Annotated in this window: 45 protein-coding genes, 1 other RNA gene and 1 pseudogene (1 of these 47 running past the window's edge); 33 read left to right on the top strand and 14 right to left on the bottom strand. The window is 56.8% G+C overall.

Annotated features, from left to right (window positions below):
- A protein-coding gene (locus tag H6F59_RS16545; protein ID WP_190702397.1) for an ATP-dependent Clp protease ATP-binding subunit crosses the window boundary here: on the bottom strand, positions 1–909 show its 5' end (the start). The gene continues 1,569 nt to the left of window position 1, outside the view; only the first 909 of its 2,478 coding nucleotides appear in the window; it begins with the start codon at positions 907–909; its stop codon lies off the left edge, out of view.
- A gap of 503 nt (positions 910–1,412) precedes the next feature.
- Here H6F59_RS16545 and H6F59_RS16540 point away from each other — a divergent pair.
- The 6 genes from H6F59_RS16540 to H6F59_RS16515 all read left to right on the top strand — a co-directional run bounded on the left by H6F59_RS16540 (position 1,413) and on the right by H6F59_RS16515 (position 6,588).
- Positions 1,413–2,189 (top strand): hypothetical protein, encoded by a 777-nt coding sequence (locus H6F59_RS16540; protein WP_190517672.1) that lies wholly within the window; start codon positions 1,413–1,415, stop codon positions 2,187–2,189.
- A 331-nt stretch (positions 2,190–2,520) separates the two neighbouring features.
- Complete coding sequence (locus H6F59_RS16535) at positions 2,521–3,546, top strand: chlorophyll a/b binding light-harvesting protein (RefSeq protein ID WP_190702392.1); 1,026 nt, start codon at positions 2,521–2,523, stop codon at positions 3,544–3,546.
- Between the two features lie 102 nt (positions 3,547–3,648).
- The gene (gene fldA / locus H6F59_RS16530) at positions 3,649–4,161 is read left to right on the top strand and encodes a flavodoxin FldA (protein ID WP_190702389.1); all 513 of its coding nucleotides are present in this window, start codon (positions 3,649–3,651) and stop codon (positions 4,159–4,161) included.
- A 96-nt stretch (positions 4,162–4,257) separates the two neighbouring features.
- A complete protein-coding gene (locus H6F59_RS16525; RefSeq protein ID WP_190702386.1) occupies positions 4,258–5,004 on the top strand; it encodes an alpha/beta fold hydrolase in 747 nt (248 codons plus the stop codon).
- A 472-nt stretch (positions 5,005–5,476) separates the two neighbouring features.
- Complete coding sequence (locus H6F59_RS16520) at positions 5,477–6,253, top strand: MinD/ParA family protein (protein ID WP_190702383.1); 777 nt, start codon at positions 5,477–5,479, stop codon at positions 6,251–6,253.
- 5 nt (positions 6,254–6,258) lie between these two features.
- Entirely contained in the window at positions 6,259–6,588 is a 330-nt protein-coding gene (locus tag H6F59_RS16515) for a hypothetical protein (RefSeq protein ID WP_190702380.1), read from the top strand.
- 79 nt (positions 6,589–6,667) lie between these two features.
- Here H6F59_RS16515 and H6F59_RS16510 read toward each other — a convergent pair whose 3' ends face one another.
- Both H6F59_RS16510 and H6F59_RS16505 read right to left on the bottom strand, forming a co-directional pair.
- On the bottom strand, positions 6,668–8,296 hold the full coding sequence (locus H6F59_RS16510) for a DUF3370 domain-containing protein (protein ID WP_190517687.1): 1,629 nt from the start codon (positions 8,294–8,296) through the stop codon (positions 6,668–6,670).
- Positions 8,297–8,576: 280 nt separating this feature from the next.
- On the bottom strand, positions 8,577–11,417 hold the full coding sequence (locus H6F59_RS16505) for a zinc-dependent metalloprotease (protein ID WP_190702377.1): 2,841 nt from the start codon (positions 11,415–11,417) through the stop codon (positions 8,577–8,579).
- Between the two features lie 50 nt (positions 11,418–11,467).
- Here H6F59_RS16505 and purN point away from each other — a divergent pair, with 50 nt between their 5' ends.
- From purN to H6F59_RS16490, 3 genes are all read left to right on the top strand, one after another.
- Complete coding sequence (gene purN / locus H6F59_RS16500; protein WP_397194022.1) at positions 11,468–12,148, top strand: phosphoribosylglycinamide formyltransferase; 681 nt, start codon at positions 11,468–11,470, stop codon at positions 12,146–12,148.
- Positions 12,149–12,300: 152 nt separating this feature from the next.
- Entirely contained in the window at positions 12,301–13,134 is an 834-nt protein-coding gene (locus H6F59_RS16495; RefSeq protein ID WP_190702369.1) for a hypothetical protein, read from the top strand.
- A 93-nt stretch (positions 13,135–13,227) separates the two neighbouring features.
- Positions 13,228–14,181: a DUF1350 family protein gene (locus tag H6F59_RS16490; RefSeq protein ID WP_206755216.1), complete on the top strand. Its 954-nt coding sequence runs from the start codon at positions 13,228–13,230 to the stop codon at positions 14,179–14,181.
- Between the two features lie 24 nt (positions 14,182–14,205).
- On the opposite strand, the gene H6F59_RS16485 is transcribed toward H6F59_RS16490, so the two are convergent.
- Both H6F59_RS16485 and leuC read right to left on the bottom strand, forming a co-directional pair.
- Positions 14,206–14,892 carry a Crp/Fnr family transcriptional regulator gene (locus H6F59_RS16485; RefSeq protein WP_313887236.1) on the bottom strand — a complete coding sequence of 229 codons (687 nt, stop codon included), beginning with the start codon at positions 14,890–14,892 and terminating at the stop codon, positions 14,206–14,208.
- Between the two features lie 296 nt (positions 14,893–15,188).
- The gene (gene leuC, locus H6F59_RS16480; protein WP_190702363.1) at positions 15,189–16,601 is read right to left on the bottom strand and encodes a 3-isopropylmalate dehydratase large subunit; all 1,413 of its coding nucleotides are present in this window, start codon (positions 16,599–16,601) and stop codon (positions 15,189–15,191) included.
- Positions 16,602–16,891: 290 nt separating this feature from the next.
- Here leuC and H6F59_RS16475 point away from each other — a divergent pair, with 290 nt between their 5' ends.
- Positions 16,892–17,227, top strand: a complete 336-nt coding sequence (locus tag H6F59_RS16475; protein ID WP_190517701.1) for a hypothetical protein — start codon at positions 16,892–16,894, stop codon at positions 17,225–17,227.
- Between the two features lie 105 nt (positions 17,228–17,332).
- Here H6F59_RS16475 and mnmH read toward each other — a convergent pair whose 3' ends face one another.
- Genes mnmH through H6F59_RS16460 form a run of 3 tightly spaced genes read right to left on the bottom strand, consistent with a single transcriptional unit; the run spans position 17,333 to position 19,713 of the window.
- Complete coding sequence (mnmH, locus tag H6F59_RS16470; RefSeq protein ID WP_190702359.1) at positions 17,333–18,406, bottom strand: tRNA 2-selenouridine(34) synthase MnmH; 1,074 nt, start codon at positions 18,404–18,406, stop codon at positions 17,333–17,335.
- Positions 18,407–18,433: 27 nt separating this feature from the next.
- Positions 18,434–19,258, bottom strand: a complete 825-nt coding sequence (locus H6F59_RS16465) for a DUF429 domain-containing protein (protein WP_313887244.1) — start codon at positions 19,256–19,258, stop codon at positions 18,434–18,436.
- Positions 19,258–19,713, bottom strand: coding sequence for a cupin domain-containing protein (locus tag H6F59_RS16460; protein ID WP_190702354.1), 456 nt, complete (start codon positions 19,711–19,713; stop codon positions 19,258–19,260). Before H6F59_RS16460 ends, H6F59_RS16465 begins: the two co-directional genes overlap by 1 nt.
- Positions 19,714–19,766: 53 nt before the next feature.
- Between H6F59_RS16460 and argS the strand changes: the two genes are divergently transcribed.
- The 3 genes from argS (at position 19,767) to H6F59_RS16445 (ending at position 26,379) form a co-directional block, all read left to right on the top strand.
- Positions 19,767–21,524, top strand: coding sequence for an arginine--tRNA ligase (gene argS / locus H6F59_RS16455; protein ID WP_190702351.1), 1,758 nt, complete (start codon positions 19,767–19,769; stop codon positions 21,522–21,524).
- Positions 21,525–21,891: 367 nt separating this feature from the next.
- Positions 21,892–25,185, top strand: a complete 3,294-nt coding sequence (locus H6F59_RS16450; RefSeq protein ID WP_190702348.1) for an MHYT domain-containing protein — start codon at positions 21,892–21,894, stop codon at positions 25,183–25,185.
- Between the two features lie 9 nt (positions 25,186–25,194).
- A complete protein-coding gene (locus tag H6F59_RS16445) occupies positions 25,195–26,379 on the top strand; it encodes an adenylate/guanylate cyclase domain-containing protein (RefSeq protein WP_190702345.1) in 1,185 nt (394 codons plus the stop codon).
- Positions 26,380–26,582: 203 nt separating this feature from the next.
- Here H6F59_RS16445 and H6F59_RS16440 read toward each other — a convergent pair whose 3' ends face one another.
- Both H6F59_RS16440 and hisD read right to left on the bottom strand, forming a co-directional pair.
- The gene (locus H6F59_RS16440) at positions 26,583–28,229 is read right to left on the bottom strand and encodes a CTP synthase (RefSeq protein WP_190702344.1); all 1,647 of its coding nucleotides are present in this window, start codon (positions 28,227–28,229) and stop codon (positions 26,583–26,585) included.
- Between the two features lie 97 nt (positions 28,230–28,326).
- Positions 28,327–29,649 carry a histidinol dehydrogenase gene (gene hisD, locus H6F59_RS16435; protein WP_190702341.1) on the bottom strand — a complete coding sequence of 441 codons (1,323 nt, stop codon included), beginning with the start codon at positions 29,647–29,649 and terminating at the stop codon, positions 28,327–28,329.
- Between the two features lie 223 nt (positions 29,650–29,872).
- Here hisD and rpsT point away from each other — a divergent pair, with 223 nt between their 5' ends.
- The 13 genes from rpsT to H6F59_RS16370 all read left to right on the top strand — a co-directional run bounded on the left by rpsT (position 29,873) and on the right by H6F59_RS16370 (position 47,842).
- Positions 29,873–30,175, top strand: a complete 303-nt coding sequence (gene rpsT, locus H6F59_RS16430) for a 30S ribosomal protein S20 (RefSeq protein ID WP_190517718.1) — start codon at positions 29,873–29,875, stop codon at positions 30,173–30,175.
- A 51-nt stretch (positions 30,176–30,226) separates the two neighbouring features.
- Entirely contained in the window at positions 30,227–31,069 is an 843-nt protein-coding gene (locus H6F59_RS16425; RefSeq protein WP_190702339.1) for a TatD family hydrolase, read from the top strand.
- Between the two features lie 106 nt (positions 31,070–31,175).
- Positions 31,176–34,484, top strand: a complete 3,309-nt coding sequence (rpoB, locus tag H6F59_RS16420; RefSeq protein ID WP_073607786.1) for a DNA-directed RNA polymerase subunit beta — start codon at positions 31,176–31,178, stop codon at positions 34,482–34,484.
- 103 nt (positions 34,485–34,587) lie between these two features.
- The gene (locus H6F59_RS26805; RefSeq protein WP_190517723.1) at positions 34,588–36,462 is read left to right on the top strand and encodes a DNA-directed RNA polymerase subunit gamma; all 1,875 of its coding nucleotides are present in this window, start codon (positions 34,588–34,590) and stop codon (positions 36,460–36,462) included.
- A 55-nt stretch (positions 36,463–36,517) separates the two neighbouring features.
- Positions 36,518–40,507, top strand: coding sequence for a DNA-directed RNA polymerase subunit beta' (locus H6F59_RS16410; protein WP_190702337.1), 3,990 nt, complete (start codon positions 36,518–36,520; stop codon positions 40,505–40,507).
- Between the two features lie 182 nt (positions 40,508–40,689).
- An RNA gene (gene rnpB / locus H6F59_RS16405) (RNase P RNA component class A) lies at positions 40,690–41,062 on the top strand.
- A gap of 33 nt (positions 41,063–41,095) precedes the next feature.
- Complete coding sequence (gene rnc, locus H6F59_RS16400; protein ID WP_313887235.1) at positions 41,096–41,824, top strand: ribonuclease III; 729 nt, start codon at positions 41,096–41,098, stop codon at positions 41,822–41,824.
- Positions 41,799–42,833, top strand: coding sequence for a Gfo/Idh/MocA family protein (locus tag H6F59_RS16395; protein WP_190702335.1), 1,035 nt, complete (start codon positions 41,799–41,801; stop codon positions 42,831–42,833). Before rnc ends, H6F59_RS16395 begins: the two co-directional genes overlap by 26 nt.
- Positions 42,834–43,240: 407 nt before the next feature.
- Positions 43,241–43,480 (top strand): hypothetical protein, encoded by a 240-nt coding sequence (locus tag H6F59_RS16390; RefSeq protein WP_190517730.1) that lies wholly within the window; start codon positions 43,241–43,243, stop codon positions 43,478–43,480.
- 93 nt (positions 43,481–43,573) lie between these two features.
- A complete protein-coding gene (locus tag H6F59_RS16385; protein WP_190517814.1) occupies positions 43,574–44,215 on the top strand; it encodes a hypothetical protein in 642 nt (213 codons plus the stop codon).
- Between the two features lie 563 nt (positions 44,216–44,778).
- The gene (locus H6F59_RS16380) at positions 44,779–45,504 is read left to right on the top strand and encodes a fasciclin domain-containing protein (protein ID WP_190702333.1); all 726 of its coding nucleotides are present in this window, start codon (positions 44,779–44,781) and stop codon (positions 45,502–45,504) included.
- Positions 45,505–45,871: 367 nt separating this feature from the next.
- Positions 45,872–46,516 (top strand): response regulator transcription factor, encoded by a 645-nt coding sequence (locus H6F59_RS16375; RefSeq protein ID WP_190517735.1) that lies wholly within the window; start codon positions 45,872–45,874, stop codon positions 46,514–46,516.
- Positions 46,517–46,639: 123 nt separating this feature from the next.
- Positions 46,640–47,842 carry a glutathione S-transferase family protein gene (locus tag H6F59_RS16370; RefSeq protein WP_190702331.1) on the top strand — a complete coding sequence of 401 codons (1,203 nt, stop codon included), beginning with the start codon at positions 46,640–46,642 and terminating at the stop codon, positions 47,840–47,842.
- A 91-nt stretch (positions 47,843–47,933) separates the two neighbouring features.
- Here the strand turns inward: H6F59_RS16370 and mutL are convergent, their stop codons facing one another.
- Positions 47,934–49,628, bottom strand: a complete 1,695-nt coding sequence (gene mutL / locus H6F59_RS16365; RefSeq protein ID WP_190702329.1) for a DNA mismatch repair endonuclease MutL — start codon at positions 49,626–49,628, stop codon at positions 47,934–47,936.
- 373 nt (positions 49,629–50,001) lie between these two features.
- Here mutL and H6F59_RS16360 point away from each other — a divergent pair, with 373 nt between their 5' ends.
- The 3 genes from H6F59_RS16360 (at position 50,002) to H6F59_RS16350 (ending at position 51,723) form a co-directional block, all read left to right on the top strand.
- Complete coding sequence (locus H6F59_RS16360; protein ID WP_190702326.1) at positions 50,002–50,379, top strand: rhodanese-like domain-containing protein; 378 nt, start codon at positions 50,002–50,004, stop codon at positions 50,377–50,379.
- Positions 50,380–50,417: 38 nt separating this feature from the next.
- A complete protein-coding gene (gene cofG, locus H6F59_RS16355; protein WP_190702322.1) occupies positions 50,418–51,428 on the top strand; it encodes a 7,8-didemethyl-8-hydroxy-5-deazariboflavin synthase subunit CofG in 1,011 nt (336 codons plus the stop codon).
- Positions 51,429–51,504: 76 nt separating this feature from the next.
- Complete coding sequence (locus H6F59_RS16350; protein ID WP_190702319.1) at positions 51,505–51,723, top strand: hypothetical protein; 219 nt, start codon at positions 51,505–51,507, stop codon at positions 51,721–51,723.
- Between the two features lie 54 nt (positions 51,724–51,777).
- On the opposite strand, the gene mazG is transcribed toward H6F59_RS16350, so the two are convergent.
- Positions 51,778–52,638 carry a nucleoside triphosphate pyrophosphohydrolase gene (gene mazG, locus H6F59_RS16345; protein ID WP_190702316.1) on the bottom strand — a complete coding sequence of 287 codons (861 nt, stop codon included), beginning with the start codon at positions 52,636–52,638 and terminating at the stop codon, positions 51,778–51,780.
- A 242-nt stretch (positions 52,639–52,880) separates the two neighbouring features.
- Between mazG and H6F59_RS16340 the strand changes: the two genes are divergently transcribed.
- The 4 genes from H6F59_RS16340 (at position 52,881) to H6F59_RS16325 (ending at position 56,781) form a co-directional block, all read left to right on the top strand.
- Complete coding sequence (locus H6F59_RS16340; protein ID WP_190702312.1) at positions 52,881–54,083, top strand: argininosuccinate synthase; 1,203 nt, start codon at positions 52,881–52,883, stop codon at positions 54,081–54,083.
- A gap of 184 nt (positions 54,084–54,267) precedes the next feature.
- Positions 54,268–55,008: a prolipoprotein diacylglyceryl transferase gene (locus H6F59_RS16335; RefSeq protein ID WP_190702308.1), complete on the top strand. Its 741-nt coding sequence runs from the start codon at positions 54,268–54,270 to the stop codon at positions 55,006–55,008.
- A gap of 10 nt (positions 55,009–55,018) precedes the next feature.
- On the top strand, positions 55,019–56,449 hold the full coding sequence (locus H6F59_RS16330) for a radical SAM protein (protein ID WP_190702305.1): 1,431 nt from the start codon (positions 55,019–55,021) through the stop codon (positions 56,447–56,449).
- The gene (locus tag H6F59_RS16325; protein ID WP_190702301.1) at positions 56,446–56,781 is read left to right on the top strand and encodes a hypothetical protein; all 336 of its coding nucleotides are present in this window, start codon (positions 56,446–56,448) and stop codon (positions 56,779–56,781) included. The genes H6F59_RS16330 and H6F59_RS16325 overlap by 4 nt, the downstream gene beginning before the upstream one ends.
- 51 nt (positions 56,782–56,832) lie before the next feature.
- On the opposite strand, the gene H6F59_RS16320 is transcribed toward H6F59_RS16325, so the two are convergent.
- Together H6F59_RS16320 and H6F59_RS16315 are read right to left on the bottom strand one after the other, a co-directional pair.
- Positions 56,833–57,222 carry a RidA family protein gene (locus H6F59_RS16320; RefSeq protein ID WP_190517768.1) on the bottom strand — a complete coding sequence of 130 codons (390 nt, stop codon included), beginning with the start codon at positions 57,220–57,222 and terminating at the stop codon, positions 56,833–56,835.
- 194 nt (positions 57,223–57,416) lie between these two features.
- Positions 57,417–57,671 (bottom strand): annotated as a pseudogene (locus H6F59_RS16315) (photosystem II q(b) protein); the annotation flags it as partial.

Genomic DNA, 57,671 nt, shown 5'->3' with positions numbered 1-57,671 from the left:
GTTGGCGGCATCGAGCCCGCCTTCGAGGGAACCAGCCCCAATCAGGGTGTGAATTTCGTCAATCACCAGCACCACATCGGGGTCTTCGCGCACCTCTTGCACGAGCTGGGTGAGGCGCTCTTCAAAATCGCCCCGAAAGCGAGTACCCGACACCAAAGAACCCATGTCGAGGCTAATGACGCGCTTAGTGATCAGGGCCTCGGGCACATCTTGGTTGACGATACGTTGGGCCAGGCCCTCGGCGATCGCCGTTTTGCCCACCCCTGGCTCACCCACTAGAATTGGGTTGTTTTTGGTGCGACGACCCAGGATTTGCACAACGCGCTCGATTTCTTTGGCGCGACCCACCACGGGGTCAATCTTGCCAGCGGCGGCTAGAGCCGTTAGATCATGGCCAAACTCGGCCAGAATTTTGCCAGTCTTGCGGGAGCTGTCGCGATCGCTCTCACGACGGCTGCCAGCAGGCGCAGCAGCTACTTCGCCAATATCTTGAATGATGCGGGTGCGCACCTTGGCCGGGTCAACCCCAAGGTTGGTGAGCACTCGATAGGCTACGCTCTCGGTATTTTGGCAAAGGCTGAGCAGCAGGTGCTCAGGCTCAATGTAGGGTGAGTCCATTTTGCGGGCCTCTTGGAAGGCCTGCTCAAACACCTGCTTAACCTTAGGCGTGAAGGGAATCTCGGGCGGTACGCTGCCGCTGCCGCGGCCAATGATGGCCTCGACTTCGGCGCGGGCATCGTTGATGTTGACGCCAAACTCGCCCAGCACTTTAGCTGATAGAGTCGATTCTTCCTTGATCAGGCCCAGCAGCAGTTGCTCGGTACCGACAAAGTTGTGGCGCAGCCGACGGGCCTCTTCCTGGGCCTTCATGATGACGGCGATCGCGGTATTAGTGAAATGTTCAAACATGGCAGTTAAATCAGTACCAATGGCGTGAGGAGTGACAGAGGGCCGAAATTGACTGAGCAAGAACGGGCTGCGACTGTAGCGATGTTGGGGCCATGGACCCCCAAAGCATGAATATATGGGCCTACTGAGTTATTAATACTTTACGTAGATGCACGCATACTCCGCAGTGAGGAGAACCGTAGGAAACGGGTCGGGTTTAGCATTTGTCCGCCAGCTCGACCTCAAGGGCGAGATGAACTATCAGCATCAAAAATCACAGGCAATAGTTTTTCCTTAGAGATTATTTACATTACTTAACCTTATCTTATAGCCTAGGGACTGGTTCGGCAAATTGCTGGGGTCAACCAGCAAAATAACGGCACCGCTTTAAAGGAACCGCTCTATCATTACAGAGCTATTGCAGGCCGAACTTGTTAGCTGCTAAGTGTTCTAGCGATTTTGATCCCAATGTCAGATCTCGCTTTAATATTGGTACATAAGAACTATACTTCCCTGAACTGACCGTGACCGTTGCCATAGAACTTGCCAATGCAGAAGACCTTCGAACGGCGCTAGGGCGCTGGCTAGAAGACTATGGCCACAGCGTTCATCGCCAGGTACCCTGCCCCGAGGAGGGGGTCGTAGACCTGCTCACGCCGGCCTACGCTATCTATTGCCCCCCCACACTCACACCACCTGACCTGTGGGCAACAGTCGACAAAATTCAGATCCACCAGCCGCACTTCCCGGACCAGCGATCGGTGATTGCTGGACTCACCCCCGAGGCTGATTGGGAGTCTGCCCAGGCCATTGCTGAGCAAATTCAGCCCAAGGGCATTGAGATTTGGTTTCTCGATCAGATGCCTCAGTTTGTGGATTACTACAGGCAGCTCAACGCTGAGCCGCTGCCCCAAACCTCAGGGCGATTGACTCGGCGCAACCCCCTAGCTGGCTGCTTAATTTCTATAGGTATGGCGGCAATTTTGAGCGCAAGCTTTTGGCTGGCCTATCGCATTTTGGATCGCCACCAGCTCAAGACGGCCACTAACAGCCAAGAAAATCGCCTGTGGGAACAGCTGCACAGCTCCGTAGAAGTCTGGGATATGGACACGACCCTGATCCATCTAGAGCGCCTAGGTGCCAGCCGCAACCCCTGTGTTTCGGAGTTTGCCGACCGATTTGAAACTAGCCTTAAGCAGCAGGGGGCTGAAGGATTTAGAGACATCAACCCCATCAAGCGAGCCCTCAACCTTCAGGACGGCTGCCGCTTGGAAATCCGAGAATACGACTTTTCTCAATAGCTAGTTTCGATAGTGAGAGAAGGGGGCGATCGCCTCATCTTGTTCTTTGTGAACAGGGTGGGGGCGATCGCTTTAGCCAATCTTGTTGATACCAGCAATCAACAAGATTGGCCCTCAGGTTACTACAACCTGCTTGCGGGCCTGAATAGCGACGGCAATATTCCTGCACCGCTCCTTACGCCAGGTTTCAAAACCTACTCGCTTAGCAGGTGCAACAAAACTTAATCATTTACTATTGAGAACGATTCCGATCTGTGGTCAAATCTTCTTATTGAATTTTCTTCTCAATAAGCGCTGTGTTGATTTTGACTTTAGTAAGGAGTCATTGGCTATGCAAACCTATGGCAATTCCGAAGTGAGCTATGACTGGTGGGCCGGCAATGCCCGCTTTGCAGACCTGTCGGGATTTTTTATCGCTGCTCATGTGGGGCAAGTGGCGCTCATTGCTCTGTGGGTAGGAGCTTTCACCCTATTTGAGCTGTCCTGGTTTGACCCAACTATTCCCATGGGTGAGCAGGGGCTCATTTTGCTGCCTCACCTGGCTACCCTAGGTCTAGGCATTGGCGACGGTGGCCAAGTTATTGATACCTATTCCTACTTTGTGGTGGGGGCAGTTCACCTGATTTCTTCCGCTGTGTTGGGGGCCGGGGCACTATTTCACACCTTCAAAGCCCCCGCAGATTTAAAAGCAGCCAAGGGGCAGGCCCGCAAGTTTCACTTCGAGTGGGATGATCCGGCTCAGCTGGGGATGATTTTGGGCCACCACCTGCTGTTTTTAGGGGCCGGGGCGCTGCTGCTGGTAGCTAAAGCCACCACCTGGGGCGGCCTCTACGACGCCACGACTCAGACCGTGCGGCTGGTACAGCCAACCCTCGACCCGCTGGTGATCTATGGCTACCAAACCCACTTCGCCAGCTTGAACAACCTCGAAGATCTGGTGGGCGGTCACCTGTTTGTCGGCGTGCTGCTAATTGCCGGGGGTGTTTGGCACATTCTGGTGCCGCCTCTGAAGTGGGCCAAGCGGGTGCTGCTGTTTTCGGGTGAGGCAATTTTGTCCTACTCTCTGGGCGGCATTGCCCTGGCAGGGTTTGTGGCGGCTTACTTCTGCGCGGTCAACACCCTAGCCTATCCGGTGGAGTTCTATGGCCCGCCCTTGGCCATCAAGCTTGGCATTATGCCCTACTTCGTTGACACTGTGGTGCTGCCGCTGAATGCCCACACCTCGCGTTGCTGGTTATCCAATGCCCACTTTATTTTGGCGTTCTTCTTCTTGCAGGGCCATCTGTGGCATGCTCTGCGCGCCATTGGGTTCGACTTTCGCCGGGTAGAAAAGGCCCTGAGCACCGTCGAACCGTAGCGTTGGGTTAACTTCTCCTCTCTTGGGGGGCACCCAGGGCTCCAACATCCTGCCCCCCTTTTCTCATGTCACTACTTAAGTTAAATCAGGACGATACTTTCTATGACTAAGATTGGTCTCTTCTTTAGCACTCAGACCGGCAATACCGAAATCTTGGCAGAGGCGATTCAGTCGGAGTTTGGCGGCGACAGCGTAGTTACCCTGCACGACATTGCTGACGCTAGCCCCGACGACTTTGCTGGCTACGACTGCATTATCATCGGCTGCCCCACCTGGAATATTGGCGAACTGCAGTCGGATTGGGAAGGCTTCTACGAAGACCTCGATGCGATCGATTTTAGCGGCAAGCAGGTGGCTTACTTTGGCGCTGGCGATCAGGTGGGCTATGCCGACAACTTTCAAGATGCCATGGGCATTTTGGCTGAGAAAATCACTGCTTTGGGGGCGACTACCGTTGGCCAATGGCCGACTGATGGTCATGACTTTAGCGATTCTAAGGCCGTTCAAAATGGCAAGTTCGTGGGTTTGGCCATTGATGAAGACAACCAGGCTGAGCTGACGGGCGATCGCATCAAAACCTGGGTCACCCAACTAAAGTCAGCCTTTGGCGTCTAGCCTGCCTTTTCGGTTATAGAACATCACTGGCCCATATCCCAAGGTGCATTTCCTCTCTCTGCCTGCTTGAAACATTGTTCAGAAATTGTGTATCCAATGACTGTACCCACCTGCCCCGATGCCCTGTGGCTCAACGTCAGCCCCAGCTTTGAACGATTTGACCAAAAGCTGCTGGGCTGCCTAACCCGCCATGTTGAAGTTGCCCACTGGGCCTACCGACAAACCCCCGATGAGCCCAGCTCCCTCGATATTGCTGTCACCCTACTGCACGACTACCTCAAAGGTCACAACCGGCCGGTGCACCTGATGGGCCATGGCCTAGGCGGGCTGGTAGGGTTGCTCTATACTCGCCAAAATCCCCATCGGGTCAAGTCGCTAACGCTGCTTTCGGTGGGCGTTAACCCCATGGTCGATTGGCAAGCCCACTACTACGCTCAACTCGAACAATTACCCTGCAAGCGGCGGCAGGTACTCACCCAAATGGTCTTTAGCCTATTTGGGCACCAATCACGGCCTTTGTTACGTGGCTGGATCAATCTGTTAGAGCAGGATTTGCTGCACTCGGTATCGCCCCACTCGCTGCTAAAGCGGGCTAGCCTCTGCCCCGGCAGCGTAGCGGTGCCCCTGCTCGTCTGTGGTGGCGAAGCAGATTCTATCGTTGACCCCACCCAAATTCAGGGATGGCAGCCCTGGCTTAAGGGGAGCGATCGCATCGCTTCATTTCCAGGCCGCCACTTTTTCCATGCTGTGCATCCCCATCCCGTAGCCAGCCAGATTTTGAGCTTTTGGGGAACGACGGAAAACTTGCTAGTCGCACCTCAGAGCCTGAGAACAGTTCCCTAATCTCTGCCACTGCTTTTAGCGAGGTTCTATCCTTTCTGCCGACGTTTTGCTGGCGATCGTAGTGCCCCTCGGCATCTGGGTTATGGTGCTGGTCTTTGTACTGGCGATTTTGCTTGCCGTTGACGATGGCAGGCAACGGCTGCGGCGCTTGCACCAAGTCCCCTGCTTCCGCTGCCAGTACTACACCAACAGCCCATACCTCAAATGCCCTGTGCGCCCCCTCGATGCTGGTTCAGAGGCTGCCCTCTGTTGCACCGACTATCAACCAACAGCTTGTACACCGGCCCCTCTACTCCTTAGAACTCAATCTAAAGCGTCTCCCTCGCGCCTGAAATTTTTCCAAAATAGGTAGGGCTGCTTTCAGCGCGTTAGTCTCGCAGCAATTCTTCCAATACTAGGCCCAGTTCTATCGGCCCCAAACTGGGCAGTACAGCTAAGTCTTGATTGTTTATCCGGCAAGGGGCAGACGTCTATGGCGCAGGTTATTTCGATTCATTCCTTCCGTGGAGGCACAGGCAAATCGAACCTGACGGCTAACATTGCTACAGCAGTAGCCAGCCAAGGCAAGCGCGTCGCCATTGTCGATACCGATATTCAGTCCCCTGGTATTCACGTCCTCTTTGGTCTTAACGACGAAGACTTTACCCATTCCCTCAATGACTACCTGTGGGATAAGTGCAGCGCTAAAGATGCTGCCTACGATGTGACGGCCCTGGCCACGGCCGACGGTACCCTTGCCGATATCAGCGGTGCTGTTTACCTAATGCCCTCTAGCCTCAAGGCTGGCGAAATCGCCAAGATTTTGCGGGAGGGCTACGACGTGGGGTTGCTCAACGATTGCTTCCACGACCTGATCAATCAGCTCGACCTTGACTACCTGTTCATCGATACTCACCCGGGCCTCAACGAAGAAACTCTGCTCTCCATCGCCATTTCTGACCGTATGGTGATTATTTTGCGCCCCGATCGCCAAGACTTCTTGGGCACTGCCGTCACCCTCGAAGTGGCCCAAAAGCTCGACGTGCCCAACATTACCCTACTGGTCAACAAAGTCCCCGATATTTACTCCCGCGAAACCCTAATTTCTAAGGTTCAGGCTCAGTACGGGGTGCCGGTGGGCGGACTGTTCTACGAGAACGATGAAATGTTGCAGTTGGCCAGCGGCGGCATTTTTTGGCTACACCATCCCGACCACGCCTTTAGCCAAGAGGTGCATGCCGTCGCCCGCCAACTTATTGCGGCGGAGTAGTCTCCATGACTAGTCCCGCGGAGAGGGAGGCCCCCAACTTCCAACACCGGCCCGTCGGTTCGGCTGGGCCGAAGACTATGACTGACCTGCTGGCTTTAGCCGAGCCAGAGCGCACTTTATTGAATTGGCTTCTGCGCCAGCGAGGTGCATCCCTGGCCGATATCATGGCCCATACTCAGGCAGAGCCTGCCGCTATCCAGGCCATGCTAGACAACCTCATGGCTACGGGGTTTTTAATCCTCCACAACGACGCTGCCCCCCCAGTGTTTAAGCCCAATCTAATTTCACGCAAGCCTCGCGCTATGCCCGAAGAGCTGTGGGAGTCTGTTGAGTAAGCCAAAGCTGGGACAGTGCTCTGACCTACCCGTTACCGTTAGCCCCGACAAAAAGTTTGAGCAGAAAGCGGCTTGAATTTTAGAGATCGCGGCTGAGGGCAGGGGTGACCGGAGCCTCAATGGTCTCGGCCTCCAACACGGCGGGCACACCCTCATTGAGTACCGTAAGCACCTGGGGCGGAGTGGCATCGGGAGGATAGACCAGATCAACCTCAAGATCCTGGCGGGCTTCGGCGGGAATATTCAGCTTTAGCAGAGCTTCAGCCTCCTGCCCCCGGCGCTGGACTAGGTGAACGTAGTGGGTACGCTCTAGCCCCATCTGATTTCTAAACTTGAGCCGCACAGTACCCCGAAAGAACACTCGGTCTTCGGGGGGCCGACGAAAGCGCAGCCCTTGAACCAGCTCCTCATCGCGCATAGGAGTTTGAAACTTGAGGGTGATGGCTTGCTCGACACCCCGATTGTTGTAGAAGGGGAGTTTGAGGCTGTAGCGCACCCCGTAGTTGCCGTGGGCACGGAAAGCAGTGTCGGGGTAGCGAGCCACCATGGGAGCGCTCTGAATTTGCCCAGTGCCAAAGGTGTTGCGATCGACGGAGCTAATCACGTAGGAGAAGGCGTTGCCGGGGGCCGGAATCGTCAGCACATCGGTGTCGGAGGAGTCGGTGAGAGTGGCTTTCCAGCTGGCACCCTTGGCGACCCCGGCCACTCGACCGTAGTAAAACCGCCCAAACCGATAGGTCGAAGGATCAGAGGGGGGAATATCTCGGGGGCCGGCGAGGTTACCCTGTTTAAGCACCTGAAGCCAATCTTGCAGGGTAGGCACGCGCTCGTTGCCGTTGGGCATGACGTCGGCGTAACGGGCTAGGCTAGCTACATGCACGGGGCCGCTGCTGGAGAGATACATCATGGATGTGCGCCCATTGCTGGGAATCGGGCGCGGTGCTATGGGTCGCAGCGGTGCAACAGTGCCATTCTCGCCAGTTTCAGGGTTAATTTGGGCATCGGCGGCAGTCAAAGTGACGGGGCGTATCGGGGGTTTGGGAATGACGCCTCCCTGAGGGTAACTGCCATTGATCGGTACGGTGAGCGATCGCAGCGGGATGGGGGTGTTCATCAGCAGTTGCACATGACCAGGTGGCAACGTGATGCGCTCGGGCCAGTGGGACTGGTTTGCCCCGCGCAGCATGTCGGTGGTGGTGCGGCTGCCGGGACCAGCGTAGACACTGCCATTCGAGCTGAGTCGGGCATCGGGCAGATTGATGAAGGGAGCCTCTTGGCTGAGGTAGCTGACTCCCTGGTGAATAGTGATGTCGATGGGTTCGTCGCCGGGATTGTACACCACAACGCCCATGAATAGGGTGCGGCGATCGTCAGCGTTCACCCCACGGGCAATGTGGTGGGCAAAGAGGTCGAAGCGGCCGTTAAAGGCGTAGTTGAGATGGGCATCGGGGGAAGCCATGCCGTCTTTAGGAAAGGTGGACAGCAAAATGCCGTTCTGCTGCACGACTTCGGGGCTGTTGCTGTTGAACACAGGAGTTTCGTCCAGGCCGCCGGGGAGGGGGCGCACTTCCTGGTAACGAATGACCTCGGCGTAGCTGCCATCGCGCGGAATGACAACGGTTTTAGCCTCGGGGGCTGGGGTGGTTTCACCCGGCGGTAGTTGAGCAAACAGCGGGGAAAGAGTGAAAGCGACTAACGCACTCAGCATGGATAACCCGTGGAACGACCAAAATACTAGTGAATTCAGTGTGCCCAGGTAAAACAAGCCTGAAGCAGTAGACGACGACCCTGGCAATGGTCAACATTGGTTGGGGTGGAGGGCGGTATAACCAGCGCTGAAGCTGCCAGAAGCCTAGGCAAATGACAATAATCTATAGGCAACGGTGGCAGTGGCTATATTGACCCGATCCACAATAGCACCTTGGGGGACGGGGTATTTCGTTAGGGTTTGGGGAAAATCACTGAATCTTCACAGATTGGGACTGGGCTTATTGGCCTCGCAGGGGGGCGTCTAACACCTTAACGATGCGATCGCCCGCATCTTCTAGGTAGGCCAGGGTCGCCAGGTCGAGCCGCTGACCCTGGCGGCTGAGGTGACGGGCGATCGCCTCCTGAAGCTGCCGCAGTTGGTAGCGGGCCAGCACTCGGGCTTCTTCAGGGGCACCAAAGGTAGCCTCTTGGGCAACAAAGCCTAAAAAGTCGGTGACGCCTTCGCCAGAGCCATGGTTGCGCAGCACTAGGCTAGTAAGAGTGTTGAGGTGGTGGCGCTGAAGCCCCTGCCGCAGGCTAGAAATGGGCGTTGCTTCGGCGGGTGGATTTAACACCTCAGTCCAAAGCGTCTGGCTCAGGGTGTCAAATAGCTCAGCTAGGGTAAAGGAATCTGGCCCTGGCTGCTTGAGTTCGCTGTCGCGCAGGCGCAGCAGCCGATCGCCCTCTAGCAGGTTGCTGAGGGTCAAGGCCTGGGTTGACACGATGCGATCATAGATCGGGTAGTCGAGGCGATCGCTAAACGGATCTTCTCCCCAGTGCCACCAGCGATCGGGAGCCAGGCGGTTGACCAACTCGGGTGACAGGCTGAGGGCGTTGGGGGCAAAGACCTGCTGGCTAAGGGTGGTTAGGGCGCGCCGCTGCTCGGCTGCCGCCACCGGCTCGAACGGGGATTGCCCCCGCGAACTCCAGGGGTCGGTGCGGGTAAAGCGCTGGCCGCCGATGTAGTTGGCCATGGTATCGGCCTGGCTGCCGTAGTAGAAAAACACCAAATCCACCCGCTGACGCAGCTGACCGTAGCCCTCGCCTGGGTTCACCGAAAACCAGTCGAGGCGATCCCAAATGGCCTTGGCGATCGCCAGCTGACCCTCAGCGTAGCCCAGAGGGTCATTGCTCATATCCCAGGCGTTGGCCCTGGGGTCGACCATAGTGTAGGCATCTTCATCGGTGGCGTAGGCCAGAGTGGGGTCTGTCGCGCGATCGGCAATGGACTGAAGCTCACGCTGGGCGGTAGCTCGGCTGGTCACCGAGCGATAGCCGTACTCAATGGCCCAGCGATCGTAGGGGCCGAGCTGGGTCGGGAAATAGTCGCCCTGGGGCTGACCAATGGGGGCCAGATTGGGGGGCAGGTAGTCCATGACGGAGCTGGTCATGCCTTGGGCCTGAGTAATGGCCGGGTTGTTGAGGTCGGCGGGAGACAGCAGAGTGCTGCCCAAAAAGTTGTGCCGCAGCCCCAGCACGTGGCCCACTTCGTGGGCGGTTAGCACTCGCAGATATTGCTCTAGGTAAGCCGCCTTGGCCTCACGGGTCGAAAACGGTGGCGCTAGAGTAGCGATCGCCAAAGGTCCAAAAGCATTAGTCTGGGCCGCTCGCAGGCTGGCGCAATAGTCTAGGGTGTCGGGCTGGGGTGAAACGGCGCGGCCGGCGGCTGGAGCGGTGAGCCGGGTCATCAGGCGATCGCTGAGGGGGTGGCCGCACAGCGCCATTTCGCCCCTAGCGATCGCCCCCCGATCGGCTAGCGTGTCGTACTCCATAGCCAGATCGCGCACCACGCTGGCATCAAGCACAACGTCAGCATCGAGAATTTCGCCGGTTAGGGGGTTGACCCGCGAAGGCCCGAGCCCACTGGCCCAGGGGTAAAGCGAGTCTGACCAGCGAATTACGTTGTAGCGCACGTCGGCAGGGTCCCAATCGGCATTAGCGGGCATTTCGCGCACTTCGATCGCCTGGGTAAAGCCCGCCTGCTCGAAGGCGGCGTTCCACCACTCGATGCCGTCGCGAATGGCGGCTCGGTATTCTTGGGGGGTAGTGTTCTCAATCCAAAAGACCAGCGGCGTTTTGGGCGGCGAGAGGGCCGCAGTAGGGTCTTGTTTTTCTAACTGCCAGCGCTGAATGTAGCGAACAAAGGGGTCTGAGCTGCCGGGGCGGGTCGGGGCCCGGTAGGCGGAAATGAAATAACCCACCCGCTCGTCGGCCAATCGGGGCTGAAAGGCGGGGTGAGCAGGAATGGCCGACAGGCTGTAGCGCACCCGGAGGTTGAACCCCCGACCGTCGGGGATGCTGCTGAGGGCCAGGGCAAAGGGGTCTGCCCCACTGCTGCCACCCGAAAACCCCAGCACCGTCTCCAGCTCAACGTTTTCGGGAAAGGCTTTGACCGGCCCTAGGTAAGAGGCATCGGCGTTGAGGGCGTAGCTGCCCAGCACCCAGGGAAACTGGTTAGCTAGGTTGGCGGGGTCACGGGTGATGAGCCAGTCTTTGAGGTCGATGAGCAGTTCGCCCGTTTCGCCATTGATGGCTTGAATCGGTAGCGTTGTCAGCACCGAATCGCTGAAAGATTCTCGCAGTAGCTGCTGGGCCTCGGCTTGAGAATTGCGGAAGAGCGCGTTGGGAATCGCCACCTGCAGGCGGTTGTCGGGAATCTGGCGAAACTGAACCATAAAGTCGTTGACGGGCCAGCCGCGAAACAGCCCAGCCTCGCCCACCCCTGATTCTAGGGTGGCGATAAACAACAGGTTTTGGTTGAGCTGGGTGGGATTGAGCCCGAGAAAAGCCCGATTGCGCTGGAGGTCGTGGTAGACCGTAAACAACCCCTGGGAAACGGTCAGCCCCTTGACTGTCTCTTCAAAGGACTTGAGGCTGGTGGGTTCTAACCCGGCGCTAGGGTCTGACCCAGTGGGAGCGTCGGGAGTCGGCTCGCTAACCTGAGCAGAAAGACTGCCATGGTTCGGTCCAACCGCTGAGGAAACCTGGGGGGTTGCCCCTTGACTCGGGCTGAGGGAGAGGGTCACCGCGATCGCTAGGCCCAAGAGAAAGACCAGTCCTAGCCGTATGCTCTGCTTCACCAACCGCGCTCCTTCGCCCCTAAGCTAGGGGTGTTTTATGTTGTCATATGATGATAGACCTCATTTCCCCGTTTCTTGAGGCCATGCCAGAGACTGCCCCCGCCATGATTTCACCGCCGCTGCCCGATGCCTGGCCCCAGTTTGAGCAACCCCTCAAACTGGGGGTGATGGCCTCAGGCAACGGCAGCAACCTAGAGGCGATCGCCCAGGCCATCAGTCGAGGCGATCTGCATGCTCAAATTCAGGTCGTGGTGTACAACAACCCTAAGGCTGGGGTGGCCGAGCGAGCAGCCCGCCTTGGACTGCCTACCGTGCTGCTTAACCACCGCCAATACCCCAGCCGCGAAGCCTTAGACAAAGATATTGTGGAGACCCTCCGTGTCCACGGCGCTGACTGGGTGATCATGGCGGGCTGGATGCGCTGCGTGACATCGGTATTAATTGACGCCTTTCCCCAGCGGGTGCTGAACATTCACCCCAGTCTGCTGCCCAGTTTTCCGGGGCTGCATGCGGTAGAGCAGGCGCTAGCGGCGGGGGTAAAAGTGGCGGGCTGCACCGTACACCAGGTCGAGCTAGCGGTAGACAGCGGCCCGATCATTATGCAGGCGGTGGTGCCGGTACAGCCGGGCGATACTCTCGTTATGCTCCAGGCCCGCGTTCAGCAGCAAGAGCACCGCATCTACCCAGCGGCGATCGCCCTGGCTGCCCTTGAAGGCAAGGGTCGCGACTGACTTCAATACCGCAGCCAAAAGTACCCGCTCGGGTGACGGCGACCCTAGGACGTAAATTCCACAATGGGCCTAACCCCAACGGCAAGAGGCACCTCCTTCTACTGGGTGCGTAGGCCACTGGGGCAAGCCGTATTTTTTGGTGAAATCAAGCTATGGAAATTACTACCTTTGAGCTGCTGGTCAAGCGCATCGCCCCACCCCCGGCCGACCCCGCTGTGGCCCGCCGCGTGGTGCAGGGATATTTCCTGACCATTGCCAACTTAGAAGACCGCGACTTTACCTATCAGCTTGAGTTTCACGTCAGCCGCCCCACGCCGGTGGACCCCGATCGCACTCTGGCAGGCAACGCCGTGGTGGCCTTTGATATTGCCGGAGCCAACACCCCGCTGGCCCTGACTGCGGTCAACCCCAGCCCGGTTACCCCCGTCTTCACCACCCGGTTTAGACTGCCGGCGAAGCAGACCGCCTCGGTGCAACTGCTGCCAGACCTGACTCGACCCGGCCTGCTCGATGAGGCCAATCCCGATGTTGAGATTCGCGGCTTTGTGCGCCTGCGCCTGCCTGCCCTGCGCCAGGGGGTGTTCCTAAGACCCCAGAGCAACACCCCTGTCAAGGTACTGCTCAATCCTGAGGTCCGCGGCACCTTCTTGCCCAACGACCTCGCGGCTCGCAGCGGCGACTTTGACCAGATCAACTATCCGCTAGAGCTCGCCAGCGGTAAGGGCCTTAATGAAGTAGAGCCCGATCGCGGCTTCTTCCCCATCGATCCTGTCATCGTAGCTGAGGTGGCGGGCGATCGCCCCGTGCTGCCCGAGGTGGTCAACCCGCCTATGATTGACCTCTCGCTGCTCAGCCCCACGGCTCGGGCCGAGGTTTTGGCCGAAACCCTGGCCCAGGTAGACCCCAGCGCCGAAAACCTGAGCACCGTCAGTGACCTGCTCTCCAAGCTGGAAATTCCTATCCGCATGGAGCCGACCAACCGGTAGGCGTCGCCTAATTCTGATGCCCTCAGCCCTGGTAGCTCTGTCTGCCTGAGGCTGAGGGACGCTATGGAAAACCGCCGTAACGCTGAGTATTTAATGAAACCTTTTACCTTTCAGCCGGTTTTCTTTAGCTGGGTGGCGCTGCATCCTCAGCCTAAAGGGGTGATTCAGTTTATTGGTGGAGCATTTTTTGGCTCGTTTCCGACCCTGTGCTACCGCCACCTGCTGCGCGAGCTATATGACGCTGGCTACACCGTGGTGGCCATGCCCTTTCGCTTCAGCTTTCGCCATTGGGGCATTGCCCTAAGCCTGTTAGAGGAACAGCGACGGCTACAAAAATATCTGCCGCAGCTCGCTGCCGAGGTCGGGTACGACACTGGGGTATATCACCAGAGCGATCGCTACGCTTGGCTTGGCCACAGCTTGGGCTGCAAATACATCGCCCTGCTAGAACTGCTGTGCGGCGTTGAGCTAGACCCGGCAGACACCACCCTTGATGAAGTGATTGGCGGCAGAAATGCTCAGTGGTTGCGCGATCGCCTAGCGGCTTCTCCTAACATCTGGAACCAGCCCACCCAGCTCTTAGCTCCCGACATTAGCGATACCACCAACGCGGTACCGCTCAAAGCGTTGGCGCACCTGTTCGATCGCTTAGGCTTAGGGGTGCAGCCCACCCGCCAGCAAACCCTCGCGCTGATCGATCGCAGCCGCCTCTTTAACCTGACAGCTATGGTTTCCTTCACCCGCGACAACGTAGCGGGAAGCATACAAGACCCTTGCCCCACCACCAGCGATGTCCTCTGGCTTTACCAGCATTTACAGGCCAAACAGCTAATCCACGCTGAACTGAGGGGCAAACACCTCGAACCTCTGGGGGTAAAGGTCGGCTCCTGGCTGGTAGACCTGAACCCGCTTGATAAGTTTGTTAAGCCTCTGAGTGGCTGGGCTACCGGAGAAACCGTACTGAAGTTTTTTCACCAGCTTCAGCATCGCGAAACTGAGTCAGAGACAGTTTCAGAGGAGCTGAAGCCAGCCCTAATTGAACGTTAGAGCAGTGAGCGGAATCAGGACTGTTCAGCGCTGAGCCATTGGGTTTAGAAGTTGATCCGCCGGAAACCGAGGGTCGAGTTGGAGCACGATCTGGCGTTGGTCGATGGTCAGCCAGCCTTCGACTTTAAAGTCTTTCAGAAGACGAGTCACGGTGACGCGGGTGGTGCCAATGGCGGTAGCCAACTGATGGTGGGTCAGCCGCATGGGCACCCGAATGCCGCTGGGTTCGACATGGCCAAAGTCTTTGGCCAGCATCAGCAAAAAGTGCTTGAGGCGATCGGCTACCAGGCGCTTGCCTGAGAGCGCCAGCCAGGCTTCGGCCTGCTGCATTCTCAGGGTCAAATTGCGAAACATGCCCGCCATCAGCACCGACGAGCCCTCAATTTCAACCATGGGCAGCGACAGCACATCGACATCGGTGAGGGCGGTGGCCCAGTAGGGGTCAACGGTGGTTAGGGGTAGGCCGATGGGCATCGATGGCCCAGCTAGACCCAGCAGCGTCTCACTGCCGTCGTGCTGAATGGTAAACAGCTGAACAATGCCCCGACAGATGACCAGCACCTCATCGCTGCGCAAGGGAATGGACCGCCCTGCCGCAAAGGGCACTAGGGCTCGCTCGCGATAGAGCTGCTCCAAGAGCTGAATAAAGGTCTGATGGTTGCGAATGCCAACAGTGGCATCGCGGAGAGCGGAGGTTGCGCTTGCAGACACAGGGGTACCTAGAGTTCGCCCGGGTAGGTGCTAGCGAGGGTACGGGGGTGAGAACGGCCCTTAGAGGCGATCGCAGCCCTATCTCCAAGACCAAGGTTTCCCAACGGTTGGATCCTGGCCAATGCTATCAACCTGCCCAGCCCCATCTTCGGCGGCCTAAATTAAGGAATCCCCCAAACGAGGTTAAGTCCAGGGAAATAGTTCATTAACGTTTGTGATTTACCGCACCAACTAAGACGCATTTGGCTGTCTGCAATACCTTGTAGCCGCTGTAGCCTACTGAGATGAGGCCAACTCTAGTGGGTGGGTAGGTAGTCACGCACGTCCGTCACTTGCCCAGCCAAAGCTGCCGCCGCTACCATCGCTGGGCTCATGAGCAAAGTGCGGCCCGAGGCCGACCCCTGGCGTCCTTTAAAGTTGCGGTTAGAGGATGAGGCGCTAATCTGCCGGCCCTGGAGCTTGTCGGGGTTCATGGCCAGACACATCGAGCAGCCCGCCTCGCGCCACTCAAAGCCCGCGGCAGTGAATACCTGGTCTAGCCCTTCGGCTTCGGCCTGCTGCTTTACCCGCTCAGAACCAGGTACCACAAAAGCCTTTATGCCCTCGGCGACGGTTCGACCCTGAACCACTTTTGCCGCTTCCCTCAGATCGCTGATGCGCCCGTTGGTGCAGCTGCCGATGAAGCATACGTCAATGGTAGTGCCCTTCAGGCTTTGGCCGGGGGTGAAATCCATATAGGCAAAGGCGTCTTGGGCCAGCACCTGCTCTTCGTCGGGCAGGCTGTCTGGCCAGGGCAGGGTTTCGTTGATGGCAATGCCCTGGCCGGGGGTAATGCCCCAGGTCACGGTGGGGGCAATGTCGGCGGCGTCGAACACGGCCACATCGTCATACTCGGCGTTGGCGTCGCTGCGCAGAGTGTTCCACCAGGCCACAGCCTCATCCCAAGCTTCACCCTTGGGGGCAAAGTCGCGCCCATTTAAATAGTCGTAGGTGATTTGGTCGGGGTTGACGTAGCCGCAGCGCGCGCCCCCCTCGATCGCCATGTTGCAGAGAGTCATGCGCTCTTCCATCGACATGGCTTCGATCGCACTGCCGGCAAACTCATAGGCGTAGCCCACGCCACCCTTTACCCCGAGCTTGCGAATGATGTGCAGCACCACGTCTTTGGCGTACACCCCAGGCAGCAAGTCGCCATTGACTTCCACGCGGCGCACCTTGAGCTTGCCGAGGGCCAGAGTTTGAGAGGCCAGCACGTCGCGCACTTGGCTGGTGCCAATGCCGAAGGCGATCGCCCCAAAGGCCCCGTGGGTCGAAGTGTGGCTGTCGCCGCAGGCAATAGTCATCCCCGGCTGGGTCAACCCCTGCTCGGGGGCAATCACATGCACAATGCCCTGACTACCCGAGCCAATGTTGTAAAAGCGAATGCCGTGCTCTTGGCAGTTTTGATCGAGGGCTTGCATCATCGCTTCAGCCAGGGGGTCGGCAAAGGGGCGGGCCTGGCTCTCGGTGGGCACGATGTGGTCAACGGTGGCGACGGTGCGCTCGGGATACATCACCGTGAGCTGGCGCTCGCGCACCATGGCAAAGGCCTGGGGGCTGGTGACCTCATGCACCAGGTGCAGCCCAATAAACAGCTGGGTCTGCCCCGAGGGCAGGGTACCTACGGTGTGCAAATCCCAAACTTTGTCGAACAGCGTACCCTTGCTCATGGCAGACCTGTAGGCAAAAACGATGAAACTAACTGGTGGCGAAAGGAGCGGCAAATGCGTTGTCAGTGTTCTATCTTAGCCCAAAGCCTCTGCCCCACAGTGGAGGGAAATATCTCTGGAGGCTAGTTAACAACTGTACCCAACGGCCCTTGCTGCCCTCTTATCGATTCTTTACGATCACCTGGTAAGTTTCATCGTGTTGTTGGCTATTGTCCTGGGCGAACCATTGAGCGTTTGACCAGAGCTAACCCACACCAGGCAAAAAGGTTCGATTTATTAGGAGATATGTCATGGGTTTTCTAGGCAAACTGTTCGGCAGAAAAGAAGAAGAAAAAGCTAAGTCCTCCCCTAAAGTTAACGTCAAGCAGGCTGCCACTACGGCCAAAATCGACGATGCCAAAGTGGGCATCGATGGCCAGTTCGACGAAAGCGGTCTAGCGAAGCGAGTGGCCCTAGCATTTGATGAAGCCGGCCTGTCTGACAACGTGGGCCTGTGGGTGGCTCAAACCGGCTCCACTGTAGTGCTGAAATATAACCCCGATGCTCAGGGTGTGTTAGAGCAAGCCAAGAAAATTGCTATGACTGTGGATGGCGCGACCAACGTCACAGCTCAGCCCAACTCGTAAGGCCATTCTTAGTTAAACCGTTAACCGGTAACGTTCAATAGTTAACGCCAGCACCAGCGCTAAGTCCTTGGTGTTGGCGTTTTTGATATTCAAGACGAGGTTCACCTAGCACTGGCTCAATGAAACCGGTTGCGAACTCAGTTGAGGCAACTTTTCTGCTAGCAGTCGAGCGCTGGCAGCGGGGGACAAACCACGGATGTCAACCTGGGGAATAACTCGGTGACGGCGCTCTAAATCGTGGCGGTAGGCGCGATCGTAGTAGTCCAGAATGATGGCGCAGGCGGCGCGCAGGTTTCCCGACTGAATGTGCTGTACGGCAGTTTGAGTGCGATCGCCCCCCAACCGCTTTTGAATTCGCTCCGTCGCCGCCACCAAACCTTCCATGGATGCTTCGCCATAGATCTCCACCAGCAGGTCAAGGCGTTCATCAAGCGATCGCACTACCTCCACCCCCGGAGCCGCATCCATCTGCACAAACAGCTCGTCGGGGATGCGGCAGGTGCCCACCCGACGACTCTCAGCCTCCAGCCAAATAGGGCGTTGGTCCTTTGAGGCCAGCCCTCCACTATCGCTTGGGAATCTTGCCCACTGGTCTGCCAATAGATTCTCGTAGTGCTCCACAGAGGGCTGGGGCGGCAGCAGCAGCGCCCCAAAGCTACTGCCCCGATGGTTGGCCAAACTTTCTAGATCTAATACTGGTTCTCCCAATGCCGCCAGCTCTTGAAGAATCAGCGTCTTGCCGCTGCCCGTCATCCCGCCCAAAATCATGATTGGTTTGGGCGTCGCTAGGGTCTCCCGCACCCAGCGTCGGTAAGCCTTGTAGCCACCATCAAGGAGGTGGACGGTAAATCCTGCCAACTCTAAAATCCAGCCCATGCCGCCGCTGCGCATCCCCCCTCGCCAGCAGTGAATTCGCAGGTGGCGATCTGGGGCCAACGCCTTGGCCGCACGCACAAACTCACCACATTTAGGGCCAGCAATGTCAAAACCTAGTTCTACCGCCGACTCTCGCCCCACCTGCTTATAACAGGTGCCTACCTGGGCGCGCTCTGCATCGGTGAATAAGGGAAAGCTAATCGCGCCAGGGATGTGCCCCTGATGAAATTCCCCTGGGCTACGCACGTCGAGAATCGGGCCAGAGCCTTGCAGAAAATCATCGATATCTAAAGGCTTTGGCATGGGTAAACGGACAAAATTTCAGGGTTGCTAAGGTTTTAGTGTAGCGGTTTGAGTAGGAGCGTTAACCGGAGCAGGGACGACGATGTAGCCCTCGGTGCGATCGCCCAGCACCCAATTCCTTTCCACCCCCCAATACCACCAGTGAGCGGCCACGTAGGCGCAGGTGAGGCTATCCAGCTGGTCTTCCACAGCTTTCATTGCAGCTCCAGTAAACGGAATATTGGGTAAATCTGATTCTTGGAGGTCGAGGGCAGGCTCTAGGATGGGCAGCACTGAGAGCTGATACTGCCGCAGTTTCTCTAGCTCAGGGCGGCGCTGGGCTAAGGTGCCCTTCTTGTACTTAAGAATTTTGCTCAGACCAAACAGGTGCACCGTCGCCGGGTGGGGAAACACCTCTAGCTGAAACCGTCCCGCTGGCTGTGGCGGGCTGTGGGGCTGATGTTGAAAGCCTAGGGATTCGAGCGCTAGGCCAAAGGCAACTAATTTTGCGGCGAAGGGGCGGCCCAGGTTGGCGGGGTAGCAGCCCGCGTCGTAGCAGCCAAAGTGCTTGTGGGCGAGCCGATCTGGCGATCGCATCCCAGTTTCGTTAGGAATTAAAGTAGGGGCATCCACCGCGACTACGGCGTTGGTCGATCCCTCGGCCCAATGGGAGATCCAAGCCAAAATTTCGTCTACGGTCTGAAGGCGATCGAGCGCCACCAGCCGCAAGTTACCGTTGTCCATGTGCAGACAGCAAAGCCCAGTAGGTCCACTCTGCCAGCCTAGGTCAACTCCAAGAAAGCGGTGGTAGGGAGGGCAATTCTGAGAAAAATTCTCCTTTGAAGTTGAGTTTTCAACACTAGATGAGTCAATCATTCCGCCAAATCCACATAGTCGCGCTGGTCGCCTCGCCGGTACAGGCGGGTGTTGACTTTGGGATAATCGCAAATGTCAAACTCCAGCCGCATGCCCCCAACCAGGTACACTAGGTCTTCCGTAAAAGGGTTGCTCAGGCTATGGGCTAGCCCACCAGCGGCAAAGCCCATAAAATCGCCGGGACCGACCTCCACGGTCTCGTCGCCGATTTCTGCCAACCCTCGCCCCGAGAGAATATAGATAAATTCCTCCTCGGCCTGGTGGACGTGGTACTGGGTGGAGTCGTGGCCAGGTTCTACCCGTACTAGGTGAACGCCGATGTGCTCAAACCCGACAGCATCGCCCAGCGACCGGCCATGGCGGATTGCTCTAGGATTGAGAGGATGGACAAAGGTGGATTCGGGCAGGGCAGCGATCGCATCAGCGGTCAGTAACGGGTGAGAACGGTGCATAGGCCAATCAAAATTTAGGGACTATTTGGAGCGCAACGGGGTTAGAACACACCATGAAGTCTACACTTGCACAACTTACCGCCCGGTTTGACCAGGCTTTGGTCACCGTCTTTGGTGCAGATTTGAGTGGCACCGACCCGATGCTTGTGCCCACCAGCAACCCCAAGTTTGGCGACTATCAGGCCAATTTGGCCATGTCGCTGGCCAAGCCGCTGAAGCAGAAGCCCCGCGACATTGCTACGCAGATCGTCGAGAAACTAGATGTCAGCGACCTCTGCGAACCGCCCGAAATTGCTGGCCCCGGCTTTATCAACCTGCGCTTCAAAACCACCTATTTAGAAGATCAACTGCGGGCGATGCAGGCCGACCCGCGCCTGGGGGTAGAGCCGGCGAAGCCTCCCCAAAAGGTGATTGTCGATTTCTCTAGCCCCAACATTGCTAAAGAAATGCATGTAGGGCACCTGCGATCGACCATCATTGGCGACTCCATTGCCCGGGTGCAGGAGTTCATGGGCAACGACGTGCTGCGGCTCAACCACGTGGGCGACTGGGGCACCCAGTTTGGCATGCTGATCACCCATCTCAAGGAAGCCTGTCCTGAAGCCCTAGAAGCAGGTTCCACCGTTGATATTGGCGACTTGGTCACCTTTTATAAGCAGGCTAAACAACGCTTCGATGAAGATGACGACTTTAAAACCCGCTCTCGCGAGGCCGTAGTAGGGTTGCAGGCGGGAGATGCGATCGCCACCAAAGCTTGGCAGGCCCTCTGCGACCAGTCTCGCCACGAGTTTCAAAAACTCTACGATCGCCTCGATATCCAAATCCAAGAGCGGGGCGAATCCTTCTACAATCCTTTACTGACCGATGTCGTCCAAGATTTGACCGCCCAAGGACTCCTGGTTGAAGATCAGGGAGCCAAGGTGGTGTTTGTCGATGGTTTTACCAACAAAGACGGCGACCCACTGCCGCTGATCATTCAAAAAACCGACGGCGGCTACAACTATGCCACCACTGACCTAGCCGCCATCCGCTACCGCACCCAGCAGGACGGGGCTGAGCGGGTTCTCTACGTGGTGGATGCCGGCCAGGGCAACCACTTCGCCCAGGTGTTTCAGGTTGCCGCCAAGGCGGGGTGGATTCCCGACGGCGTTGAGCTGACCCACGTGCCCTTTGGAGTGGTGCAGGGCGAAGACGGCAAGAAATTTAAAACCCGAGCGGGCGACACGGTCAAACTCAAGGATCTGCTAGACGAAGCTGTCAGCCGCGCCCGCGCCGATCTAGAGTCTCGCATTCAAACCGAAGAGCGGCAGGAAACAGAGGAATTTATTCAAGACGTGGCCGAGGCGGTGGGCCTTGGTGCCGTTAAATACGCCGATCTGAGCCAGAACCGCACCAGCAACTACATCTTTAGCTTTGACAAAATGCTGGCCCTTCAGGGCAACACTGCCCCCTACATGCTTTACGCCTATGTACGGGTGCAGGGCATTAGCCGCAAGGGCGATATCGACTTCGACCACCTGCCCGCTGAGGCCCGCGTTCATTTAGAAGACGACAGCGAGTTTGCCTTAGCCCGTCACCTGCTCCAGCTCGATGAGGTGCTAGGAGAGGTAGCGCAGGATTTATACCCCAACCGCCTCTGCCAATACCTATTCGAGCTGAGCCAAAAGTTCAACCAGTTCTACGATCGCTGCTCTGTGCTCCAGGCCGCAGAGCCTCAGCGCACCTCTCGCCTGCTGCTCTGCGATCTAACAGCCAAAACCTTGAAACTGGGCCTATCTCTGCTGGGCATTCGGGTGCTAGAGCGCATGTAGTTCAAAGCTGGTAGCAGTGCATCTTTCTAAAGAGAGGGGACAAACATTCCAAAAAGTGTTTTCCTCAGAATAGGGGCGCATAGTGAAAAAAACAGGGCATTTATCCTGATACACCCTAGGTTGAAACGAATAATTTGATTCTCTATAAACCAGCCGTTGTTTTTCTTTAGAAAAGGCATTACAACCCTTAGATAGGGGAGTTTTAGTGCATCTATCTACTTAGCTAAGGCTCGAATTATCGAAATTTTCTAGTCGCGAAAAGATTGTGCTCTTCGACACAAACAACTGGTGAAAGCACAGTGAGTTCGGGAAAACTAGAGGTGCATCTAGGCAATTCTATATTTAGTCTTCGGTTGAAACTACCACGATGGCCTATACGGTTGTTGGTCATTACAACGCTGGTTTAGTCTGCTTATCTTTTGGTATTGCAATTCTGGCCTCGTACACCACGCTGAGTTTAGGGCAGCAAATTTTGGCTGCAACGGGATGGCGACAGTGGCCTTGGCTTATAGGTGGTGCTCTAGCGATGGGCACCGGCATTTGGGCTACCCACTTTGTGGCCATGCTGGCTTTGGAGCTACCGCTGCCAGTCAACTACGATCTACTCACTACCGGGCTCTCGTTGGTATATGCGGTGCTAGCGGCAGGAATGGCCCTCTGGTTGGTCAGCCGCGCGGGTTTTAGCTGGTTGAGTCTGAGCGCGGCGGGCGTTGTAATGGGGCTAGCGATCGCCTGGATGCATTACACCGGCATGGCCGCCATGGCTATGCCCGCCCGCATTAGCTATCGTTGGCCTTTGGTGGGGCTTTCGGTTGCCATTGCCGTCATCGCTTCGACGGTTGCCTTGGGCTTTAGCCTCTGGTCTCGCCGCCACCCTAAGCAGAGCGATCGCTGGCCCGCCCACCTGGCTGTGCTATCTCTGGGCTCAGGGATTGGTGGCCTGCACTACACAGGCATGGCGGGAACGGTGTTTTTGACTAGCCCCAACCGCTTAGAAGCAGCTGGAGTTTGGCCGAATTTAGAAGGACGCTGGCTGGCGTTGGCGGTCGGGTTTGGGGCCGGGCTAATTTTGCTGGGCATCCTCGTCACCCTAAGAGTTAACCAGCGCCTCACTCGACAGCGCCTGCAAAAAGAGGCGTTATTCGACAGTGAACACCGCTTTCGCACTTTGATTCGCGAGATGGGGGTAGGGGCACTACTGCTCAACCCCAAGGCCGAAATTTTGATCAGCAACCGGGCGGCTCAGCAGTTTTTGCTGCTGCCCGAAGCCAACGATGTTCCTCTAGTGTTTGGTCAAGCGGGGATAATTTGCCGTGAAGATGGCACCCCCTTTGCACCCGCCGAGTTGCCGGTGCAGCAGGCCATTGCCCAGAAGATCCCGATCGGAGACGTGATTATGGGGGTAAGGGCCGCGATCGCCGATCCACCGCGCTGGCTGCTGGTCAATGTTGACCCTCAGCTTAACGAGGCCGGCGACGTCGAACGGGTGGTTTGCACCTGTAGCGACATCACCATTCAAAAACAGGCTGAAGACGCCGTGCGGGCGGTGGCCGATCGTGAAAAGGCGGTCATGCGCGTTGTGCAGCGCATGCGCCAAACCCTCGATTTGGAAACTATTTTTGCCACCACCACCCAAGAACTTCAGCAGGCGATCGGCTGCGATCGCTCCTGGATCTACCGTTTCAACGACGATTGGAGCGGTTCTGTCGTGGCCGAAGTCCTCACTGACCCCACGGCTTCCTCAACTATGACCGACTCGGTACCGGGTCAGTCACTCATTGATCAGGATGACTGTGGTGCCCGCAAGTTGCAAAATAGCGGCTTTGACGAGGGCTACCTGCTGTTAGAGGACACTTACCTACAGGAAACCCAGGCCGAAACCTACCGCCAAGACCGCACCTACCACCGGGTTAACGATATCTACAGCGAAGGGTTTCACAGCTGCTACCTAGAGTTTTTAGAGCGTTGGCAGATTCGGGCCTACGTCATCGTGCCGATTTTCGCCGGCAGCCAGCTTTGGGGGCTGCTGGGTGTCTATGCCCATCACCAGGTCCGCAACTGGACCCGCCACGAGGTGAAAATGGTGCTTCAGGTAGGGGCTCAGTTAGGTACCGCTGTACAGCAGGCCAACCTGCTGCGCAAAACCCAGCAGCAGGCCCAAGCATTAGAAATTGCCAAGCGCGCCGCCGATGCCGCTAGCCAGGCCAAGGGTGATTTCCTGGCCAGCATGAGCCACGAGCTGCGCACGCCCCTCAACGCCATTTTGGGCTTCACCCAAATCTTGCATGACGACAACAGCCTCAACGACGACCACCGCGACTTGATTGCCATTGTCAATCGCAGTGGCAATCATCTGCTGGGGTTAATCAACAATGTGCTATCTCTGGCAAAAATTGAGGCCAACAAAATCAGCCTCGATGAAACGGCGTTCGATCTGCACTATCTCCTCCAGTCCGTAGACGACATGCTGCAGCTTAAGGCCGAGGCCAAAGGCATTCGCTTGGAAGTAATCCAACCGCCGCCGCTGGCCCATCGGCTGTGGGCTGATGAAGGCAAACTACGGCAAATTCTCATCAACTTAATCAACAACGCTATTAAATTTACGGCTCTGGGCTGCGTCACCGTGCGATCGCGGCTGCGGGGCAGCGCCTTAATGCTCGATAGCGGCGGCAGTAAAACCCACTGGCTTGAAATCACGGTGCAGGATACCGGAGTTGGCATCGACTCCGACGAGCTTTCCTATCTGTTTCAGCCCTTTGAGCAAACTCAATCGGGGCGGCGCTCCGCCGAGGGTACAGGGCTGGGCCTATCCCTCAGCAACAACTTTGCCCAGCTCATGGGCGGCACCATTACCGTAACCAGTTTGCCCGGCAAAGGCTCGACTTTTACCCTCAGCATTCCCGTCGGGGCTATTACTACTACCCTGCTCGAACCCGTCGAGACAGAACGGTCAATTGTGCACCTAGCCCCCGAACAGCCCCGCTACCGCATTCTGGTTGCCGACGATGTAGCCGAAAGCCGCCTACTCATGCGCCATTGGTTAGAGGGGGTTGGGTTTGAGGTCCGCGAAGCCAGCCAAGGGGAAGAAGCAATTGATTTGTGGACAAACTGGCAGCCCCATCTGATTTGTCTCGACATGCGTATGCCTGTACTTGACGGCTATGGTGTAGCCCGCCAGGTGCGCCAGCTGCCCGGTGGCAGTGCTACAGTAATTGTCGCCGTTACCGCTAGCGTGTTCGAAGAGCAGCAGTCTGACTGCATCGCGGCGGGCTGTAATGCTGTGTTGCCCAAGCCTCTCCAGCGCGATCAACTGTTAGAACAGGTTGGTTGTAGCCTTGGCCTCATCTACCAGTACGCCGAGGTCGCGCAGACCGACGCCAAAACAGCTGTAGTTGGCCCCCTCAGTGTTGATGGACAGAGTTCAGGCAGAGATCAGCGCCCCCTTACCCAAGCCGACTTCAGTTCGCTGGCTCCCGACTGGCTAGCTCAAATTCATCAGGCGGCTCAGGCTGCTAACGATCGACAGGTTCGCCAGCTGATCGCTCAACTTCCCGCCGAGCAGAAGGTTCTGGCTCAGCGGCTAGACCGCCTGGTTAACGATTTTCGCCTTGACGTCATCATCGACCTAACGGCTGTTCCCACCGCACCGGTTTCCCTGTAGCTTCAACCTATGATTATCGCCGAACCCCACGTCAACAAGGATGTAGACATTCTGTTGGTAGACGATATCCCTGACAATCTGCGGGTGTTGTCAGCCATTCTTGAGATTGAAGGCTATCGCTGTCGCAAGGCCATCAGTGGGGCTTTAGCTCTCAACGCCATTGCCCTGGCTCCTCCCGATCTCATTTTGCTCGACATCACCATGCCCATCATGGATGGCTTTGCTGTGTGTCATCAGCTCAAAGCCGACCCGGCCACCCAGAGCATTCCGGTGATTTTTCTCACAGCTCGCGATGCGGAAGCCGAAAAAGAAAAGGCCTTTCAATTGGGGGCAGCGGATTATATTGTCAAGCCTTTTATGGCCTACGAGGTATTGCTGCGGGTCAAGCACCAGCTGGCCCTGCGTCGCCAGCAGCTGCAGCTAGAGGCTCAAAATCAGCAGCTCCAGGCCGAAATCAAAGAGCGCCAGCTGGCCGAGGCTGAACTGCGTCGCCAGCGCCAGCGTTCTGAAGAACTATTGACCAATGTGCTGCCCTTTCAAATTGCCCAGCGTCTGAAGGAACGGGAACAGGCGATCGCCGACCACTTTGACGGCGTCACCATTCTGTTCGCTGACATTGTGGACTTTAGCACTGTGGCGGCCAAACTCACCCCTTGCGAGCTGGTGCATCTGCTGAATCGCATGTTTTCTCGGTTTGATGAGCTGGCCGCTACCTACAAGCTCGAAAAAATCAAAACCATTGGCGATGCCTACATGGTAGCGGCAGGGGTACCCACATCGCGCCCCGATCATGCCCAGGCGATCGCCTGCATGGCCCTCGAAATGCAGACAACCATCCGCGACTTTTGCCGACCCGACGGCCGTCCTTTTGAGCTGCGCATCGGCATCAACTCGGGCAGCGTGGTGGCTGGAGTCATTGGCATTCGCAAATTCATCTACGACCTTTGGGGCGACACCGTCAATATTGCCAGTTTCATGGAAACCACAGGCGAAGCGGGCAAAATTCAGGTGTCGGAGCTAACCTATACCCACCTCAAAGACCACTTCACCCTAGAGCCCCGGGGCCCAATTTGCCTAAAGAGCGGCGATAGTATGACTACCTACTGGCTGGCTGGACAAGGTCAGAACAGCTCCTGCTGCCTCCCGGATGTCGCCATGGAATATCCCACCAGCCCAGCCCTCTGCTGCGGCTAGGGACTGCCCCGTTCCCACACTCTCGGTGTTCCCAACCGCCTAGGCTGTGGGAGCGGCAGAACGGCTACGGATACCTGGCTATTCCGCTAGGCAAACGCCCTGAATTGAAAACCGTGACGCTCGCCTTGAGGGCATTCACACAAAACCGTGTCAATGCCCACCGGCGACAGCGAAGGGCTGGTTGCGCTAGCTAGAGAACGGGTTTAGCCGTCTACAGTCGCCCCAACTTCCAACGGTACTGGGATATGTGACATTGTGGTTTCTAGGGCAGCATTGACTAACCCTAAAAACAGCGGGTGAGGGGCGCTGGGGCGCGACTGAAACTCGGGGTGAAACTGGCTAGCAATAAAGAACGGATGGCTAGGCAGCTCAATAATTTCCACCAAACGACCGTCAGGGGAGGTACCGCTGACCTGATACCCTGATTCTAGAAATAGGTTGCGGTAGGCGTTGTTAAACTCGTAGCGGTGGCGATGGCGTTCGTAAATCACCTCTTCGCCGTAGAGGCGGCTAGCCAAAGTATCAGGGGCAAGACGACAGGGGTATAGCCCTAGACGCATGGTGCCACCCAAATCAATCACGTCCTGTTGCTCAGGTAGCAGGCTAATCACCGGATTAGGAGTCTCAGGGGAAAATTCTGAGCTATCGGCACCTTCTAGGTGAGCAACATTGCAGGCCCACTCCACTACTGAGCACTGCATGCCCAAGCACAGTCCCAAAAAGGGGATATTCCGCTCTCGAGCATAGCGAATGGCCTGCACCTTGCCGTCAATGCCTCGAGAGCCAAACCCCCCCGGCACCAAGATGCCGTTGACACCGCTCAAATGAGCATCTGGGCCATTAACCTCAATATCTTCGGAGTTGATCCAGCGCACGTTGAGAGCAGCCCGATGGGCGATCGCCGCGTGGCGCAGAGCTTCTACCACCGACAAATAGGCATCGTTGAGGCTGACGTACTTGCCAACAATGGCAATATCGACTGGACGACTGGAGCTGTAGAGTCCTTCTACTAAGGTTTCCCATTGACCTAGGTGGGGCTGACGCTGATCGAGGGCAAGAATCTTGATAGCCTGATGGGCCAACCCCTCGTGCTCTAGCTTGAGGGGCACCTCATAGATGCTGCTGGCATCTTGGCAGGTGATCACCGCCTCGGCAGGCACGTCACAGAACTCAGCGATTTTTTCCTTCATCGGCTGAGGCAGGGCGCACTCGCAGCGGCACACCAAGATATCTGGCTGGATGCCAATGGAGCGCAGCTCCTTCACCGAGTGCTGAGTGGGCTTAGTCTTGAGCTCTCCTGCCGAGGCAATGTAAGGCACTAGGGTAACGTGCATGTAAAGCACGTCTTGCCGCCCTACGTCTTTGCGAAACTGGCGAATTGCCTCTAAAAAGGGCAGGGACTCAATGTCGCCCACAGTGCCGCCAATCTCAGTAATCACTACATCGGGGTTGGTGTTGCGAGCTACCCGATGAATCCGCTCCTTAATTTCGTTGGTGATGTGGGGAATCACCTGCACCGTGCCCCCCTGGTAATCGCCCCGCCGCTCTCGGTTGATCACCGCCTGGTAGATCGATCCTGTGGTAACGCTGTTCAGTCTCGACATGGCAGTGTCGGTAAAGCGTTCGTAGTGGCCCAGGTCGAGATCGGTTTCAGCCCCATCTTCGGTAACGAATACCTCCCCATGCTGAAAGGGGCTCATGGTGCCGGGGTCAACATTGATGTAGGGATCGAGCTTCAGAATGGAAACGGAATAGTCTCGCGACTTGAGCAACCGCCCCAGGCTGGATGCCACAATGCCTTTGCCGATGCTCGACACCACGCCGCCGGTCACAAATACAAACTTCGTCATAGCAGCTCAACCCAGACCCCAGAAGCGTGAACCCGTTAATTGTGCCACAGGCAACAGGCACCCCGCCCATCTTTAATCATTGGAATCGGGTGCGTTATCAAAGGCTAGAGGCACCGTCGCTGCTGTCAGGCCGCACTCGCCGCTCCACTGAGTCGCCATGGGAGGGTAGTCCTTCGGTTTCAGTCAGCACAGCGATCGCCTCGGCCACTCCCCGCAGCGCCTCCGGCGAATACTGCATCAGGCTAGAGTGCTTCATGAAAGTTTCAGTGGACAGGGGTGAAGCATAGCGGGCGGCCCCAGAGGTGGGCAGGGTGTGGTTAGGCCCAGCTAGGTAATCGCCCACCGCTTCCGGGGTCGAGTGCCCTAAAAAGATTGCTCCAGCGTGACGAACCTGCTCCAGCAAATCCCAGGGTTCGGCGACCTCTAACTGAAGGTGTTCGGGCGCAAAGCCATTGGAAAGGTCGGCGGCTAGCTCTAGGCTATCGACAACAACTGCCAAACCATAGTTTGCGATCGCCTTCTCCGTCAGCGTCTGGCGCGGATGGCCTAGGAGCTGCCGATCTACCTCAGCCGCCACCTGCTCTGCTAGAGAAGCACTGGTAGTAATTAAAATCGCAGCGGCGATCGGGTCATGTTCAGCCTGAGCTAGCAGGTCGGCGGCCACATGGGCCGGATTGGCCGTGTGGTCAGCAATCACCAACACTTCTGAAGGCCCTGCTAAGGAGTCAATACCTACCGTCCCAAACACCAGCTTTTTAGCCAGCGTCACATAAATATTGCCAGGGCCAGTAATCACATCTACCGCCGGAATCGTCTCCGTACCATAGGCTAGAGCCGCGATCGCCTGAGCTCCTCCAACCCGATAAATCTCTGTGATCCCAGCCTCCTGAGCCGCAACCAACACGGCAGGGTTGACCGTGCCGGTTTTGCCAGGCGGAGTCACCATCACGATTCTAGGTACCCCAGCTACCCGAGCCGGAATAGCGTTCATAATCACGGTACTGGGATAGGAAGCGCGCCCACCAGGCACATAGAGCCCAGCTCGGTCGACAGGGGTATAGCGCTTACCGAGTACCACCCCATTGTCCTCAAACCGCACCCAGCTTTGGGGTACCCGCTGACGATGAAACGACTCTACATTTTTGCAGGCCAGACGAATCGCATCCAGCAAGCCCTTACTAACCTGTTGGTAAGCAGCATCCAGCTCCGCTCCCGAAAAGCGCAAACCCTCAGCAGCCAGGGTAACGCCGTCAAAATCTGCTGTGTACTGCAACAGCGCCTGGTCTCCCTGGCGCCGAACCGCGTGCAAAATTTCTCGAACTGTTGCTTCCTTGTGAACGACCTGGTCGTCGTGGGTGCGGGCACAGATGCGTTGCAGCTCTGTTCTTGCCTCAGTTAGCTGATGAGTGATGCGGAGCATTACAGCTAGGAATCCCGATAAGCCAGCAAGGTGCAGTTGGCCAGGTTGCCCCTCAAAGGGAGGTTGAGTATCCCTGAAAGGCAGTCAACGCCAGCGTTCTAACATCCTAGTCGATCTAAAGACTAATTTGGCAGGAAACCAATGCATTCAATCACGCCAATAACTCGGTTAGGTGCTAACATGTTTTATCCAGTCAATTAATCTTGTTAAGCTAGGGCGAACTGTGGCAAACATTAAGTCTGCACTGAAACGAATTGAAGTTGCCGAGCGCAATCGGCTCCATAACCGGTCCTATAAATCGGCGGTTAAAACCCTAACCAAAAACTACCTCGCTGCGGTCGAGGCTCATCAGGCTGACCCTAGCCCCGACTCCCTCAAACAGGTCGAATCTACTATGGCCGCCGCCTACAGCAAGATCGACAAAGCCGTTAAGCGTGGTGTACTTCACCCCAACACCGGGGCTCGTAAGAAGTCGCGTATAGCCCGGGCAATCAAGGCTCAGGAGGCGGCAGGGGCTGCGTCTTAGGCACCTTTGGGTTGACCTGCGCTGCCTGCCGTTTTTGTCGCTGCATTCCCTATGCCTCTGGTTGATACCCACGTACATCTCAACTTTGAATCGTTCGCTGGGGATCTCGACGAACTAGCCCAGGCCTGGCGACAGGCCGGGGTTTTGGCTTTGGTACATTCCTGCGTAGAGCCAGGAGACTTTCCGGCCATGCAGCGCATCGCCGATCGCATTCCGGAGCTGTTCCTGGCTGTGGGGCTCCATCCCCTTGATATGGATAAGTGGAGTAGTGCTACGGCAGACCAGATTGCTCAGCTGGCGATTTCTGATAGTCGCGTTGTCGCTATCGGCGAGACTGGCCTCGACTTTTTCAAAGCCGATGATGAAGCCGTACAGCGCGAAGCTTTTTGGCAACAGTTGACCATTGCCTATCGCCAAAATCTACCGGTCATCGTTCATTGTCGAGATGCGGCCTCGGCTACTGCTGAAGTAATTCGAGAGTTTCAGCTCACTGTTGGTCCTGTCACTGGGGTAATGCACTGCTGGGCGGGCACTCCAGAAGAAACTCAAACGTTTCTAGATCTGGGCTTCTACATCAGCTTTAGCGGCATCGTTACCTTTAAGAATGCCCATCAGGTCAAGGCTTCAGCTCAGATGGTACCCAGCGATCGACTGCTAGTCGAAACCGACTGTCCTTTTCTGACCCCTGAGCCTCGCCGCAAGGAGCGACGCAACCAGCCAGCCTTTGTATATCATGTGGCGACCCATCTAGCCGAGCTGCGCCAGATTGAATTTGAGGCTTTAGCCCAGATCACTACTCATAACGCTGTGACGTTGTTTAACTTACCCAAGTCCCTTGTATTTTCTTCTGCTGATGCCGATACATTTCGTCTTCCGACCCCAGCGGCCGGTTAGACCGTTAGCTTAATTAAGCAAGGCAATTCGTTCGCTGTTGCCTTCTGTTCCAGACGCGTCGTTGATCTTGGCCACCTGCACCTGGCCAACCTGCACTAGGAGACCCATGACTGAAACCACCGTTTACCAAGCTCCCCCTAACTTTGTTCTGCCTGACCTGGTAGAAATTCAGCGGTCTAGTTTTCGCTGGTTCCTGGAAGAAGGGTTGATCGAAGAGCTGGAAAGCTTTTCTCCTATTACCGACTATACCGGCAAACTTGAGCTGCATTTCCTCGGCAAGCAGTACAAGCTAAAAAGCCCCAAATATGACGTTGATGAAGCCAAGCGGCGGGATGCTACCTACGCCGTGCAGATGTACGTGCCTACCCGGCTAATCAACAAAGAAACCGGGGAAATTAAGGAACAGGAAGTCTTCATCGGCGACTTGCCTCTGATGACCGATCGCGGCACCTTCATTATCAACGGTGCAGAGCGAGTCATTGTTAACCAGATCGTGCGTAGCCCTGGGGTTTACTACAAGGCCGAGACCGACAAAAACGGTCGTCGCACTTACAACGCCAACCTGATCCCCAACCGGGGTGCCTGGCTGAAGTTTGAGACCGACAAAAACGATCTGGTCTGGGTTCGCATCGACAAAACCCGCAAGCTATCGGCTCAGGTGCTGCTTAAGGCGTTAGGGCTAACGGACAACGAGATTTTCGACTCTCTGCGTCACCCTGACTACTTCCAAAAAACTATTGAGAAAGAGGGCCAGTTCAGCGAAGAAGAGGCGCTGTTAGAGCTTTACCGCAAGCTGCGTCCTGGCGAGCCGCCCACAGTGGCTGGCGGTGAGCAATTGCTGCACTCGCGCTTCTCTGACCCCAAGCGCTATGACCTGGGGCGGGTGGGTCGCTATAAGCTCAACCGCAAGCTGCGCCTCAACGTACCTGATGCCACTCGGGTGCTGACTCCCACCGATATTCTGTCGGCGATCGACTACCTAATTAACCTCGAATTTGATATCGGTTCAATTGACGACATCGACCACCTCGGCAACCGCCGGGTGCGCTCCGTGGGTGAGCTACTGCAAAACCAGGTGCGGGTAGGTCTAAACCGCTTAGAGCGCATCATTCGGGAACGCATGACCGTTTCTGACTCAGACTCGCTCACCCCTGCATCTTTGGTCAACCCGAAGCCTCTGGTAGCCGCCATCAAGGAGTTCTTTGGCTCCAGCCAGCTCTCCCAGTTTATGGATCAAACCAACCCCCTGGCGGAGCTGACCCACAAGCGACGCATTAGCGCCCTCGGCCCTGGCGGTCTCACCCGCGAGCGTGCCGGCTTTGCCGTGCGGGATATTCACCCCTCCCACTACGGACGTATTTGCCCCATTGAGACTCCGGAAGGCCCTAACGCTGGTCTGATCGGCTCTCTAGCTACTCACGCCCGTGTTAATGAGTTCGGCTTCATCGAGACCCCCTTCTTCAAAGCTGAGAACGGTCGAGTCTTCAAAGACGTCGAGCCTATCTACATGACCGCCGATGAGGAAGACGATCTGCGGGTCGCCCCTGGTGACATCGCCACCGACGAAAACGGCTACATCATTGGCAGCACGATCCCGGTGCGCTACCGCCAAGATTTCACCACCACCGATTCCACTGAGGTGGATTATGTCGCGGTGTCGCCTGTGCAGATTATCTCTGTGGCTACCTCGCTGATTCCTTTCCTAGAGCACGACGACGCCAACCGGGCACTGATGGGCTCGAACATGCAGCGTCAGGCGGTACCTCTGCTTCAGCCTGAGCGCCCCTTGGTAGGCACTGGCTTAGAAGCTCAGGCGGCTCGCGACTCGGGCATGGTGATCATCAGCCGCACCGACGGGGAAATCGTCTACCTGGATGCCGATCTGATCAAGGTTCGCGATCCCGAAGGCAACGTCCACGAGTACGAACTGCAAAAGTATCAGCGTTCTAACCAGGACACCTGTCTGAACCAGCGCCCCATCGTATTTCCTGGGGAAAAGGTGCAGTCGGGCCAGGTGCTCGCCGATGGCTCTGCTACCGAGGGCGGTGAACTGGCGCTAGGGCAAAACGTCTTGGTCGCCTATATGCCCTGGGAGGGCTACAACTACGAGGACGCTATCCTGCTCAGCGAGCGTTTGGTGTACGACGACGTCTACACCTCCATTCACGTGGAGAAGTTTGAGATCGAGGCGCGCCAGACTAAGCTTGGCCCCGAGGAAATCACCCGAGAAATTCCCAACGTTGGCGAAGACGCCCTGCGTCAGCTTGACGAAACCGGGATCATTCGTATTGGGGCTTGGGTAGAGTCGGGCGATATTCTGGTGGGCAAGGTCACGCCTAAGGGCGAGTCTGACCAACCCCCAGAAGAAAAGCTGTTGCGGGCCATCTTTGGTGAAAAAGCCCGAGATGTGCGCGATAACTCTCTACGAGTGCCCAACGGGGAGAAAGGTCGGGTTGTCGATGTGCGGGTGTTTACCCGAGAGCAGGGCGATGAGCTGCCCCCTGGCGCCAACATGGTGGTGCGGGTCTATGTGGCCCAAAAGCGCAAGATTCAGGTGGGCGACAAGATGGCTGGTCGCCACGGCAATAAGGGAATTATCTCCCGCATTTTGCCCATTGAAGATATGCCCTACCTGCCCGATGGCACTCCCATTGACATTGCCCTCAACCCGCTTGGGGTCCCTTCCCGTATGAACGTGGGGCAGGTGTTTGAGTGCCTGCTGGGCTGGGCTGCCGACAACCTTGATTGTCGCTTTAAGGTGATTCCCTTCGACGAGATGTACGGAGAGGAGGCCTCTCGAAACTCCACTCACGGCAAGCTGATGGAGGCCCGAGAAACCAGCGGCAAAGACTGGATCTTCAACCCTGACGACCCCGGCAAAATTGTGCTGCGAGATGGTCGTACCGGCGAAGCTTTTGATAAGGCTATTACAGTTGGTAGAGCCTACATGCTGAAGCTGGTGCACCTAGTTGACGACAAGATCCACGCCCGTTCTACCGGCCCTTACTCTCTGGTGACTCAGCAGCCTCTGGGTGGCAAGGCCCAGCAGGGTGGTCAGCGTTTTGGAGAAATGGAAGTTTGGGCTTTGGAAGCTTTTGGAGCAGCCTACACCCTCCAAGAGTTGCTAACGGTCAAGTCGGACGATATGCAGGGGCGCAATGAGGCGTTGAATGCGATTGTTAAGGGCAAGTCGATTCCTCGACCGGGCACTCCTGAGTCCTTCAAGGTTCTGATGCGAGAGCTACAGTCTCTCTGTTTAGACATTGCGGTGCACAAAGTAGAAACTCGGGAAGACGGCACCAGCCGCGATACCGAAGTAGATCTGATGGCCGACGTCAATAGTCGCCGCACCCCGTCTCGTCCCACCTACGAGTCCATCGCCCGGGATGAAGAGCTAGAGGAAGTAGAAGACTAGCCTGTCCCTGATTCGACCCCGGAATTGAATCTGACCCAGTTCCGGGGGTCGGCTTAAACCTGCATTGATCAGACCGCGCGCGCTTACAAGGAAAATACCCAGCATGGCCAAGCTAGAACAACGGTTTGACTACGTCAAAATTGGATTAGCCTCCCCAGAACGCATTCGCCAGTGGGGGGAACGCACCCTGCCCAACGGGCAAATCGTAGGGGAAGTAACCAAACCTGAAACCATTAACTACCGTACTCTCAAGCCCGAAATGGACGGGCTGTTCTGTGAGCGCATCTTTGGCCCCGCCAAGGATTGGGAATGCCACTGTGGTAAGTACAAGCGTGTGCGCCATCGCGGCATTGTGTGTGAGCGCTGCGGGGTAGAGGTAACCGAATCGCGGGTGCGTCGTCACCGCATGGGCTACATCAAGCTGGCTGCTCCAGTGGCCCACGTGTGGTACTTAAAGGGCATTCCCAGCTATATCGCCATTCTGCTCGATATGCCGCTGCGGGACGTGGAGCAGATTGTCTACTTCAACGCCTACGTGGTGCTGGATGCGGGTAATGCCGAGAATCTCAGCTATAAGCAGCTGCTGACGGAAGACCAGTGGATTGAAATTGAGGACCAGCTCTACGACGAAGAGACTGAGCTAGCAGGGGTAGAGGTCGGCATTGGTGCTGAAGCTCTCCAGCGGCTGCTAGAGGATTTGGAGCTAGAAGCCACGGCGGAAAAGCTGCGGGAAGACATCGCCAACTCTAAGGGCCAGAAGCGGGCCAAGCTGATCAAGCGTCTGCGGGTGATCGATAACTTCATCGCTACAGGCTCTAAGACCGAGTGGATGGTGCTGGACGTAATTCCGGTGATTCCGCCCGACTTAAGGCCTATGGTGCAGCTGGACGGCGGCCGTTTTGCGACCTCTGACCTGAACGATCTCTATCGTCGGGTGATCAACCGCAACAACCGACTGGCTCGCCTTCAGGAGATTTTGGCTCCTGAAATCATCGTCCGTAACGAAAAGCGGATGTTGCAAGAGGCGGTAGATGCGCTGATCGACAACGGTCGCCGGGGTCGCACCGTAGTGGGGGCCAACAATCGCCCGCTGAAGTCGCTCTCCGACATCATTGAGGGTAAGCAGGGACGCTTCCGACAGAACCTGTTGGGTAAGCGGGTTGACTACTCTGGCCGTTCTGTCATTGTGGTCGGGCCTAAGCTGCAGATTCACCAGTGCGGTTTGCCTCGGGAGATGGCGATCGAACTGTTTCAGCCCTTTGTGATCCACCGGTTGATTCGCCAGGGACTGGTCAACAACATCAAGGCGGCGAAGAAGCTGATTCAGCACAACGACCCCAGTGTATGGGACGTGCTGGAAGAGGTGATTGAGAGCCACCCAGTCATGTTAAACCGGGCACCGACCCTACACCGTCTAGGCATTCAGGCCTTTGAACCCATCCTAGTAGAAGGGCGAGCGATTCAGCTGCACCCGTTGGTGTGTCCGGCCTTTAACGCTGACTTTGACGGTGACCAGATGGCCGTGCACGTACCGCTGTCCCTTGAGGCGCAGTCGGAGGCGCGTCTGCTGATGCTGGCTTCGAACAATGTGCTGTCGCCTGCTACTGGCCAGCCGATTATTACCCCGTCCCAGGACATGGTATTGGGCTGCTACTACCTAACAGCGGAGAACCCCGACGCCGTCAAAGGCGAGGGCCACTACTTTGGCAGTATGGAAGACGCCATCATGGCCTTCGAGCAGGGCGTGGTCGATCTTCACTCTAAGGTTTGGCTGCGGTTTGACGGCGAAGTGGAGTCTGACCAGCCTAAGAACACGTCTCCAGAGCGGATGGAATCTGAGGATGGCAGCATCACCGAAATTTACCCCGATCGCCGGGTGCGACTAGACAGCGAAGGCAAGCTGATCTCCCAGTACATCAAGACCACAGCGGGCCGCATTATCTACAACAAGGCGGTGCTCGACGCGATCGCAGGCTAGGGGCCACACCACAACACCGACACAGCACGAACATCACTACACAAGGGCGAAACCTATGGCTGAGCAAGGGGCACCTCAAACCTCTCTGACCTTTCGGAACCGGATTATCGACAAGAAGCAGCTCAAAAAGCTGATCTCTTGGTCGTTTACCCACTACGGCACCGCCCGCACGTCCCAGATGGCCGATCGCATCAAAGACTTGGGCTTTAAGTACGCCACCCGGGCTGGAGTCTCCATCAGCGTGGAAGATCTCCAGGTACCCCAGGAGAAAAAGGGCATGCTAGCTGCTGCCGAAGAGGACATTCGCATTACCGAAGAGCGGTATACTCGGGGCGAAATCACTGAAGTAGAGCGTCTCACTAAGGTAATCGACACCTGGAACGACACCAGCGAAGAGCTGAAAGACCAGGTGGTGAAGAACTTTAAGGAAAACAATCCTCTCAACTCGGTGTACATGATGGCCTTCTCGGGAGCCCGAGGAAACATCTCCCAGGTACGCCAACTGGTGGGCATGCGGGGTCTGATGGCGAACCCTCAAGGGGAAATCATCGACCTGCCCATTAAGACGAACTTTCGCGAGGGGCTGACCGTTACCGAGTACGTGATCTCCTCCTACGGGGCTCGTAAGGGTCTGGTAGATACGGCGCTGCGAACTGCCGACTCAGGCTATCTCACCCGCCGTCTGGTGGACGTTTCCCAAGATGTGATCATCCGGGAGCACGACTGCGGTACAACCCGCGGCATTCCCCTGCGCAGTATGACTGACGGTGAGCGGGTGCTGATTCCTTTGGAGAACCGTCTGCTGGGCCGGGTGGTCGCCGAAGATGTGCCGCATCCCAAAACCGGCGAGGTGCTGTTGGAGAAGGACCATCCTGTGTCTCCAGAGACGGCAGAAATGCTGGCTGAGGCTGGGGTTGAAGGCGTGGTGGTGCGATCGCCCCTCACCTGCGAAGCTACCCGCTCTGTGTGCCGCCTCTGCTACGGCTGGAGCCTAGCCCACTCTGAAATGGTTGACCTGGGCGAAGCCGTGGGCATCATTGCCGCTCAGTCCATCGGTGAGCCTGGTACCCAGATGACCATGCGCACCTTCCACACCGGCGGTACCTTTACCGGCGAAGTGGCTCCCCGCATCCGGGCCAGCAAGGATGGCACCGTAAAACTGCCTAAAAATCTGAAGACTCGCGCCTTCCGCACCCGCTACGGCGAAGATGCGTTGATGATCGAGTCGAATGCTGACGTAGTGATTGAGGGCAGCGGCAAGAATAAATCTGAATCGCTGCCCCAGGGCACAATTCTGTTTGTTGATGACGGTGAAACCGTACAAAAGGATCAGCTCTTAGCTGAGCTTCCCTCGGCGGGGCGCACGCGCAAGGTGACCGAGAAGGCTACCAAAGACGTGACCTCTGACCTGGCTGGGGAAGTGAAATTTGCCGGCCTAGTGCAGGAAGAAAAGACTGACCGTCAGGGCAACACCACTCGCTTAGCCCAGCGGGGTGGTCTGCTGTGGGTACTAGCCGGTGACGTCTACAACCTGCCTCCCAGTGCAGAGCCGGTGGTGCGCAACGGCGACTACGTCAACGCCGATGACACCCTAGCTGAAACCAAGCTCACCACTGAACGGGGTGGTTTGGTCCGTTTGCCCGAAGCCGACGACGAAAAAGGCACTCGCGAGGTTGAAATCATCACTGCCTCCGTCATGCTTGACCAAGCCCATGTACGCAAGGAGCAGGGTCAGGGTCGGGAGCACTACTTCATTGAGACCGCCCATGGTCAGCGGTTTTCTCTGATTGCCACGCCGGGGGCCAAGGTCACCAGCGGCCAGGTGATTGCTGAGCTCGAAGACGATCGCTTCCATACTCAAACTGGCGGCATCGTCAAGTTTGCCGGGGTCGATGTGGCCAAAAAAGGTAAGGGGAAGCAGGGCTATGAAGTCGTTCAGGGTGGTACCCTGCTGTGGATTCCTGAGGAGGCCCACGAGGTTAACAAAGACATTTCTCTGCTGATGGTAGAAGACGGCCAGTACCTGGAAGCCGGCACTGAGGTCGTTAAAGATATCTTCTGCCAAAACAGCGGCGTGGTCGAAGTCACCCAGAAGAACGACATTCTGCGCGAGATCTTGGTCAAACCCGGCGACATTCACATGGTGGATGCCCCCGAGGATGTGATGGATCGCGATGGCACCCTGGTCAACGCTGGGGAAGAGGTGATGCCGGGACTAGTGGCTGACGCCCTACGCTACATCGAGTATGTCGAGACTCCCGATGGCCCCGCCCTGCTGCTGCGCCCGGTGGAAGAATACGTGGTGCCCAACGAGCCCGCTGTACCCAGCCAAGATAGCGCCGCCGATGCCGCCGGTTCGATCAAACTGCGCGCCATCCAGCGGATTCCCTTTAAGGATGGAGAGCGGGTGAAGTCGGTGGTTGGAGTTGAGCTGTTGCGCACTCAGCTAGTCCTCGACATCGAAGACGAATCACCCCACGTCGTGGCCGATATTGAGCTGGTCCCCGACGACAGCGATGCTGACCTGATGCGACTGCAAATGGTGGTGCTCGAAACCCAAGTGATTCGCCGTGACGTAGTGGCTGACCAAACCCAGGGCAGCACCGTCACCCGTCTGCTGGTGGAAGATGGTCAGCAGATTGAGCCGGGCGCGGTTGTGGCCCGCACTGAGATTCGTTGTAAAGAGGCGGGTGAGGTGCGCGGTATTCGCGAAGGGCAAGAGGCGGTTCGCCGCGTGCTAGTCGTGCGAGAGTCTGACCGTATGAAGGTCGATCTCCAAGGCAAACAACCGACCGTGAAGGTGGGCGACCTGGTGGTGGCCGATACTGAATTGGCTCCTGGTCTGACCCACGAAGAGTCGGGCCAAGTCACCGCCATCGACGACGGCCAAATCTCTTTACGGCTGGCACGTCCCTACCGGGTGTCTACCGGTGCCGTACTGCACATTGAAGACGGTGACCTGGTACAACGGGGTGACAACCTGGTGCTGCTGGTGTTTGAGCGGGCTAAAACCGGCGACATCATCCAGGGTCTACCCCGAATTGAGGAACTACTGGAGGCCCGCAAACCTAAGGAGGCCTGTGTGTTGTCTGAGCGCCCCGGCAATGCCCAGGTGGTCTATAGCGATGACGAGACTGTAGAGGTCAAAATCATTGAAGACGATGGTGTGGTGACGGAATATCCGATTAGCCCCGGCCAAAATGTGATTGTCTCCGATGGCCAGCGGGTCAGCACTGCTGAGCACCTCACCGACGGCCCCGCCAACCCTCACCAGATCCTGGAGGTGTTCTTTAAGTACAACCTCAGCCTGGGCATGGGCATCCACGATGCGGCGCTTGGAGCTTTGCAGGAAGTGCAGTCGTTCTTGGTGAACGAGGTGCAGTCGGTGTACCAGTCCCAAGGCATCGACATTTCCGACAAGCACACCGAGGTGATTGTGCGGCAGATGTCGTCGAAGTGCCGAATTGACGACGGCGGCGACACCACCATGCTGCCCGGTGAGCTAGTGGAAATCTACCAGGTGGAGCAGGTCAACGAGGCCATGGCGATCACGGGTGGTGCCCCAGCGGAATACACGCCGGTGCTGCTAGGGATCACAAAAGCTTCGCTGAACACCGATAGCTTCATCTCTGCCGCTAGCTTCCAAGAAACCACCCGGGTGCTCACGGAAGCAGCGATCGAAGGCAAGTCGGACTGGCTGCGCGGCCTGAAGGAGAACGTCATCATTGGTCGTTTGATTCCGGCAGGGACGGGCTATAACGCCTACGAGGAGTCTCCGGCTCCGGAACTTGACCCGGCCTATGAGTCGGCCATTTTGGACGACGACATGGTGCTCCAGGACGTGGTGCTAGATGACTTCACCGCCCGCAGCTATGACTTAGAGGGCAACCTCAGCATGCTGAATGACGATGAGATGATCGGCGGCATGTCGTTGGAAGATGGCACTCCACGCGGCAACGGTGACTTCCCCGGCCTGGGGAATGGCATTGGCATCGATGGTATCGATGATGATCTCTTGATCGACGACCAAACCGAAGCCCTCTAGACGATTTACCTCAAACACCCCGGCTAACCTAGGTTAGCCGGGGTGTTTTTTAGTGGTTCGGTCGTAGGCAAATAGCGGTAACGTCAGGACAGCGCGATCGCCCTTGTCTACTGCCATTTTTCTCAGCCGCTGCTGTTTTATACGTAGCGTTTCTACCTTGGGGCTTAAACTGTTTACAAGAGGGAGGTAGCGCAGGTGGTTGCGGATTGGCGATCGCCAATCTGAGGAAAGTCCGGGCTCCCGAAAGACCAGACTCGCTGGGTAACGCCCAGTGCGGGCAACCGTGAGGAGAGTGCCACAGAAACATACCGCCGATGGCTTCGGAATTTTCGAGGCACAGGTAAGGGTGCAAGGGTGCGGTAAGAGCGCACCAGCAGCATCGAGAGGTGCTGGCTCGGTAAACCCCGGTCGGGTGCAAGGTCGAGGGGCAAGGTTGGTCTTTTTCCAGCCCCGCTGTTACGTACCGCAAGAGGCGTTTGGCAACAAGCGTCCCAGATAGATAACCGCCCCCCTGGCAACAGGGGAACAGAACCCGGCTTATGTCTACCTCCTTCCCTCCATCTTCTCCCTACTGATGATTTGTTGACCGTGACCGATCTCCCCCCATCTCGGCAGCGCCAGCTGGAGCAGTGGGTGCAAAAGTCTGCCCTACCTACCGCTGATGCTACTAACTGGGTGCGCCTCGACCAGGCTTTGACCCACAAATCGGTAGACGCAGCCAATAACTACGAACAGCTTGAGCTACTGGGAGATGCGGTGCTGCGACTGGCGGCGACGGAATGTTTGCAAGAAAATTTTCCTAACGCCTCGGTAGGAGAATTGTCGGCGGTGCGATCGGTGCTGATTAGCGATCGCACTCTGGCCCAGCTAGCCCAAGAGCTAGATTTAGCCCCCTACCTCACCGTTGCCTCTAGGATGGCAGTTGGCCCTACCCACCTAGCCGATGCCCTAGAGGCGGTAGTGGCCGTACTCTATTTAGAAACCCAAACTCTAGGGCCAGTGCGCGCCTGGCTAGACGACTCGCTGCTGCGGCTGACGGCCGCCGTGCGCCAAGACCCAGCCCGACAAAACTACAAAGTAGCCCTGCAAGAACTCACCCAGGCTCACAGCAAAACCCTACCTCAATACCGCACTGTAGAACAGCGATCGGTGGATGGCGACCCCCAACGCTATGCATCCACCGTGTGGTTTCGGGAAACCTGTTGGGGAAGCGGTCACGGCCCCACGAAAAAACAGGCTGAACAGGCCGCCGCCGCCGCTGCCTACGATCGCCTTCGCCAAACCCTCACCCATGAGTCCTCCTCCTCAGCCACTTAACCTCGCTATTTTTGGTCTGGGCCGCTGGGGCAACCACCTGTTGCGTAACTTTTTGGCCCTACCCACAGCGCGAGTGGTGGCAATAGTCGACCCTGATCGGCAGCGGTTAGAAGAGTTGCGCGATCGCTTCGCCCTAGGCAACACCGTAGCCTGCTACGACGACTGGCCCCAGGCCATGGCCCACCCAGGCTTAGAGGCCGTAGTGATTGCCACCCCGGCCAGCACCCACTACCCCATGATTCAGGCGGCACTCAAAGCCGGCTTGCATGTGCTGAGCGAAAAGCCCCTCACCTTAGACAGCAACCGCAGTGCTGCTCTTTGCCAGCTAGCCACTACCCAGCAGCGGCAGCTAATGATTGATCACACCTACCTATTTCACCCAGCGGTGCAGCGGGGTCGTGAGCTGTGCCAGCAAATTGGCCCCCTTCGTTACGGCTATGCCGCTCGCACCAATTTGGGGCCAGTGCGCTCCGATGCTGATGTGTTCTGGGATCTGGCCATCCACGACGTTTCCATCTTGAATTACTGGCTGGGGCAGAGCCCCTTGGCCGTCGCCGCTTGGGGGTCAGTGTGGCTGCAAACCAAGACGGAGGCCAAGCTAAGAGATGTGGGCTGGCTCCGGCTAACGTATCCCAACCCGATTGGGTCTGCCCCACTAGAGGTAATGGTTCATGTGAGCTGGGCCAACCCCGACCGGCAGCGGCGGCTGGCCCTAGTGGGCGATCGCGGTACTTTAGTCTTTGACGAGAGCCCCCAAGCCCACCCTCTGACCCTATATTCTGGGCACTTTCAGTCCCAGGAACCCCCGTTTGTCCCCAGTAGTCTCAAGGCCGAGGCTGTGGCGATCGCTCCCCTAGAGCCGCTGCAACAGATGTGCGCCCACTTTCTAGACTGCGTTGCCAACAATAGGCCCTCACCGATATCGGCAGGACCTATGGCCACTGAACTGGTGAGGCTTATGGAAGCGATCGCGATCGCCGCCGAAACAGGCCAGCAAGTAGATATCTAAATCAAAGTTTACGGATTTAGCTTCTGCTCCCTCCTGCGGAACTATTTCATTTGACTGAATTGTGGTGGTTTCTTGCACAGACTGGGCAAGCTACCCCCGTGGGCCGATGCCTGCTCTCGTTGTAGTTTGAGAAATTTGTTTTAGTTGCTTCACCACATCGCAGCTTCATGAACTCAGAATAAGTTTGCTTTGCCAATTCAATTTAGCGGGCTATACCTGAAACAGCTCGCCGCCTTCTTGTCAGGGCAAGGGTTTAAGTTCCTGGCCGTCAGCCGTCAAAACCCCTCACATACAGAAGACCTATGTACTATTCATACTGGCTCACAGCAGCATCCGTTCTAGGCCTTTGCGTTCTTCCAGGTCAAGCTCTAGCAGCCCCCCAAGACCTAGAAACAACACCTCAGACCATGGCTGACGCCCTTGCTGTCGAACAGCGTGACCAAGACAGCCTCAACCGCGTAGCTAATCAATTGGATCAGCGCGTAGGTCGCCAAGAAAGCAGTGGTATCACTGATCTAGCTGAGTCTTTAAATTTACCCATCCTCAATGACCTAGTAGATGAATCTGGAGAGGTAACCTTACCCCTAGGTCTCACTGTCTACGATGCCATGGGTACGACCTCCGTCGGCTTTGGCTCTAAGTTTTAGTTTGCGCCCAGGGCAGCTTGTGCCTAGGGCAAGAGCCTGACTTGTCGCCCCAGCCCGGTATACTACCAAGGAAAGAAATTGGAATACCGGGCCTTGGGCGTCGATCTTCGTAGCTACGTTTATATTGACAATCTTCAACCCCAGCATGCGGCCTACATGGGTACCGTTTCGCTGGGGTTTTTGCCGCTGCCCGGAGACGCCTCACTGTGGATAGAAATCTCCCCTGGCATTGAAATCAACCGCATCCTCGACATCGGCCTCAAAGCCGCCGTGGTCCGGCCTGGCACGCTCATCGTAGAACGTCTCTACGGTCTGCTTGAAATCCACGCTAGCAACCAGGGCGAAGTGCATGCCGCTGGTGGGGCTATGCTCGATGCCCTAGGGCTCACCTACCGAGAGCGGCTCAAACCCCGAATTATTTCCAGTCAGGTAATTCGCAACCTTGACCCTCACCATGTTCAGCTAATTAACCGCAGCCGCCGTGGCAACATGATTGTGGCCGGTCAAACCCTCTACGTGTTTGAGGTAGAACCTGCGGCCTACGCCTCTTTGGCCGCTAACGAGGCCGAAAAAGCAGCACTGATCAACATTCTTCAGATTAGCTCGGTAGGTAGCTTTGGTCGCCTTTACCTTGGCGGCGAAGAACGCGATATTCTAGCTGCCCAGAGAGCTGTTATAGCCGCTATGGAAGCTGTGCCTGGACGAGTCCAGAGCAGTAGTCAGCGTCACGAATAAGTTTCCTCTAAGCTCGATAGGGCTAACCCCTGCTGGATATAAGTGAAACGCTTGATCTGCTGTTTGGGTCGCCGCCTCTAGGTAGGTCAACCTCTCGACGTGTCTTTAGGATTTGCCCAGCAGTTTGCCTCAGCTCGAATCTACTCCACTGACCGGCAGCCCCTTGCTTCGCCTCCCTGTCGATATAGGCCTATAGGAGAAATGGAGCGATCGCGATCGCACCATCCTCGCGCTCTACTCAGTTGCCGCCATTCACCAAATTTTTGAAATCAAGAAAAAGTCAGCAGGCATTGTTCTAGCCCATCAGCCTCAGTTCTGCGTGCAGCCTACGTTTTAATGTATAAACTAGCAATCTCACTGCTGTTTTCTCGACTAGCCCAAACAGGCGCTATTGGTCAGCGTGAGGGGAAATAACATCTTTTTTGTTTTTTTGGGGAACGAAACAACTCTGTCGGAGGAGGGATAGTTGCCTCTTGGTACCGTGTTACAACTCTTCAGGTCTGGTTAAGCTATGTAACGCTGTTAGCCAGACATTTGTAACACTTGTTAGGACGTAACTTTCTATGACTCCGAACACTCTTCGCATCGCCCTAGGCCTAATGCTTTTTGGTGCCGCTCCTGCTGCTATCACCGCGTTTCCTCAGCAGGCTATCTCTGACACCTACAAGCCCCAAGCTGAGCAGCCTGCCGCCGTGGAAGAACCCACTGACGCTGCGCAGCCGGGCGCTATGGAAGAAGCCGCTGATGCTGAGAAGCCCAGCGCCGTGGAAGAGCCTACCGACGCTGAGCAGCCTACCGCTGCGGAAGAGCCCACTGATGCTGAGCAGCCTACTGCTGCGGAAGAGCCCACCGATGCTGAGCAGCCTACTGCTAGCACCGAGCAATCGATTGCTGAAATTGCCGCTGGCAACGAAGACTTTGAGATTCTAACCGCTGCGATTGAGGCCGCCGGTCTAACTGAGGCCCTGAGCAGCAACGATTTGTCTATTACTGTGTTTGCCCCCACTGACGAAGCTTTTGAAGCCCTACCTGAGGGGACTTTGGAGGAGCTCCTGCTGCCTGAAAATCGCGACCAGCTAGCGCAGCTGTTGACCTATCACGTGGTAGACGGCGAAGTTCGCTCCACGGATTTGACTTCTGGCGAAGTGGATACTTTGACCGGTGCCCCTGTAACAGTGACGGTGGGTGAAGAGTCTGTCACCGTCAATGAAGCCAACGTGGTAACGGCTGATATTGAAGCCAGCAATGGCGTCATCCACGTCATTGACACGGTGCTGCTGCCGATGTAGTTGACGAAGAGATAGCCCTTTGCGCGCTACTTTGAGGCGTGAAATGCTGCGGCGATCATTATTTGCCGCATTGCAATACAGAGGCTTGATTAACAGCAAGCGGTCGCCCTCATGTAAGGGCGACCGCTCGCCCTTAGGAGCAATTGCTTTTTACAGCAGCCCTATGTGGCAGCAGTGACCCTTAAAAGGCGATCGCACGCTGATATCAGTTTGTTGAAGTATCATCAGCAATAAGCGCTACCCCTTTAACCATGGTTGGAGAGGTAGAGTTCAGAGCTCACGGTGCTGCGTTATTCAATGTAAGTGCACCGGGCTTTTGGGGGCATACTTGTTTTAACGACGAGCTAATCGCAGTGACTGTCAAAGCATGAAGGATTCAACCCCAGGCGATCAGAAGCAGCTTCTGCTAATTGACGATGACCCAAACCTGATCTTGTTAGTCAAGGACTATCTTGAGTTCCGGGGCTATGAGGTGAAGACAGCGGGCAACGGTCGAGAAGCCCTGGATATGCTGGAAAACACCACTCCAGACATGATCATCTGCGACGTGATGATGCCCGAGATGGATGGCCACGCTTTTGTGCGCCACGTGCGAGAAAATCCATCCACCGAGTGGATTCCGATTTTGTTTCTCTCTGCCAAAGGCCAAAGCCAGGACCGTGTGAAGGGGCTCAACACCGGGGCCGACGTCTACATGGTCAAGCCCTTCGAGCCTGAGGAGCTAGTTGCTCAGGTAGAGTCTTCCCTCAAACAGGCCTCTCGGCTGATCAAGCAGCAAATTAAGGGTGGTGGCAGCCCGGCGATTCAAGTTCCCTTTGATGTGGAGTTGACGCCCACCGAGCTGCGGGTGGTGCAGTTTGTCGCCCGAGGCATGGCCAACCGCGAGATTGCCAACGAGCTTCAAGTCAGCCAGCGCACCATTGAGAGCCACGTCAGCAACATGCTGGGCAAAACTGGTCTGAACAACCGCACAGAGCTAGCCCGTTGGGCCATAGAGAACAATAAGGCATAGAAAAGGGGTCAAGGTACAGGGTGTGAGGTTGAAGGAATTGCCTTGAACCTTAAACCATGAACCCTAAACCCTCCTTTGAACCTGGCACAATCAGGGTAGTGACCTAATCGCATGCCCTGATTTATGACAACTGCTCCCCTCAGCTGGTCGGCCCTGGAAGAAATGGCCGACTTTTCTGTTGACTATGTCAACGGCCCTACCAATGCCCAGTCTCGGCTACGCCTGTTTGGCCAGCCTGAGTCGGCAGTGCGGGTCACCCTCTACCGCGACAACCACGCCTGGTGCCCCTATTGCCAAAAAGTATGGCTGTGGTTGGAAGAAAAGCAGGTGCCTTACCGCATCGAAAAGGTCACCATGTTTTGCTACGGCGAAAAAGAAGCTTGGTACAAACGCAAGGTACCTTCGGGTATGCTGCCTGCCCTGGAGTTAGACGGGCGGATGATTACTGAAAGCGATGACATTTTGCTAGCGCTGGAGCAGGCTTTCGGGCCGTTGCAGTGGGGCATGAAAGACCCAGCGGTGGTGCCCCTGCGGCAGCTAGAGCGACTACTGTTTCGGGCTTGGTGCATGTGGCTGTGCCAACCAGCGCGATCGCCGGCAGCAGACCAGCGCGCGGGTGAGCAGTTTGGGGGAGTAGTGCAACGGGTAGAGCAGGCGCTGTCTACCCATCCCGGCCCCTTCTTTTTGCCGGAGTTTAGCACTGGCGACGTGGTGTTTGTGCCCTACGTGGAGCGCATGAATGCCAGCCTCTATTACTACAAAGGCTACTTACTGCGCGAGGAGAACCCCCGACTCAAGGACTGGTTTGATGGGTTAGAGAGCCGCTCGACCTATCGCGGCACCCAGAGCGACTTTCACACTCACGTGCACGATCTGCCGCCGCAGATGGGGGGCTGCTACGAGAATGATTTGACTCAGACCCGGCGCAACCAGGCCCAGGTTGATCTCGGCCCCTGGTTTGGCCTGCCCGACGTGGCTTATCCAGAGCCAGAGACCTCCCGCGTTGAGGCCCTAACTCGCGTAGTAAAGCATCGAGACAACGTGATTAAGGTGAACCCTGCCGCTAATGATGTGATTGATCTGGCCCTGCGCTGTGCGTTGACTTGTCTGATAACGGGGGAGCCCTGTGAGCCTCCGGCTGGGGCTGAGCTAGGGCTGCGGTACCTGCGCGATCGCATCAATGTCCCCCGCGATATGTCGATCTACGCCGCCAAGCGCCTGCGCGAAGCTCTGGAGTCCACCGCTGCCCTAACAGGAGAGGCCCAGCCCGATCCGTTGCCGACTCGCCACCGCCGCGACCAAGACCCAGTGAACTTTGCTGCATAGGTGAGGAGTATTGGCCAAGGCACCTAGTCCCTTCTGGGCAACCATCAAGCCCTGATATGCAGCGCAAAAGGGACCGGGTGCCTGACTCCGGCTAGATGCCGTGACTTTTGCCGATTAGCCAGTGGCGGCGGAAGAAGCGGGCTAGGCTAGTCTCGCTTAGCGTCAGGCAGATGGGTCGGCCGTGTGGGCAGGTGCGGGGGTTGCGGGTTTGCTGCCAGTCGTCGAGCAGGGTTTGCAGAGTGGCGAGATCGAGCGGCGTGCCGTTGCGAATGGCGGTGCGGCAGGCGATCGCCACTTGAGCCGTATCTAGATTGCCGCCGAGGCTAAGTTCGAGCAGGGCATCGGGCAGGTCATCGCGATCGCGCAAGGGAGCTGGCGCGGCTCGTATAGCCCAGCGATTTGGGCCAAACTCCTCGGGGTTCAGGCCTAGTCTTTGAAGCTGTTCTAGCTGATTTTCAGTCAGCCCTTCCAGCACAACAGGGGTGGCTAACGGCACCAGCTGCCACTGAGCTTGCAGCCGCTCGTAGAGAACGCGCTCGTGAGCAATGTGCTGCTCGATCAGGCAAAGGCCGTCGGTCTGTTCAGCCAAAATGTAGCGGTTGTGAACCTGGGCGATCGCCCGCAAACTTCCCGGACGCTCGCGATAAGGCAACTCATCGGATAGTTCTGCAACACCGTAGGGGCTACTCGGTTCCGCTGTCTTAAGCAATTGGGTAACGCGCTGCTGGTTTGCATCAGTCAGGGTTTCGGTATGCTGCCCTAAAAGCGTAGCCACGTGGCTTTGGCAGAGTGCGGTCCAGTCTTCGAGCCGGTGCAGGTAGAGGGTCGATTTGTCGGGGCGGCGGTTCCAGTCGATGTCGCTGGGGGGCACAGTGAGGTGCACAAACGCTAGGGGGTAGCGGTGGCGGGGCAGGGTATGGCGAAAGACATTCACAATAGACTGCTCTAGCTCGGGGACCGTTACAACCCGCCCATTGACCGCGACCTTAACCCAGTCGGGGCGGGGGCGATGGCAGCGATCGGGCAGACCAATAAGACCATAGACACCTGCTTTTAGAGGAAGATTTTCTAAGGTGCTCTCTTCACTTACGGCCCAGGGGGCAGCCTGCCAGCCGTCTTGCAAATCGCTTTCGCTGACGGCCCGGAGCAGTTGAGGAACGAGGCCCTTGGTGGTAGGGCTGGGCGTGAAGGCGAGCCAGGGGCGATCGCTTAGCTGCACCGCCCAAGTCACCGTTGGATGAGCCAAGGCACAGTGGCGAATGATGTTTTGCACCTGGCTAAGCTGGCGAGCCATGGTTGGCAATCGCTCCCGACGAGCGGGCCAAGCCTCAAAAAGATCGGTGACCGTCACCACAGTGCCTTGGGCGAGGGCGGCTGGGACGGTCTCTAGCGGTTCTCCCTGGGCTGAATAGGTGACGCGCCAGCCCGACTCTGCACCGGGAGCGCGACTGCAAATCTCCAACTGAGCGACCTGAGCCAGGCTGTGCAGGGCTTCGCCGCGAAACCCCAGACTATTGACCTGCCACAGATCAGCCTGGGTGCGAATCTTGCTGGTGCTGTGGGGGATGGCAGCTTGGTGCAAATTCTCCAGCGCCATGGCGGTGCCGTTGTCAGCCACCTGCACCCGGCCCTGGTCAGGCCAGAGGGCGAGGGTAATATGCGTAGCCTGAGCATCGAGAGCGTTTTCAATTAGCTCGCGCACAACCGCTGCCAAAGAGTCGATGACTTCTCCGGCGGCGATACTGTGAATGACATCTCCAGGCAACAGCTGGATGCGGCGGGGCACTAGATTAGAAACGCTGTCGGCAGGGATAGGAAGGGGGCTCCGAAGCAACTGATCCTATGCTACTGCGCAGGTTAAGCACTGGAACAAAAGATCTAGTGCCGGTCTTAACCCAGGGCCAAATTGCGCTTGCTCAACGCTGATAGGCGGTGCCTATAATGCTCTTATATCAAAGCTTTTAGCGATTTTTGGAGGCTGATGTCAGCACCATTTCACGTGGGGCTCGAAGGCTGACTCAAGGAAGTCTATTGAAAATTTCAATTGATATGGGTTAAGGAATAGGCTATTTTGTCTACTATTTTCAATAAAAGTTTGCGCACCCTATTAAGGTTTGTTACATTGCAGGGGAACGCCTTCTCCCAGGATCCTCCTCACCATGAAACGCTTTTTTGGCTTGCTGCCTAAGCCTTCGCCTCTGCGGCCTGAGTCTCGTGTCTATGATCTAAAGGAACGGCTGGACTGGGGCGAACCGGCGCTAACCATTATTGACGTCCGCGATCGCACCGACTTTAACGAGAGCCACATCACCGGCGCAATTTCGATGCCTGCCGACTCGCTACTAGCCACAGCCGCTAGCTGCTTCGAGGTCACCCGCGATCTCTATATCTATAGCAACACCGATGATGAAGCCGCCGCTGTGGCCGAGCAGCTACGGGAGGTAGGCTTCTCCAAAGTCGCCATTGTGAGAGGCGGGGTTGCTGCATGGAAGGCGGCGGGCTTCCCGATCGAGATGGTGACGGTGGAAGTAGCTTAAACTCACATAAACTGGCGAAGTCAAAGCTGTGCGTGGATATGGATCAGGCGGGGGTAGTTAACTCGATCAGCGATTTGTTGACGCCGAACAGGTCGCATCGGGTGGTCACTTACAGCCGGGCCTACACCTTAGTGCCCACCTACGAGTGCTTCAACCGCTGCACCTACTGCAACTTTCGGGTTGACCCCGGTCAGTCACCCTGGCTGAGTTTAGAGCATGTGGCTCAACAGCTGCCCATTCTGCGCAGTCAGGGGGTGTGCGAGGTGCTGGTGCTCAGCGGTGAGGTGGCTCCCCATAGCCCTCGCCGCGATGGATGGTTTCGTCACATCTACCAAATCTGTGAGCTGGCCTTAGAGGCCGGGCTGCTGCCCCACACCAACGCTGGCCCCCTGAGCCGCGATGAAATGGCGCAGCTGCGGCAGGTGAATGTGTCAATGGGCCTCATGGTTGAGCAAGTAACGCCGAAGCTGCTCGATACCGTTCACCGCCATGCCCCTAGCAAGCGCCCTGAAGTGCGGTTGCAACAGTTAACCTGGGCTGGAGAGCTAGGAGTTCCCTTTACCACCGGTCTGCTGCTGGGGCTGGGGGAGAGTGAGGCTGACTGGGTAGATTCGCTGCGGGCGATCGCCACCATTCAAACTCGCCATGGCCACATTCAAGAGGTCATTCTGCAACCCCACAGCCCTGGGCAACAGCAGCTTCAGCCGGGTATGGCGCTCGATGAAGCAGCGTTGGTGAGAGCTGTGCATCTGGCGAGGGAATTCCTGCCCCCGGAAGTCACTATTCAAATTCCGCCCAATTTGGTCAGTCACAAAGGACTGCTGGATTGTTTAACCGCAGGCGCTAGGGATCTGGGCGGCATTAGCCCAATGGATGAGGTGAACCCTGATTATGAGCACCCCACACCAGAATCGCTGGAGGCTGCGATCGCCCCCTCTAGCTGGCAGCTTCAACCTCGCCTGCCCATTTATCCCCAGTACGATACTTGGCTACCCGATCCGCTGCAGTCTTTAGTAAAAGCTTGGCGCAACTCACTTAACAATCTTTGAACTCACCCACCCATCCACCCATCCACCCATCCACCCCAACAGGATAAAATCCTCACAGGTTAACTGAGGTTCCCCCATGGCTGCTCCCCAAACCTGTCCTGTATGCGGCGTCAAAATTATGGTGGGTATGGTGGGGGGCGATCGCGTGCTCTTCTCAGCTGGGCCACCGGGCACCCGTGCCCGTCTTTACGCAAGGGTTTGCCGCTACGTTGAAAAGGCTGGCTGCATCAATAAAGACGGCGGCGGTCAGGCGGCAAACCCCAATGACTACTACAAGCCCGATGCACCGCGATAGAGCCGCGACATGTTGGGTATGGCGATACTGAAGACTAGTGAGCAGTACCCACTGCTAGCCTTCAGGCTTAGCCAAGTGCGCCTTCGCCCGCTGCCACAGCTCTTCTAGCTCCTGAATTGAATAGTCAGCCAGAGGCTTCTCCGCTACTGCTTCCACCAGCTCAAAGCGCTGGATAAATCGGCGGTTGGTGCTCTGCAACGCCTCGGAAGGGTCGAGGTCGTACCAGCGGGCCAGGTTAACCAGGGTAAACAGCAGATCGCCAAGCTCCGCCTGCTGATTTTCCTTAGGCTCATGGGCCAGGGCCTGGCGAAATTCGTCCAGCTCTTCGTGGAATTTGTCCCAAACGTCGTCAACGGTTTCCCACTCGAACCCAGCCTTGGCGGCTTTGACGGAGATTTTGCTGGCGGCCATCAGCGGCGGCAGGGTGCGACTATATTTGGTCAGCTTGGGTGACAACTTGTGGGGGTCGTGGGGAATGCCTTTTTCTTCAGCTTTGATGCGGTCCCAGTTTTGGCTGACTTCTTCAGGGGTTTCGCCTGAGGCATCGCCAAAGATGTGGGGATGGCGGCGCACCAGTTTGTCGGCGATGCCGGTGGCGACGGTGCCCAGGTCAAAGTCATCGTTGTCGCTGGCCACCTGGGACTGGAGCACCACCTGGAGCAGCAGGTCGCCAAGTTCTTCTGCGATCGCATCCTTTTCTCCCACCTGAATAGCATCGACCACCTCATAGGCTTCTTCAATCACGTAAGGGATAAGGCTGGTGGGGGTTTGGGCTAAGTCCCATGGGCAGCCAGTTTCGGGATGGCGCAGCTGGGCAATCACATCGATTAGTCGCTCCAGGGCAGCGAGAATGGCGGCGCGATGACTAGAAGAAATATCGGACGGGATGTCGGAAGAGAAAGGCGCAGAAACCATAACGAAACCGCGTTGACGACAACTTTGCTTAGCATGGCAGCAAATCGCAGCGGTGGGTAGGTTGCCGCCGATGTCATCAGATCTTGCTAAACCGCCGTAGTGCAGGGCGGGCAACTCCATATAAGATAGCCATGGCCAGAGCGTTACCGTTCATTCAGAACCGCAGGCTTTGGTGCATCGAGTAAATCGTCCGCTCAGGACGACTATTGAACGAATCGTCTAACGAAAGTAGGGAATTGCCCATGGGTCGCGCAGAGAAAGTTGTCCTAGCCTATTCCGGTGGCGTCGATACCACCGTCTGTATTCCCTACCTGATAAACGAGTGGGGCGTAAAAGAGGTGATTACCCTGGCGGCAGACCTAGGCCAGGGCGACGAGCTAGAACCGATTCGCGTCAAAGCGCTGAATGCCGGGGTGAAAGAATCCCTAGTCGCCGACCTGACCGAAGAATTTATTACCGACTACGCCTTCCCAGCCATTCAGGCCAACGCTCTGTACGAAAACCGCTATCCTCTCTCCACCGCCCTGGCTCGCCCGCTGATTGCCAAAGCCCTGGTAGAGGCAGCCGATCGCTACGGGGCTGATGCCGTCGCCCACGGCTGCACCGGCAAAGGCAACGACCAGGTGCGCTTTGACGTGGCGATCGCCGCCCTTAATCCCGGCCTCAAGGTGCTGGCCCCCGCCCGCGAGTGGGGCATGGGCCGCGAAGAGACCATTGCCTACGGCGAAAAAATGGGCCTCGCCTTCCCGGTGAAAAAATCTAGCCCCTATTCTATTGACCGCAACCTGCTGGGCCGCAGCATCGAGGCCGGGCCGCTCGAAAACCCCATGACCGAGCCCCTGGAAGAAGTGTTTTTGATGACAGAAGCGATCGAAAACACCCCCAATGAACCGGAATATATCGACATTGGCTTCACCAAGGGACTGCCCACCAGCCTTAATGGCAAAGCCCTCAGCCCGGTAGATCTGATTACGCAGCTGAATGAAATTGCCGGTCGACACGGCGTAGGCCGCATCGACATGATCGAAAATCGCCTCGTGGGCATCAAGTCGCGCGAAATTTACGAAGCCCCCGCCCTGCTGGTGCTAATCGACGCCCACCGCGACCTAGAGAGCCTCACCCTCACCGCCGATGTCACCCAGTACAAGCGCGGCATCGAAGAAACCTACAGCCGCCTGGTCTACAACGGCCTCTGGTATAGCCCCCTCAAGCTAGCCCTCGACGCCTTCATTCAGCAGACTCAGGAGCGGGTCAGCGGCACCGTGCGGGTGAAGCTGTTTAAGGGCACCAATCGGGTAGTGGGTCGCGAATCTAACCTAGCCCTATACAGCGATGCCCTGGCCACCTACAGCTCCGACGACGCCTTTGACCACAAGGCTGCCGAGGGCTTTATCTATGTGTGGGGCCTACCCACCCGCGTCTGGTCTGAGAAAATGCGCGGTTAGCACATAGGAGTAGGTGGCGATGGCTCAAAGCCTCTCTTCCAAAATTGGGAGAGGGGTTTGGGGAGAGGGTAAATTCGCTGCCAACCGTTTTGTTTTCGATATTTCGATCTAGTAAGGTTGGGGCACCTAACAGGCCGACTTTGTTGGGTTACACTGCGGTTCACCCCACCTACTCACGTCAATCATGGTGTTTCCGGTTTATGTGGGGGTGGGGGCGTTTAAGCTCCACCCCCATTTTGTGTTTGAGGTGGTGGCCTATGGGGTCGCCATGGGGCTGCTGCGCCGCAATGTCAGCAGAGATGCTATCCCCTTGAGTCAGCGTAGCTCAGTGGTGGTGGGTGGTCTGATCGGTGCGCTGGTGGGGGCAAAGCTGTTGGTACTGCTACAGCATATAGATTTGTTGGGGAGCGACTGGCGATCGTGGCTGCTGCTGGGCTTGCAGGGCAAAACAGTGGTAGGGGCACTGCTAGGCGGACTGATCGGCGTCGAGCTAACCAAAAAGTGGATTGGCCTAACGCGATCGACCGGCGATGCCTTTGTATTCCCGCTGTTGGCGGGGACGGCAATCGGGCGGGTGGGATGCTTTTTGACCGGGCTGAGCGATCGCACCTACGGCACCGTCACGGCCCTACCCTGGGGCATCGACTTTGGCGATGGCCTGCCCCGCCACCCCACCCAGCTCTACGAAATTGGGTTCTTAATTGCCTTGGGCATGTTTCTAGCCTGGTATCGCAAAGGTGATCCTCCCAACGGCAGACTGTTTCAGCTCTATCTAGTCGGCTACCTTGGCTTTCGCTTTGTTGTTGATTTTCTTAAACCCGACTTTCAACCGCTCTTGGGGCTAAGCTTTATTCAACTCGCCTGCCTGCTGGGAGTAGCCTACGGGTTATATCAGCTTTTGTGGCGGGAGGTCACAGTTTCGTAGCAGCGTCCCCATGCCCACCCGCCCCTACCTGTTCTACGCCCTCACCAACGGCCTGTGCTCTCGCTGCCTAGGCAAAGTCGAGGCCAAAATCGTCTTCCAAAACGGGGGCGTGTACCTAATCAAGCACTGCCCCACCCACGGGCGCGAAGAAGTCCTAATTGCCGACGACGAAGAGTATTACCGGCAAACCCAGGCGTTCATCAAACCAGGGGACATGCCTCTCAAGTTCAACACTCCCATCCGCTACGGTTGCCCCTACGACTGCGGCCTCTGCCCCGACCACGAGCAGCACAGCTGCCTGACGCTGATCGAGCTGACCGATCGCTGCAACCTGAGCTGCCCCATCTGCTATGCCGACTCCGGTGCCGAGGAGCACAATGCTGCCCAGCAGCCCCGCCGCCACCGCTCCCTGGCCGAGATCGAGCGCATGTTAGATGCAGTCGTCGCCAACGAGGGCAGTCCCCAAGTGGTGCAGCTCAGCGGCGGCGAACCCACCCTACATCCTGACTTCTTCAAAGTGCTGGAGTTGGTCAAGGCCCGACCGATTCAGCATTTGATGATCAACACCAACGGGCTGCGGATTGCTCAGGACGCAGAGTTCTGCGATCGCCTCTCCCAGTACAAAACCGGCACCGAAATCTATCTTCAATTCGACAGCTTTGAGGAAAAAGCTCTGCGCGAACTGCGAGGGGCAGACTTACGGGCCACGCGGCAGCAGGCGATCGATCGCCTCAACAACCTCAATCTTTCTACTACCCTAGTTGTCACCCTCAAGAAAGGGCTCAACGACCACGAAATTGGCAAAATCATTGACTACGCTCTGGCCCAGCGCTGTGTGCGAGGGGTGACATTTCAGCCCATTCAAGCGGCGGGCAGGCTAGAGGGGTTTGAGGCGGGGCGCGATCGCTACACCCTCACCGAGGTGCGCCGCGCCATTCTCAACCAAAGCCCACACTTCAAACCGCAGGATATTCTGCCAGTGCCCTGTCACCCCGACTCGCTGGCGATGGCCTACGCCCTCAAGGTCAAGGGCAAAGTAACTCCGCTGACGGGCATGTTCTCAACGCCGACGTTTGTGGACATGATGCCCAACTCGGTGCTCTACGAGCAAGACCCTCAGCTCAAGCAAAAAATCTTCGAGCTGTTTTCCACTAGCCACTCCCCGCAATCCTCTGCCAACGCGTTGAAGCAACTGCTCTGCTGCCTGCCCCAGGTACCAGTGCCCAGCGGCATTACCTACGAGAATATTTTTCGCATTATGATCGTGCAGTTTCTGGATGCCTACAACTTCGATGTGCGATCGGTGAAGCGATCGTGCATTCACATCGTCCATCCCGATGGTCGTATCATTCCCTTCGACACCTACAACCTGTTTTACCGGGAGGGCAGTGCCGGAGCCGCTAAACTGGCCGAAGTTCAGTCTGCTACCTCACCCCCATGACCAACCCTACCGATCCCACACCCCAAAACGAAATTTTGGAAATTATTAAAGGCATGCTGCTGCTGTTGGGCTGCCATGCCATAGCCGGGGCACTGATATTTCTTTTAGGTTTGTTGGTAGCCGTGATTGGCGTCGGCGACTATGCGTTTGTCATTCCCTGGTTTGTCGGAGCAGCAGGGTTCTTATTCTGGCAGCTGCTCTACGTGATTCCGTTGGTGATCACCCTCCGGCGGCGAGGGCACCCCGACATGGCTAAGGGGGTGATCATCGCCGCTACGCTGACTGCCTTAGTAAACGGGGCTTGCTTTGTCTCTATGTATGGCTTTGTTTAGAATTTGTGGACAGAGCTATTACAGGGAAACACTACTCATCTACCCGCTGATTCACTCCCCACAATAGGCAATCAGATCAATCTCAACATCTCCATAGCCTGCCAATGCCGTGACCCCCACGGTTGTGCGACTGGGCTGGGGAGCATCGCCAAAGTAAGATTGGTAGATGGCGTTCACCGTTTCGTAATAGCGAAAGTCGGTGACAAATACTCTAGCCATGACTACTTTATTAAAACCGCTGCCCGCGTGGTCGAGCACTAGGGCCAAATTATCCATCACCCGCCGTGTCTGGTCCTCAATCGAGCCTTTGACAACTTCGCCTGTAGCTGGATCTTCCGCTAGCTGGCCAGTGACAAACAGAAAGTCTCCCGCTCGCACAGCGTGGGAATAGGGAGCTACCGGAGGCAGCAGGTTGTTGGGCAGGGTCATAAACTCCAGCATGGGGGTAGTTCTCGATAACAACAGCCCTAAAGTTTAGACCAACCTGCGATCGCAGTGTGAACGATTCCACGCTCTCGCCAAATCAAACTGAGTTGGGGTTGAGTCACCTAAGAAAAAGTTAAATCAACAACGCAACAGCGCCCCCTTTCGGGAGCGCTGTTGTTCTAGTCAATCAATGGGGTAGTCGTTGCAGACTAGCCGATGATTTCAGGCGCCTCAGCGGTAGCAAGGTCGAGGGGGAAGTTGTGAGCATTGCGCTCGTGCATCACTTCCATACCCAGGTTCGCCCGGTTGATGACATCCGCCCAGGTGCCAATCACGCGACCCTGAGAATCTAGGATGGACTGGTTGAAGTTGAACCCGTTGAGGTTGAACGCCATGGTGCTGATGCCCAAGGAGGTGAACCAGATGCCAATCACAGGCCACGCACCCAAGAAGAAGTGCAGTGA

It is taken from the genome of Nodosilinea sp. FACHB-141 (assembly GCF_014696135.1).
Lineage (GTDB): Bacteria > Cyanobacteriota > Cyanobacteriia > Phormidesmidales > Phormidesmidaceae > Nodosilinea.
The sequence above is the reverse complement of the archived record's forward strand: the minus strand, read 5'-3'. Positions and strand labels throughout refer to the sequence as shown.

Excerpts from the sequence above, each read along its gene's own strand:
- H6F59_RS16340 (WP_190702312.1), top strand. The coding sequence starts at position 52,881 with ATGGGTCGCGCAGAGAAAGTTGTCCTAGCCTATTCCGGTGGCGTCGAT.
- cofG (WP_190702322.1), top strand. The coding sequence starts at position 50,418 with ATGGATCAGGCGGGGGTAGTTAACTCGATCAGCGATTTGTTGACGCCG.
- H6F59_RS16375 (WP_190517735.1), top strand. The coding sequence starts at position 45,872 with ATGAAGGATTCAACCCCAGGCGATCAGAAGCAGCTTCTGCTAATTGAC.
- rpoB (WP_073607786.1), top strand. The coding sequence starts at position 31,176 with ATGACTGAAACCACCGTTTACCAAGCTCCCCCTAACTTTGTTCTGCCT.
- H6F59_RS16360 (WP_190702326.1), top strand. The coding sequence starts at position 50,002 with ATGAAACGCTTTTTTGGCTTGCTGCCTAAGCCTTCGCCTCTGCGGCCT.
- H6F59_RS16390 (WP_190517730.1), top strand. The coding sequence starts at position 43,241 with ATGGCTGACGCCCTTGCTGTCGAACAGCGTGACCAAGACAGCCTCAAC.
- H6F59_RS16330 (WP_190702305.1), top strand. The coding sequence starts at position 55,019 with ATGCCCACCCGCCCCTACCTGTTCTACGCCCTCACCAACGGCCTGTGC.
- H6F59_RS16515 (WP_190702380.1), top strand. The coding sequence starts at position 6,259 with ATGACTAGTCCCGCGGAGAGGGAGGCCCCCAACTTCCAACACCGGCCC.
- H6F59_RS16490 (WP_206755216.1), top strand. The coding sequence starts at position 13,228 with ATGAAACCTTTTACCTTTCAGCCGGTTTTCTTTAGCTGGGTGGCGCTG.
- H6F59_RS16350 (WP_190702319.1), top strand. The coding sequence starts at position 51,505 with ATGGCTGCTCCCCAAACCTGTCCTGTATGCGGCGTCAAAATTATGGTG.
- H6F59_RS16440 (WP_190702344.1), bottom strand. The coding sequence starts at position 28,229 with ATGACGAAGTTTGTATTTGTGACCGGCGGCGTGGTGTCGAGCATCGGC.
- hisD (WP_190702341.1), bottom strand. The coding sequence starts at position 29,649 with ATGCTCCGCATCACTCATCAGCTAACTGAGGCAAGAACAGAGCTGCAA.
- H6F59_RS16535 (WP_190702392.1), top strand. The coding sequence starts at position 2,521 with ATGCAAACCTATGGCAATTCCGAAGTGAGCTATGACTGGTGGGCCGGC.
- leuC (WP_190702363.1), bottom strand. The coding sequence starts at position 16,601 with ATGAGCAAGGGTACGCTGTTCGACAAAGTTTGGGATTTGCACACCGTA.
- H6F59_RS16520 (WP_190702383.1), top strand. The coding sequence starts at position 5,477 with ATGGCGCAGGTTATTTCGATTCATTCCTTCCGTGGAGGCACAGGCAAA.
- H6F59_RS16395 (WP_190702335.1), top strand. The coding sequence starts at position 41,799 with ATGAGTCCTCCTCCTCAGCCACTTAACCTCGCTATTTTTGGTCTGGGC.
- H6F59_RS26805 (WP_190517723.1), top strand. The coding sequence starts at position 34,588 with ATGGCCAAGCTAGAACAACGGTTTGACTACGTCAAAATTGGATTAGCC.
- argS (WP_190702351.1), top strand. The coding sequence starts at position 19,767 with ATGAAGTCTACACTTGCACAACTTACCGCCCGGTTTGACCAGGCTTTG.
- mnmH (WP_190702359.1), bottom strand. The coding sequence starts at position 18,406 with ATGCCAAAGCCTTTAGATATCGATGATTTTCTGCAAGGCTCTGGCCCG.
- purN (WP_397194022.1), top strand. The coding sequence starts at position 11,468 with ATGATAGACCTCATTTCCCCGTTTCTTGAGGCCATGCCAGAGACTGCC.
- H6F59_RS16510 (WP_190517687.1), bottom strand. The coding sequence starts at position 8,296 with ATGCTGAGTGCGTTAGTCGCTTTCACTCTTTCCCCGCTGTTTGCTCAA.
- H6F59_RS16475 (WP_190517701.1), top strand. The coding sequence starts at position 16,892 with ATGGGTTTTCTAGGCAAACTGTTCGGCAGAAAAGAAGAAGAAAAAGCT.
- H6F59_RS16325 (WP_190702301.1), top strand. The coding sequence starts at position 56,446 with ATGACCAACCCTACCGATCCCACACCCCAAAACGAAATTTTGGAAATT.
- H6F59_RS16380 (WP_190702333.1), top strand. The coding sequence starts at position 44,779 with ATGACTCCGAACACTCTTCGCATCGCCCTAGGCCTAATGCTTTTTGGT.
- H6F59_RS16445 (WP_190702345.1), top strand. The coding sequence starts at position 25,195 with ATGATTATCGCCGAACCCCACGTCAACAAGGATGTAGACATTCTGTTG.
- H6F59_RS16410 (WP_190702337.1), top strand. The coding sequence starts at position 36,518 with ATGGCTGAGCAAGGGGCACCTCAAACCTCTCTGACCTTTCGGAACCGG.
- fldA (WP_190702389.1), top strand. The coding sequence starts at position 3,649 with ATGACTAAGATTGGTCTCTTCTTTAGCACTCAGACCGGCAATACCGAA.
- H6F59_RS16370 (WP_190702331.1), top strand. The coding sequence starts at position 46,640 with ATGACAACTGCTCCCCTCAGCTGGTCGGCCCTGGAAGAAATGGCCGAC.
- H6F59_RS16335 (WP_190702308.1), top strand. The coding sequence starts at position 54,268 with ATGGTGTTTCCGGTTTATGTGGGGGTGGGGGCGTTTAAGCTCCACCCC.
- H6F59_RS16450 (WP_190702348.1), top strand. The coding sequence starts at position 21,892 with ATGGCCTATACGGTTGTTGGTCATTACAACGCTGGTTTAGTCTGCTTA.
- mazG (WP_190702316.1), bottom strand. The coding sequence starts at position 52,638 with ATGGTTTCTGCGCCTTTCTCTTCCGACATCCCGTCCGATATTTCTTCT.
- H6F59_RS16425 (WP_190702339.1), top strand. The coding sequence starts at position 30,227 with ATGCCTCTGGTTGATACCCACGTACATCTCAACTTTGAATCGTTCGCT.
- H6F59_RS16525 (WP_190702386.1), top strand. The coding sequence starts at position 4,258 with ATGACTGTACCCACCTGCCCCGATGCCCTGTGGCTCAACGTCAGCCCC.
- H6F59_RS16495 (WP_190702369.1), top strand. The coding sequence starts at position 12,301 with ATGGAAATTACTACCTTTGAGCTGCTGGTCAAGCGCATCGCCCCACCC.
- H6F59_RS16460 (WP_190702354.1), bottom strand. The coding sequence starts at position 19,713 with ATGCACCGTTCTCACCCGTTACTGACCGCTGATGCGATCGCTGCCCTG.
- H6F59_RS16320 (WP_190517768.1), bottom strand. The coding sequence starts at position 57,222 with ATGCTGGAGTTTATGACCCTGCCCAACAACCTGCTGCCTCCGGTAGCT.